The following is a 57,165-nucleotide window of genomic DNA, read 5'->3' as shown; positions in this document are numbered from 1 at the left end:
CCCGTAGGTTCCCTGCACCCGTCTCACCTCCGAATGCTCTGAAGGCCACCATAAGGGCACGGGATGCCGTCATGGTGGCCTTCGGAGGCAGTTCGGACCGAAAGGGCTAACTCGCCGCCAGCAAGTTGGCGCACCGGATCAGCCCGATGTGGGAATAGGCCTGCGGATGATTGCCCAGCGACCGTTCCGCGATCGGGTCGTACTGCTCGGGCAGCAGGCCGGTCGGGCCCGCGGCCGCGACGATCTGGTCGAACAGCTCCTGCGCTTCGGTGCGGCGCCCGGTCAGCAGGTACGCCTCGATCAGCCACGCCGCGCAGATGTGGAAGCCGCCTTCGCCGCCCGGCAGGCCGTCGTCGCGGCGGTAACGGTACACAGTGGACCCACTGCGCAGCTCCGCCTCGATCGCGGTCACCGTCTGCTGGAACCGCTCGTCGGCCGGGTCGATCAGCCCGGTGAGCCCGACGAACAGCGAGGCCGCGTCGAGGTCCGTGCCGTCGTAGGCGGTGGTGAAGGCCTGGACCTCTTCGTTCCAGCCGTTGGTGAGGACGTCGTTCTTGATCTCCTCGCGCAGGCCGGGCCAGTTGCCGGGGATCTCCCGGCCGTACTGCTCGCCCAGCTTGATCGCGCGGTCGATCGTCACCCAGCACATGACCCGCGAGTAGACCCGGTGGCGCGGCACGTGCCGCTCCTCCCAGATCCCGTGGTCGGGCTCGTTCCAGCGCCGCGTCACGGCTTCGGCCATCGCGCGCACCATCTGCCAGTCCTCGTCACGCAGCTCGCCGCGCGCCGAGGCCAGGGTCTGCACCAGCTCGACGACCGGGCCGAAGACGTCCAGCTGCACCTGGTGGTTCGCCAGGTTGCCGACGCGCACCGGCCGCGAACCCGCGTACCCGGGCAGGGATTCGATGACCGCTTCGGCGCCGATCACGCTGCCCGCCAGGGTGTACAGCGGGTGCAGGCGCTCCGGGCCCGCCAGCGTCGCGAGCACGCCGTGGAGCCACCGCAGGTAGCCTTCGGCCTCCTCGATCGAGCCGAGGTGCACCAGCTCCCGCACGGTCATCGCGGCGTCGCGGATCCAGCAGTAGCGGTAGTCCCAGTTGCGGACGCCGCCGATCTCCTCCGGCAGCGACGACGTCGCCGCGGCGAGCACCCCGCCGGTGTCGGTGTTGCACAGCCCGCGCAGCGTCAGGGCCGAGCGCAGCACCAGGTCGGTCTGCACCTTCGGCAGCTGCAGCTTCGACGTCCACTCGCTCCAGTAGCGGCCCGCGCGGTCGCGACGCTCCACTTCGGACAGTTCGTGCGGGCTGAGGTCCGTGGTGCCGCACCGCAGTTCCAGCACCACCGGCTGGGTCGGCGTCGGCTGCACCAGCGCGGTCGCGGTGTCGTGCAGGCCGTCGGAGGTGATGGTCCACTCGACGCCCGGCGAGTACAGCACGAACGGCTCGGACGTGCCGAGCACCCGCACGCCGCCCTCGGTGACCTCCAGCTTCACCGGCACGCCACCGAACTCCGGCCGCGGCGCGAACTTGACCGACGCCACCGCCTCCCCGGAGATCACCCGGACCAGGTCCGTCCGGTGTGGAGCGCTTTCCGGCTCGAGGTAGTCAGTGACGAGCAGGCGCGACCAGCGCGTCTCGACCGTCATCGTGTTCGGCAGGTAGCGCTGGCCCAGCGGCAGGCCGTTGCGGTGCGGCTTGATGGAGAAGTGGCCGGCGCTCTCGCCGCCGAGCAGGTCGGCGAACACCGCGGGCGCGTCCGGCCCGGGGTGGCACAGCCAGGTCAGCTTGGCGTCCGGCGTCAGCAGCGCGACCGACCGCTCGTTGGCCAGCATCGACAGCCGCTCGATCGGCGGCGCCGACTCGCCGTACAGCCAGTTGCGGCGCTCCTCCAGCAGGAACCCGAGCACCAGCGCGACGTCGACGGTGTCCGGCACGCGGAACGCGGCCAGCGTCTCGCCGTCGCCGACCTTGATGCCGAGGTCCGGGCCGGAGAGCCGGGCGAAGGCCTTCTCGTCGGTGACGTCGTCGCCGAGGAAGATCGCCGCGGTGGCGCCCACCTGGTGGCGCAGGATGTCCAGCGCGCGGCCCTTGTCCGTCTGGACGACCGCGAGCTCGACGACCTCCTTGCCGTCGGTGGTCGAGACGCCCTCCCACTTCGACGGTCCGGAGTGGACGGCCGCCAGCACGCGGCGGCCCGCCTCGTGCTCGGCGCGGCGCACGTGCACCGCGATGCTGGCGGGCTTGACCTCCAGCGACACGCCCGGGACGTCCAGCACGAGCTGCTCGAGCTCGGACTCCAGCCGCCGGTGCAGCTCCCGCGCCTTCTCGTCGAGGGCGTGGATGAAGCCGATGTCGAACTCCGAGCCGTGGCTGCCGACGAGGTTCACCTCGGCAGGCAGCCGCGAGAGCGTGGCGAGGTCACGCAGCGCACGGCCGGAGATGACCGCGGTGGTGGTCTCGTGCAGCCCGGCGAGTGATCGGAGAGCGCCGACGGACTCCGGCAGCGGGCGGGCCTCGTCCGGGTTCAGCGTGATCGGCGCCAGCGTGCCGTCGTAGTCGCAGGCGACCAGCAGACGCGGAGTACGGGCGATCTGGACGATCGCCCGCCGTAGCTCGGCGGGCAGGGCCTCGGCAGTCAACACTCCTCCTCAGGAGCTCGTGCTTGGTCGTTCGGTCAGTCGACCGCCTCCGCACCCAGAGCCTGTAGGAAGGAGCGCGCCCAACGATCGACATCGTGCGTGAGGACCTGGCGACGCATGGCGCGCATCCGGCGACGGCCCTCTGCCGGGTCGAGGGTAATGGCAGCCACTAGAGCATCCTTCACCCCGTCCAGGTCGTGGGGGTTGACGAGGAATGCGCTAGAGAGCTCCGCGGCGGCACCCGCGAACTCGGAAAGCACCAGCGCACCGCCCAGATCGTGCCGTGCGGCGACGTACTCCTTGCAGACCAGGTTCATGCCGTCACGCAGGGGTGTCACGACCATGACATCGGCAGCCGAGAAGAAGGCGGCCAGCTCGGTGCGGTCCACGGACTGGTGCAGATAGTGCACGACCGGGTGGCCCACGCGGGCGAACTCGCCGTTGATCCGGCCGACCATCTGCTCGATCTCGCCGCGCATCCGCTGGTAGTGCTCCACGCGCTCGCGGCTCGGGGTGGCGAGCTGGACGAACGTGACGTCGTCCGGCTGCAGCCTGCCCTCGTGCAGCAGCTCGTGCAGCGCCTGCAGCCGCAGGTCGATGCCCTTGGTGTAGTCGAGCCGGTCGACGCCGAGCAGGACCGTCTTGGGGTTGCCGAGGTCGCGTCGCAGCTGCGCGGCCCGCTCCTGGACGCCCTTGGTGCGGGCGAGGCTGTCGAGCCCGGCGGCGTCGATGGAGATCGGGAAGGCACCGACCCGCACGGTCCGGTCGCCGACCTGCATGGTGCCCGGCCGCGACCGGACGCCGACCGCGCCGCGCGTCGACTCGAGGCCGATCAGCTGGCGGCACAGCCACAGGAAGTTCTGGGCCCCGCCGGGGCGGTGGAAGCCGACCAGGTCGGCTCCGGTGAGGCCGCGGATGATCGCCGCGCGCCACGGCATCTGCATGAACAGCTCGACCGGCGGGAACGGGATGTGCAGGAAGAAGCCGATGCGCAGGTCCGGTCTCAGCTCACGCAGCATCGCCGGCACCAGCTGCAGCTGGTAGTCCTGGATCCACACGGTCGCGCCCGGGGCGGCGACCTCCGCGCTGGCCTGGGCGAACCGGCGGTTCACCTTGACGTAGCTGTTCCACCACGCGCGGTCGAACACCGGGCGCTCGACGACGTCGTGGTAGAGCGGCCAGAGCGTCGCGTTGGAGAAACCTTCGTAGTAGTCGCGGACCTCGTCGGCGCTCAACGAGACCGGGTGCAGCACCAGGCCGTCGTCGTCGAACTCCTCCACGTCGACGTCCGGCACGCCCGGCCAGCCCACCCAGGCGCCCTTCCTCGACCGCAGGAACGGCTCGAGCGCCGACACCAGCCCGCCCGGGCTGGCCGTCCAGCGGCGCTCGCCGTCCGCCGTGCGTTCGAGGTCCACCGGTAGCCGGTTCGCCACGACGACGAAATCGGCCTGGTTCGTGTTCTCCTTCGGGTCACTCACGTCGACAGCTCCTCGCGTTCTGGGTCGCGGCCCCAGAGTGAAACCCTATCGCGTGAGCGATGAACAGTCCGTGACCTCTGGGTTACTCCAAGCTCCGTTCCGTCGGTTCGAGCGGGCCGGCCATGCGTGGTCCGGCGAACCGCCGTTCGAGCCTGCCCAGCCCGGTGCGGACCGGCTGGGCGAGCCATTCCCCGAGTACCACGCCCGCTGCCAGGGCAAGCCCGATTGCGACGGCCGTCATGAGCGTCGAGATGTTGCCGCTCGGCTCGACCCCGATCTGGTACAGACCACGGTAGGTCGACAGCCCCGGAAGCAGCGGAGTGATCCCGGACACGGCGACCACCAGTGGAGTAACGCCGAGCCGCCGGGCCAGCACGCCACCGCAGAACCCGACCAGCGTCGCGGCCACCGCGGACGAGCTGACGCCGTCCAGCTTGGCGAGGGTGAGCGAGCCGTAGACGGCGGCGCCGATGCCCCCGGCGGCCGCGGCGACCAGCATGGCCCGCATCTTGGAGTAGCTCGCGAGGGCGAAGCAGGCGGCGGCGCCTGCCCCGCCGAGCACGACGAGCGGCAGCTGCTGCGGCGTCGACCCGGTCACCTCCGGCAGCGGGGTGCGCGGCAGGCCGAGCATGACGGCGATCCGCAGCGCGAGCACGACCCCGGCGATCAGGCCCGCCGACATCAGGGCGGTCTCCATGGTGCGGCCGGCGGCGGTGACGTTGTAGCCGGTGATGGCGTCCTGCACGGCCGAGACGGTGGACAGCCCGGACAGCAGCACGGTGACCGCGGCCGCGACGACCAGCGTCGGCTTGTCGGTGGTCAGGATGTTGCTGCTCACGATGGCCATCGCGGAGAGGGTGGCGACCATGCCGCCGATGACCTGCTGGAAGAAGAACGGCAGCCCGTACCGGTTCACGACCCGCCCGACCCGGTCGATGACGCCGCTGATGACGAACGCGACGAGCGCGATGTCGAACCCGCCCCCGAGCAGGATGGTGACGAACGCGGCGACCCCGCCCCAGGCCAGCGTCGCGACCCAGCGCGGGTACGGGTGCGGCGCCGAGGTGATCCGCTCCAGCTCGGTCTGCGCCTGCTCGGCCCCCATGTGCCCGCGCACGATCTTCCGCACGAGCTTCTCGGTCTCGGTCAGCCGGGTGTAGTCCAGGCTCCGGCTCCGCACGACCCGCAGCGCGGTGATCGGCGAGAGGTCGCTGCCGCGGTGGCAGGTCACGGTGATCGAGGTGAAGATGACGTCGACCTCGCAGTGCGGCAGCCCCAGCGCCGAGGCGATGGCGAGGATGGTCGCGGTGACGTCGGAGGCCCCGGCCCCGCTGGCCATCTGGACCTCCCCGATGCGCAGCGAGAGGTCGAGCACGAAGTTGACGGTGGCCTCGTCGGGCAGCTGAGGCCCCATGGCCTCGGCGGCATCGACGGCGGGCAGCTCCCCGGTGGGCGCTTCGAGAACGTGCCACGGACGGCGCTTGAGGAGGGCGGGACGGTGGACCCGAGGCCGTTGCGCGGGCGGTTCGAGCAGCGGCCATCTGGTCGCCTTGCCCCCGTTGGTGCGCTCGTTGATCCTCATGATCCATCCACCTCCTCGCTGCTGTCCCCGATGACCATCGACGGCTACCCGCCGACCGTTGCACGGATCATCAAGTGGCGTCCACCACGTTGCTCCATAGTGGCCTCGAGCTGCGGATCCTGCCTCCCGGACGGATCTTGGAACCGGGCCCGATACACTGGGGTCGGCGCTTCGGTGCCAGGCCGGTATAGCTCAGCTGGTAGAGCATCTGTCTTGTAAACAGAAGGTCAGGGGTTCGAGCCCCCTTGCCGGCTCCCTCTCCTCCTCGCAATGGGCATCTCCCTCACTGCGTGGGAGGGGTGCCGGATGACGCGACCGGCTTTGATCGCTTTCCTCGCCTTCGCCGTGGCCGCCGGTAAATGCGTTGCCCTCGCCCGGCCGTGTCGGCGACGATGTGTCCACCACGAACCGAGGAGCCGGCATGACGCACACGCAGAGGCGAGAAGCGCGGCATATCGCCGTGATCGCCGGTGTGCTCCGGCCGCCCGGACCCGGCTCTCCGCCGTGACGTAGTCACGGCATGGGAGCCGCCCGCCGGGGAAACCTGGTCAGGGCGGCTTTTTCGTGTGTCCACAAGACTTTTCTCCGCGCTCGTCTCGGCCGCAAACCAGTGCGGGCGACGCGGGTGCGCCTCCGTAGCTCAGCGGGACAGAGCAGCGGCTTCCGGAGCCGCAGGTCGCAGGTTCGACTCCTGCCGGGGGCACGGCGCGTTGGTCCAGCGGTACGGATTCCCGGTTCTCACCCGGGGGACCCGGGTTCGACTCCCGGACGCGCTACGAAACACCGGAACGGGAGACGCGCCGGAGCGCGGGTGATCCTTGCACGATCGCCCCGGTGGGTTCGACACCCACGTCTTCCACCGTGGCCGATGCCGAAGGAGACGAGGCCCCGGGCTGTGGCCCCGGGTGAAGCCGGTGCGAGTCCGGTCGGCCACTCAAGCGCACGCCCCGAAACTGTCGGTACCCCCGGTTACGCTCCTCCCCGATCCGACGACCAGGGGAGCAGCCCATGACCACGACGCACACACTCGAAACGTCCGAAGCCGACATCGTCTACGACATCCACGGGCCCTCGCCCGCCGACAGCCCGCGGCCGCTGCTCATGGTCGGGCAGCCGATGGCCGCCGAGGGGTTCGGCACCCTCGCCTCCTTCTTCCCCGAACGAACCGTGGTCACCTACGACCCACGGGGGCTCGGGCGCAGCGTCCGCAAGGACGGGCGGGAGGACCACGTGCCCGCCGTCCAGGCGGCGGACATCCACGCCGTCATCCAGGCGCTCGGCGGCGGGCCCGTCGAGATGTTCGCCAGCAGCGGGGGTGCCGTCACGGCGCTCGCGCTGGTCACCGCGCACCCCGGTGACGTCAGCACCCTCGTCGCCCACGAGCCGCCGCTCGTCACGGCGCTGCCCGACGCCGCGGCCGCCGAACGGGCAGGCCAGGCGATCCGGGACGCCTACCAGGCCAAGGGCTTCGGTGCCGGGATGGCGGCCTTCATCGCGATGACGTCGTGGCAGGGCGAGTTCACCGACGCCTACTTCGCTCTCCCGCCTGCGGACCCGGCCCAGTTCGGCCTGCCGGTGGAGGACGACGGCCGCCGGGACGACCCGCTGCTGACCGAACGGTCCCTCGCCGTCACCGCGTTCCGGCCCGACGTCGACGCGCTGCTCGCGGCGCCCACGCGCATCGTGATCGGGGTCGGTGAAGAGTCACGGGACGTCATGACCGGGCGTGCTGCGCTGGCGACCGCCGGGCTGCTCGGGCAGGAGGCCGTCGTCTTCCCGAGCCACCACGGCGGGTTCCTCGGCGGCGAGTTCGGCTACGCCGGGCAGCCCGAGGCCTTCGCGAAGAAGCTGCGGGAGGTGCTCGGGTGATCCACAGTGGAATTCCATCGTTCGCCTGACCGAAACACTGGTCCGTTGGGGTGACAGCCGAAGTGTATTTCGCGGTAATGCGGGGTTGGCCCTGCGTTTGCCTTTTCGACAGCGATTCGATCACGGTGGATTGATCATGAATTGCACGGCGTGATCATTCGGCGTTGTCTGCTCCGAACGGCGTAAACGTGGGACGTCTCATTTGTCCGAACACGAGGAGCAGGCTTCGTGAATCCGGCAAAACCGGCAGGAGGTGGTGGACAGGGCGGCCGCGCGGGCCGCGGCCGATCCGGTGGTTGCGCACTGTATGCGGGTTGACCTCGGGTGACGACGCCGGGTAGCCTGCTTGCGGCACAAGTCGATCTACGAATGTGTCGCCTGGGGTGGTGGTCGATGGGGAACTGGGGCGTCCGGGCGCTGCGCTGGATGCGGAAAACCTACCTGCGATAAACAACGATGTTCGGCGTGCGGGCCTGGGGAGGTGTCGATTCGACGCTGACTTTCGTGGGTGATCGCAACACATTTCCGTGAGCCGAGGATTCGGTGACCGGAATCGTCATCTGGGGGATGGTCGGGTGTTGCTGCAATTCAAGCTGCTGGGTCCGCTGTGCGTGCTGTCCGATGAGCGGGACATCACGCCGAGCGCGCCCAAGCTACGGGAAATCCTCGCGCTGCTGATCGTGCGGGCCAACCAGTTCGTGTCGACGACCGACCTCGTCGACGAAGTCTGGGGCGCGGATCCGCCGCGCAGTGCCCAGGTGACCGTGCAGACGTACATCCACCGGCTGCGGAAGTCCTTGTTCCCCAAGGAATCCGGGCACGAGCCCGCCGGGTTGCACACCGGCTGGCACGGCTACCGGCTGGAGATCGCGGCGGAGGCCGTCGACAAGATCCAGTTCGAGCACATGGCCCAGCAGGGCAGTGCCGCGCTGGAGAACGGTGAACCCGGGGAGGCCACCGAGCTGCTGCGGCACGCCCTGCGGCTGTGGCGCGGCCCGGCGATGAGCGATGTCGAGACCGGCGAGCTGCTCAGCGCGTACGCCGTGCGGCTGGAGGAGAGCAGGCTGCGGGCGCTGGAGGGCCGGATCGAGGCCGACCTGCAGCTGGGGCGGCACCGCGGCCTGGTCAGCGAGCTGAAGGAACTGACCATGACCCAGCCCCTCCACGAGGGGTTCCACAGCCAGCTGATGCTCGCCCTGCACCGGTGCCAGCGCCGCGACGAGGCCCTCGACGTCTACCGGCGGTTCCGCGCCCGGCTCGTCGAGGAGCTCGGCCTGGAACCGTCGCCCGACCTGCAGCGCCTGCACCGCTCGCTGCTGACGGCGGAGGCCGAGGCGCGGCCGGCGCCGGAGGTGCCCGCCGAGCGGGTGCAGGTCGACGCGCCCGCGCAGCTGCCCAACGACATCGCCGACTTCACCGGCCGCGCCGAGCTGATCAGCTCGGCCGTGCAGTGGCTCTCGCCCGCCGAACGCACCGACGACGGCCTGCGGATCGTGTCGGTGATGGGCATGCCCGGCGTCGGCAAGTCGGCGTTCGCGATCCGGGTCGCGCACCGGCTGCGGCAGGCGTTCGGCGACGGCCAGTTCTACGCCCGGTTCGGCACGTCCGGCACCGGCCCGAACGAGGTGCTTGGCCAGTTCCTGCGTGCGATCGGGTTTCCCGCCGACCGGCTGCCGGACACCGTCGAGGAGCGCGCGACGATGTTCCGCAGCTGGAGCGTCGACCGCAGCGTCCTGGTGGTGCTCGACGACGTGCTCTCGGACGCCGACGTCCAGCCGCTGCTGCCGGCCGGGCCGCGGTGTGCCGTCGTCGCGACCGCGTGCTCCGGGCTGCAGGGCCTGGCCGGCACGCACACGATCGACCTCGAGCCGCTGACCGGCGAGGAAAGCCTCGAAATGCTGTCGGTGATCGTCGGCCGCGACCGGATCGCCGCCGAACGCGACGAGGCACGCAGCCTGGTCGCGTTGTGCGGGTACCTGCCGCTGGCGGTCCGGTGCCTCGGCGCGCGGCTGCGGTCGGTGCCGGGCTGGCCGGTGCGGAACATGCGCCAGCACCTGGAGACCAGCAACCGGCCGCTGGACCTGCTGCAGTTCAACCAGCTCGACGTCCGGTCGCGGCTGGCGGGCAGCTACCGGACGGTGCCGCCACCGGCCCAGACGGCGTTCCGCCTGCTCCCGACGCTGGGCACGGGCTCGTTCACGGCGGTGGAGGCGGCGGTCCGGCTCGACTGCCCGCCGAAACGCGCGGAGGCGCTGCTGGCCCGCCTGGTCGGGCACGGGCTGCTGCGCATCCAGAAGGACATGGTCGAGGACGGCCCGGTGCGCTTCGAGTTCCACCCGATCACCCGGTGCTACGCCGAGGAGCTGCTGGGTTCGGAGAACGACGCGATGCCGTACCTGTGGCCGATGTACATGCGCACGGTGCTCGGCTTCCGCAACCACGCCTGACTCCGGCGGTCCCCAAACGCCCCAAGGTGGCCTTGGTTGCTCCATCCATGCCCCCGCCACCGCCCTCAACGGAGGCGCTTCGCGCCGCGGTGCTGATTCAGCGCACCGAAGGCCACCTTGGGGCGCTTCCCCTGGTCTCCTCCCGACCCCCTCCGAGGTGCTGTCGAGGCGGGTTCGAGCCGTGGTCGACAGGCTCGGCCTGAGCCGAACGACCAGATGGAGGCCAGCATGTGTGGTATCGCCGGGTGGGTGGACTTCGGACGTGATCTGTCCGGGGAACGCGCCACGATCGACGCGATGAACGAGGCCCAGAAGCACCGCGGCACCGATGCCCGCGGGGTCTGGTGCGCCGCCGACGTCGCGATCGGGCACACCAGGACCTCGGTGATCGACCTGGCCGGTGGTATCCAGCCGATGTTCGCGGAGGAGGACGGGCGGACCATCGCCGTGCTGACCTACTCCGGGGAGGTCTTCAACTTCAAGGAACTGCGCAACGAACTCGAACGCCGGGGGCACCGCTTCCGCACCCGCAGCGACACCGAGGTCGTGCTGCGCTCCTACCTCGAGTGGGGTGCCGACTGCGGCAAGCACCTCGAAGGCATGTACGCCTTCGGCGTCTGGGACCTGCGCACCGAAACCCTGCTGCTGGTCCGGGACCGGTTCGGCATCAAGCCGCTGTTCTACAGCCTGCAGCCCGAAGGCATCATCTTCGCCTCCGAACCGAAGGCGCTGCTGACGCACCCGCTGACCAAGGCGACCGTCGACCTCGACGGCCTGCGCGAGGTCTTCTCCACCGCCAAGCGGCCCGGCGAGGCCGTCTTCCGCGACCAGGACCAGCTGCGGCCCGGCCACACCCTGTCGATCAGCCGCAAGGGCGTCGTCGACCGGACGTACTGGGAGCTGGAAGCCAAGCCGCACACCGACGACCTGCCCAACACCATCTCGCACACCCGGCAGCTGCTCGAAGACATCGTCCTCGGCCAGCTGACCGCCGACGTCCCGCTCTGCACGCTGCTCTCCGGTGGCCTCGACTCCAGCGCCGTTACCGCAGTCGCCGCGAGCTGGCTGCGCAAGAACGGCGAACGTGTCCGCAGCGTCACCACCACCTACGTCGGCTACAGCGAGAACTTCAAGCCGGACGACACCCGCGACACCGCCGACGGCCCGTTCGCCGACGAACTCGCCCAGCACGTCGGCGCCGAGCACATCCACCTGGTGCTCGACACGCGCGACCTGATGGACCCGGAGGTCCGGCTGGCCGCGCTCACCGCGCAGGACATGCCGACCACCGCCGGCGACATGGACGCCTCGCACCTGCTGATGATGCGGGCCACCCGCGAGCACTCGATCGTCGCGCTGACCGGCGAGGTCGGCGACGAGGTCTTCGGCGGGTTCCGCTGGATGCACGACGAAGAACTCGTCCGCTCCGGCACCTTTCCCTGGATCGCCAACGAAAAGCGGGTGCCCGGCTGCGTCAAGGGCCAGGGCCGCGGGCTGTTCAACGACGGCTTCCTCAAGAAGCTCGACATGGACACCTACTACCGCGAGACCTATGCACAGGCGCTGCGCGAAACCCCGCACCAGGAAGGGGAAAGCGAGTACGAGAGCCTGATGCGGACGGTCCGCTACGTCAAGCTGATGCGCTGGCTGCCGATGCTGCTCGAACGCGGTGACCGGCTGGCCGCGGCGTGCGGGCTGGAGGCGCGGCTGCCGTTCCTCGACCACCGGCTCGTCGAGTACATGTACAACACGCCGTGGGAGTTCCAGTCGTTCGACGGCCGCGAGAAGAGCATCCTGCGTGCCGCCGTGAAGGACCTGCTGCCCACGTCGGTGATCGAGCGGCGCAAGGCGCCCTACCCGGTCACCCAGGACCCGGCCTACACCGAGGCGCTGCACGCCCTGCTCGCCGAGACACTGTCCGATCCGGACGCGCCGATCCTGCCGCTGCTCGACCAGCAGGCCGTCAACGAGGTCTATCGGCACCCCAAGGGTGTCTCGCAGGACTGGCCGAGCCGGATGAACGTCGAAATGGTGCTGCAGATGAACACCTGGCTCAAGCACTACGGCATCACGCTCGACATCTGACCCGCCGACCGCAGAAGGGAGCAAGCCGATGACGCAGACCGAGCCGAAGCCGGTGCCGATGACCCGGCGGTGCCCGCTGGCCCCGCCCGACGAGTACGCGCGGCTGCGCGAAGAAGCCCCGGTCAGCGAGGTGGCCCTGCCGGACGGGAACACCGGCTGGCTGGTCACCCGCTTCGAGGACGTCACCACCGTGCTGGTGCACCCGGACGTGAGTGCGCAGCGGAAGTTCCAGACCTCGGTCACGTCGGTCACCCTCAGCCCCGAGGAGTACCTGGCGTCCGGGTTCGGGGTGTCGTTCATCGGGATGGACCCGCCGGAGCACACGCACTACCGCAAGCTGATGACCGGCATGTTCACCGTCAAGCGGCTGCGGTCGCTGGTGCCGCGGATCGAGAAGATCGTCGACGACCAGCTGGACGTCCTGGTCGACGGCGGCTCGCCCGCCGACCTGATCCCGGAGTTCGCGCAGCCGGTGCCGTCGCTGGTGATCTGCGAGCTGCTCGGCATGCCGTACGAGGACAGCAAGCTCTACCAGGAACGCACGCACGTCATCATGAGCCTCGAGCGGACGAAGGAGGCGCTGCTCGACGCCATGACCGGGATGTCGGACGACATGCGCGAGCTCGTCCGCGAAAAGCGCGCGCACCCGGACGGCAAGCTGATCAGCAGCCTCATCGAAGCCGTGCCCGACGACGGCGTCCCGCTCACCGACGACGAGCTGGTGGCCATCGGGAACCTGATGATGATCGCGGGCTACGAGACGACCGCGAACATGATCGGCCTCGGCGCGCTGACCCTGCTGCACTTCCGCGACCAGTGGGAAACCCTGTGCCGGCAACCGGAACTGGCCGAGCGCGCGGTGGAGGAGATCCTGCGCTACCTGACGGTCGGGCCGTTCTGCCTGCCCCGCACGGCGAAGACGGACATCGAGCTGGGCGGGCGGCACATCCGCGCGGGCGACCCGATCCTGCTGTCGACCGAGTCGGCGAACTGGGATCCCGCGCAGTTCCCGAACCCCGAGGTCTTCGACATCACCCGCAAGCCCAAGCGGCACGTCGGGTTCGCCTACGGCGCACACCAGTGCCTTGGACAGGAGCTGGCCAGGATCGAGATGCGGATCGCGTTCTCGAAGCTGGCGCAGCGGCTGCCGCAGCTGCGCCTGGCGGTGCCGCTGGAGCAGGTGCCGATGCGCACCGACATGCAGATCTACGGCGCCCACGAGGTGCCGGTCGCCTGGTAGCCGCTCCGCAGCGGTGGCGGCCCTGTCGCTCGCACCGGCCGTCGGCCGGTGCGAGCTTTTTTGTGCCGTCCTGGCCGGGGCTGACCGCGGCCGTCAGACGCCCTGAACGACTCGTTCAGGGCGTCCGACGCGGTGAAAGACCCGTTCATGACGTCGGCGGGGACCCCGGTGACTGAACTCGCGGATGAGCTGGTTAGCCTCTTGATCGACTTAATCAAACAGGTAGTTGACACAGTGGGGCGCCTCGTTGATTATTGAGAGGACGAGTTGCACTGTGGGAAAAGGAGTACGTCGTGGAGAAGCATCCGCTCAGGTGGTGGGCGCTCGCCGTCGCCGTCCTGGCCGTCCTGGTGGACATGATCGACAACCAGATCGTGGCGGTGGCGCTGCCCACCATCCAGCGGGAGCTCGGCACGGGCGATTCGGCGCTGCAGTGGATTTCCGCCGGTTACGCACTGGGGTTCGCGCTCACCCTCATCACCGGCGGCAGGCTCGGTGACCGGCACGGCACCAAGAAGCTGTTCCTGGCGGGCATGGTCGTGTTCACCGGCGCTTCGCTGGCGGCCGGGCTCGCCGGGCACGTCGGCGTGCTGATCGCCGCGCGGGTCATCCAGGGCGTCGGGTCCGGGCTGATGGTGCCGCAGGTCCTGTCGTTCATCCACTCGGAGTTCGACGAGAAGGAACGCCCGAAGGCGATGACCTTCTACGCGGGCGCGTTCCCGATCGGCGGCCTCGCCGGCCCGCTGCTGGGCGGCGTGCTGACCCAGGCCAACCTGTTCGACACCGGGTGGCGCGCGATCTTCCTGGTCAACCTGCCCATCGGCGTGATCGCCCTGATCGGCGCGCTGGTCACCATGCCGAGCCGTCCCGGGTTCTTCCGGCACCGCATGGACTTCGGTGGCCTGCTGCTGCTGACCGCCGGGCTGTTCGCGATCTTCTACCCGCTGGTCCAGGGCCGCGAGCTGGGCTGGCCGACCTGGTCGATCGTGCTCATGGTCGCCGCGGTCCCGCTGTTCGCGATCTTCGCGCTGCACCAGCGGATGCTGGCCAAGCGCGGCGGCGAGCCGCTGGTCCCGCCCGCCCTGCTGAAGTACCGCAGCCTCTCCGGCGGCCAGGCCGTCATGCTCTGCATCAACACCGCGGTCGGCGTGTTCTTCATCCTGACCCTGCACCTGCAGCTGGGCCTCGGGTTCTCGCCGCTGGAGGCGGCACTGACGTTCGCGCCGTCGACGATCGGCATCGTGGTCGGCAACGTCATGGGCATGCAGCTGGCCCCGAAGCTCGGCCGCGCGTTCACCGCCGTCTCGATCGTGGTGCTGCTGGCCAGCCTGGTCGCGATCGCGGTCGTCGTCCAGGCGCTGGGCCACGACCTGAACGTCTGGGCGCTGCTGGCCCCGGTGATCGGCTTCGGGCTCGGCATGGGCGCGGTGCTGAACTCGCTGTTCGGCGTGTCGATGTCGGAGATCCAGATGCAGCAGGCGGGCGCCGCGTCCGGGCTGGTGAACACCACGGTCCAGCTCGGCACCGCCACCGGCATCGCGTTGTTCGGCACGGTGTTCTTCTCGCGGCTGGGCAACGGGTTCGAGTCGGCGACGGTCAGCGCGATCGCCGTCAGCGTCGGGGTGCTGGTGCTGGCGCTGCTGTTCACGGCCGCGCTGCCGGGCAAGAAGCAGGCGGCGGCACAGGCCGCCGAGACCGCCGGCGAGCACGCGGAGGCGTCGGCGCGATGACCGGATCGGGCAACCACGAGACTCCGGTGCTGATCGTCGGAGGCGGCATCACCGGCCTGTCCACGGCGCTCTTCCTGGCCCGGCTCGGGGTTCGCCCGATCCTGGTCGAACGTCACCCCTCCACCGCCGTGCTGCCCCAGGCGCGGGCGTTCAACCCGCGCTCCATGGAGATCTACCGCGCTCTGGGGCTCACGGCGGCGATCCGGGAGCGGACGTCGATCCTCACCGACATGCCCGACATGATCGGGGTGGAGACGCTGGCCGGGCGCGAGCACTTCCGGTTCGACGTGCTTGCCAAGGCCCGGCCGCCGGCGTCCCTCAGCCCGGCGGAATGGGAGATGATCGACCAGGACGAACTGGAACGGATCGTGCGTGCCCGCGCCGAGGACAGCGGCGCGGACGTGCGGTTCGGCACCGAACTGGTCGCGCTGACCGACCGCGGCGACGGGGTCACGGCGGTGGTGCGCGACCTGGAAACCGGGGCGCACCACCGGATCCGGGCCGCCTACGTCGTCGCCGCGGACGGTCACCGCGCCGGGGTCCGCGACCGGCTCGGCATCGGCGCCGACGGGCCGGGGGTGCTGCTGCGGGTCGCGAACTTCGTCTTCGACGCCGACCTCGGGGCCGCGCTGCAGGGCCGCCGGTTCCTGCTGGCCTACCTGGACCGGCCGGTGAAGGGCTCGACGCTGATCCCGCTGCGGGAGTTCGGCCGGTGGGCGCTGGCCGTGCCCTACGGGCCCGAGCTGGGCGAAAGCCCGGCGGACTTCACCGAGCAGCGGTGCGTCGAGCTGGCCCGGCAGGCCATCGGCATCCCGGACGCCGACGTCCGGCTCGTCCCGTCGATGCCGGGGTCGGACCGGATCGTGTCGACCACGACGATCGGCGGCTGGGTGGCGCGCCGCTACCGCGCCGGGCGGGTGTTCTTCGCCGGCGACGCGGCGCACGTCGTGCCGCCGTCCGGGTCCTACGGCGCGAACACCGGCATCGCCGACGCGCACAACCTCGCGTGGAAGCTCGCCGCCGTGCTGACGCAGGGAGCGGGCGACGCGCTGCTGGACACCTACGAGGACGAGCGGCGCCCGGTCGCCCGGCTGACGCTGGAAGCCGCGATGCAGCTGCTGCACGACCGGCACGAAGGCGCCGGCGACACCACCAAGATCGACGACCTCGCGATGATCTTCGGCTACCGCTACACGTCGGCGGCGGTGCTCGCCGGGTCCGGGCGGCCGGTCGAGGACCCGCGGGTCCCCACCGGCGAGCCAGGGCTGCGTGCCCCGCACGTGCGGCTGGAGCAGGGCGGCACCGAACTGTCCACACTGGACTTGTTCACCGGGGCGTTCACCGTGCTGGCGGGCCCGGACGGCGTCGGCTGGGCCGCCGCCGCGAAGGCGGCCGCGGCCGGGCTCGGCCTCGCGCTGAACGTGCACCGCATCGGCGTCGAGTTCGACGACCCGGACGGCCGCTGGGCCACGGCGTACGGCGTCACCTCGCGCGGCGCGGTCCTCGTCCGGCCGGACGGGTTCGTCGCGTGGCGGGCGCGCGAGCTGCCCGAAGCCCCGGAACACGAGCTGCGTGACGCGCTGAGCCGCGTGCTCGCGCTGAGCGGGGAACGCGTCCGTTCCGCCGGCCGATGACCCGCGGGGCGGACGAGGTGCAGTGGCTGCCGGTCACGGACGAGCGCTGCGGTGACGACCGGTTCGCCGGTCCTGGCGTCCGTGCGCTGCACCACGCCGTCGACCTGGCCACGGTGCCCGAAACGGTGGTGCTGACGGCGCCGCTCGCGCACTGGCAGGACCTGGCCCGGCGGCGGCCCGCCCCGTTCGCGGAGTACGCGAGCCTGGTCGAGGAGCCGGTTTCGCTGCGGGCATGGCAGATCCGCCCGCGAGCGGCCGACGTGCCGGTGGGGCCGGTGTTCGTCAACCTCGTCCCCGGCACGGTCGCGGAAGGAATGCTGGAGCTGCTTGCCCTCGCGGAGGACGGCCCGCCGGAGTTCCCGCGGCTGGCGTTCGCGCTGCAGCGGTTCACGGCCCCGGAGGCGACGGTGCTCACGCAGGCGGCCCCGGACGGCGAACGCGTGCGGGCGCAGGCGTTCCTCGGCCTGGCCGAGCAGCTGTCCGAGCCGCTGTACCCGGACCTGATCGTGCTGACGGGACGGCGGCTGGCCGTCCACGAGTACCGGGTGGCGGACAAGCCGACGGCGACGATGACCGCGGACGGCGGCAGCCACACGGAGAAGATCGCCGAACTGCGGCGGCGCGCGCCGGTGCTGCGGGTGAAGGCTCTGCAGGAGATCGGGGCACTGGCCGTGGCGGTCGCCCGGCGGCTCGGGATGCCGGTGACCGCGGAGTTCTCGGTGGTGGAGGGAAAGCCGGTGCTGCTGAGCTGCCGGCCACGAGAGGTCCCGTCGTGAGTGGGAAACAGTGTTCTAACCCTGTTTCTCACTCACGACAACCTGCGGCAGACCGCGTGTTCCAGCTGTGACGGGGAGGGGAGTCGTGAACGCGCCGGAGTTCGACGCGGTGTTCCGGCCGGTGCGGACGGGCCGGGCGGTCCAGGAGACCCTGGACCGGCTGCTGCAGCTGGTCCGGCTCGGCGTCGTCGGGGCGGGCACCCGCCTGCCACCGGAACGTGAGCTGTCACAACGGTTGTCGGTCAGCCGGGTGACCCTGCGGGAGGCGCTGCGTGAGCTGGCGGCCGCGGGGTACGTCGAGTCGCGGCGCGGCCGGTACGGCGGCACGTTCGTCGTCCGGGACCTGCCGAGCCCGCGCCGGGCCGAGCGGCTCGGCGCGGCCGAGCTGGACGACCTCCTGCGCCTGCGGCGGGCGGTCGAGCCGGGCGCGGCGGAGCTGGCCGCGGCGCGGCGGCTGAGTTCGGCGGCCCGGCAGCACCTGACCGGCGCGTTCGCCGAAGCCGCCGACGCGGAACCGGCCGACTACCGGCGCCGGGACTCCCGGCTGCACCTGGCGATCGCGGAGGTGACCACGTCCGGATCGCTGACCGGGGTCGTCGCGGACGTCCGGATGCGGATCACCGCGCTGCTCGACGACATCCCGCTGACCCGCTGCAACCGCGAACGGTCGGATGTCCAGCATGCGCGGATCCTGGAGGCGATCCTGGCGGGCGACCCCGCGGCGGCGCGCGCGGCGATGGCCGAGCACGTCGAAAGCACGGCTGTGCTGCTGCGTGCCTTCGTGACTTGACCCATGGGCTGAAAGGGACGTTCGTCTCACCTGGTGCAGCGAAAGGGACTTTCATCGCGCCAGACGCCAGGAAAGTCCCTTTCAGCCGGTCCGGCGTGGGACGAGTGCCGGGGCGGTACTGGGCACGCCCCGGCACCCGGGCTCCTAACCGGCCAGCGCCGCGGCCAGCAGCGGGAACTCGTCGTCCGTCGGGGCCGTGATGCGCAGGCCGGGGACCCGGCCCGCCTGGTCGTCGCCGAAGACGCGGACCACCACGCCCGCGGCGACCAGCTCGTCGTAGTCGCGCTGCGGGTCCGCCGAGGCGACGAACCGGTAGTGCACCGGCGCCCCGCGGACCACGCCCTCGTAGCGACGGGCCAGCAGGCCCTCCATCGCCTCCGCGTTGGCCAGCAGCCGGGCCAGCGTCCGCTCGGCCCAGCCGGTCTCGCGCAGGGCGGCGATCGCCACCACCGAGTCCACATAGGACAGCGGCCAGTTGAGCCGCTGTGCCGCGACCGCGGTGCGCAGCTGCTCGTTCGCCGTCCACATCGCCCCGGTGCGGGCGCCCGCGATGCCGAACAGCTTGTTCGGCGACGACAGGACGACCACATTGGACAGTCCGGCCCACGCCATCGACTGCCGCCGCCCGCCGCCGAGGAAGTCGACGTACGCCTCGTCCACGATCAGCGTCGACGACGGGTTCGCGCGGCACACCTCGGCCAGGTCCGCAGGCGGGATGTGCAGGCCGAGCGGGTTGTTCGGATTGGACAGCACGACGTAGCGGTAGCGCGCCATGCCCTCGGCGATCCGCGCCAGCCGCGTCGCGACCGTGTCGATCGCGTCGCCGGACGGCGGCAGGTGGTTGGTGAACCAGCGGATGCTGTCGGTGTAGTCCGGGGTCACCACGGCCACTTCGGACGGCGGCAGCAGCCGCGCCAGCAGCCGGATGAACTCGGTGATCCCGCGCCCGGACACCAGCAGCTCGGGGTCCACCGACAGGTAGTTCGCGTACGTGGCCCGGAACAGCGAGTCGGCCTCGTACGGGTGGGCGCGCAGCCGCTGGACGTCCAGCTCCCGCAGCGCGACCCGCACCGCCGACGGCGGCCCGTACCGGTTGACGCAGGTGCCGAGGTCGAGGTACGTGTCACCGGCGAGGCCACGCAGGTCTCCGCCCTGCCGGTGGATGGCGTCCTCGGAAAGACTCTTCATCAGTTCCCGCCTTCTGCTGGGTCAGGGGTCCCCTCACCGTGGCAGCGGCCGATCCAACCCGGCTCGAACGCGGCTGACGCGCGCCGCGATTCCAGGTCGTCCCGAGTGGTGCCCGAGCACGCGTGACGACCATCCGGGGGACCCCGCCGCCACCAGGAAGGGAATCCCGATGACCGCTGCGTGGATTCGCAGACTCACCCTCGCCGTCGCGGCGCTGACCGCCGTCGGGGTCAGCACCCCGGCCGCGCTCGCCGGCACCACGGACCGCCGGGGGACCCAGTACTACGTCGACTGTGCCGGCGGCAGCGACGCCGCGTCCGGGCTCGGCGCCACGCAGGCGTGGAAGACACTGGCCAAGGTGAACTCCGTGGTGTTCGCGCCCGGCAGCCGGATCGTCTTCAAGCGCGGGACCCGCTGTGCCGGGACGTTCGCGCCGAAGGGGTCCGGCACGCCCGACCGGCCGATCACCACCGGCGGCTACGGGACCGGCGCCAAGCCGGGGATCGACGCCGGCGGCGCGCTCGCCGCGGTGCTGCTGCACAACGTCGAAGGCTGGGAGCTGCGCGACCTCGACCTGACCGACCAGGGCCCGCCGCCCGGGGAATCCGAGCTGCGCATCGGCGTCTACGTCCTGCTGGAGGACTTCGGCATCGCGCACCACATCGTCGTCTCGGGCGTCGACGTCCACGACGTCAACGGCTGCGACTGCCGCAACCCGCACACGCCGACCGTCAGCGGCGGCATCGTGTTCAAGGCGGGCGGCACGACGACGCCGAGCGGGTTCGACGACATCGCCGTCGAGCGCAACACGCTGAAGCACGTCGACCGGCAGGGCATCGCGACCTCGTCGGACTGGGAGCGGCGGGCGCAGTACCCCGACGGCCGCGGCACCACCTACGTCGCGCTGACCCGGGTGCGCATCGCCGGCAACTACGGCGAGGACATCGGCGGCGACGCGGTCGGCGTCTACAACGCGACCAACGCGGTCGTCGAGGGCAACGTCTTCCGCGGCTGGGCCGAGCGGGCGCCGTCCTACACCGCCGCGCTGAGCGCGTTCAACTCCGACGGCACGGTGTTCCGCTACAACGAAGTCTCCTACGGCCACGGTTCCGGCCCGCTGCCCTCGGCGGCGTTCATGACCGAGCACGCGAACCTCGACACCGTGTTCGAGCACAACTTCAGCCACGAGAACCAGGGCGGCATGCTGGTGGTCTGCGCCGACGCCGGCCGGCCGACGGACCGCACGACGATCCGCTACAACATCAGCGACAACGATTTCTCCAACGGCTACTACCCGGACTTCTCCGGCGGGACGTCGCCGATCGGCGTCATCACGGTGATCTGCCTGGAGACCGGGCACATGCAGGTGTACGGCAACACGATCCACGCGCCGAACGCCGAGCGGATGCTGATGAACTACACGACCAACGCGCTGGAGTTCACCGACAACATCTTCGTCGGCCGCGCGGGCGGCTCGCAGTTCAGCGACCCGTACGGCGTCTACGACCACAACCTGTACCAGAACATCATCGGCGTCCCGGCCGGTGACACGCACGCCGTCGTCGGCGACCCGCGCTTCGCGGCGCCGGGCCGGGACTACCGGTTGCGCACCGGTTCGCCCGCGCTGTCGGCAGGCGCGCCGAACGGCGGTGTGCGGGACTTCTTCGGCTACCCGGTGCCGCGGGTGAACCCGAGCATCGGCGCGTACACCGGGCCGGGTGTCCGGTGACGCGGCGCGTTCTCGTCGTCGGGGCCGGGATCGGCGGGCTGTGCCTGGCGCACGGGCTGCGGCAGGCGGGCGTCGACGTCGTGGTGTACGAGCGCGACGCGTCCCCGGCCCGCCGTCACCGGCTGCGGATCATCCCCGACGGCGAGCAGGCGTTCCGGGACTGCCTGCCCGCGCCGGTGTTCGACGCGCTGGTGGCGACGTCGATGCGGTACACGAAGGGCATGGCGGCCTACGACGAGCAGCTGGTCCAGCAGTGGGAGCACAACGACGTCGACGACGGCAACCTCGACCGCGTCGACGCCGTCGACCACCGGACCCTGCGCGAGGTGCTGCTGACCGGCCTCGACTGCGTCCAGTACGGCAAGGAGTTCGCCGAGGTGGCGCTCACGTCTTCGGGCGGGGTGCGGGTGCGGTTCCGCGACGGGACGTCCGACTCCGGTGACGTCCTGGTCGCGGCGGACGGGACGGACTCGGCGGTGCGGGCGGCCTGGCGGCCGGGCGACGAGCCGCGGGATCTGGGTGTCCGGGCGATCGTCTCGCGGATCCCGATGGTGCCGGCGATCAAGGGCGGGCTGCCGGAGTTCATGCGGGACCGGTTCACCTCGGTCGTCAGCGCGGATGTCAGTTTCGGGTTGCTGCCGATGGAGTTCCGGCCGGGTGTGGCGGCGGAGGACTACTACATGGCGGTGTTCAACATGCACCGCGACGACCTCGGCATCCCCGACGACGTGCTGTTCGGCCTGCCGGGCGACGCGCTGCGGGAGGTGCTGCTCAACCGGACCGCGGGCTGGCACCCGGACCTGCACGGGCTGTTCGAGCACGTGGAGCCGTCGGAGACGTACGCGCTGGCGTTGCGGGCTTCGACCCCGGTGCGGCCGTGGGGCCAGGGACCGGTGGTCCCGCTCGGCGACGCGGTCCACACAATGCCGCTGTCGGGCGGCGCGGGCGCGAACGTCGCGGCCCAGGACGCCGCGGCGCTGTGCCGGGCTCTCGTCTCGCCCGGCCTCCTTTCGGAGGGGCTGGCGGTGTACCAGGCCGACGTGGTCCGCCGCGGCACGGAAGCGGTCGAGGAGTCGATCCGGATGGCCCGGGGCTCGATGCGTCTCGACTGAATCTCCGCTCCACAAGGCCGCCTTCCCCCGCCCGGGGAAGGCGGCCTTCGCCGTGTCGTCCCTCCAATCACGCGTGTCGTCCGTTCAATCACGCGTGTCGTCCCGCCAAGCACGGACGGAACGGGGTGCCGGGGTGATCGGAGAGTCAACTCGCGTGATCGAGGAGTCGACACTCGTGATTGAAGGGACGACACAGACAGGAGCGGGGCCCCCCCCCGGGGGGGGGGGGGGGGGGGCGGGCGGCGCCGGGGGGGGGGGGGGGGGCGCCCGGGGGGGGGGGGTGCACTCCCCCCCCCACCCCCCCCCCCCCCCCCCCCCCCCCCCCCGGCGGGAGCGTCAGGCGGCGGGCAGGACCGCGGCGATCTCGTCGGCGGCGTCCGGGCCGAAGGCGTCGCCGATGCGGGCCAAGGCCTCCGCGCGGTCGAACGTCCACTCCTGCGTGCCGACCGTTTCCAGCACCAGTACCGCGATGAGCGAGCCGAGCTGGGCGGCGCGCTCGACGCCGAGGCCGCCGTCGAGGCCCGCGAGGAAGCCCGCGCGGAAGCCGTCGCCGACGCCCGTCGGGTCCGCCTTCGCGCGCTCGGGCACCGCGCCGATCTGCAGGGCGAGGCCGTCCTTGCCGACGATCTCGACGCCCTTCTCCCCCAGCGTCGTGATCCGCATGCCGACCTGGGCGAGGACGTCGGCCTCGGTCCAGCCGGTCTTCTGCAGCAGCAGTTCCCACTCGTAGTCGTTGCTGAACAGGTACTCCGCGCCGGCGATGAACGCGCGGGCCTGCTCGCCGGTCATCCGGGCCAGCTGCTGCGACGGGTCGACGGCGAAGGCGTAGCCGCGCTGGCGGCACTCCTCGGCGTGGCGGATCATGCCCTCCGGGTCGTCCGGGCTGATCAGCACCAGGCTCAGCGCGCCGGCGCGCTCGGCGATCGGCTGCAGCTCGATGTTGCGGGACTCGGCCATCGCGCCGGCGTAGAACGTCGCGATCTGGCAGAGGTCCTCGTCGGTGGTGCAGACGAACCGCGCGGTGTGCGCGACCTCCGACACGTGCACCCCCGAGGTGTCCACCCCGTGCCGCTCCAGCCAGGAGCGGTAGTCGGCGAAGTCGGCGCCGACCGCACCCACGAGGACCGGCTGCACGCCGAGCACCCCGAGGCCGAAGGCGATGTTCGCGCCGATGCCGCCGCGCCGGACCACCAGGTCGTCGGCGAGGAAGCTCAGGGACACCCGGTGCAGCTGCTCGGCGACCAGCTGCTCGGCGAACCGGCCGGGGAAATGCATGAGGTGGTCGGTCGCGATACTGCCGGACACCGCGATCCTGGCTTTGTCTGCCACCGGCTGCTCCTTTGTGCTCGACCTCACGGCAAAAGGCGCGAAGTTACCCCCGGGTCATGACCCATCCGGGTAGTTCGCGCACGCCCAGCCGACACTACCGGCTGGTACTCCTTCTCCAGTCGAGCGCGGATCAATAGCGTTACGAATCGTGAACGCCGTCACCGAACCCGAGACCCTGTCCGAGCTGATCGCCGACTGTGCGCTCATCCCGGCGACGCTCCAGGCCGAAAGCCTGCCGCTCCCCCGCGTCACGGCCAAGCCGTGGCAGGTCGACGACGCGTGCCAGGCCCAGGTCGCGGACCTCGACGCGTACGTGTAATTTTCCGCAGCACGCGAGAAGGCCCCGCCCTCCGATCCGGGAGGCGGGGCCTTCTTACGTGCTGTTGTGGCTCAGTGGAACGAGTCGCCGCAGGCGCAGGAGCCGGTGGCGTTCGGGTTGTCGATCGTGAAGCCCTGCTTCTCGATCGTGTCCACGAAGTCGATGACGGCGTCGGTCACGTACGGCGCGCTCATCCGGTCCACGGCGACCTTGAGGCCGTCGAAGTCGCGGAACAGGTCACCGTCGAGCGTGCGCTCGTCGAAGAACAGCTGGTAGCGCAGGCCCGCGCAGCCACCGGGCTGGACGGCGATGCGCAGGTGCATGTCGTCGCGGCCCTCCTGCTCGAGCAGGGCCTTCGCCTTGGCGGCCGCGGCGTCGGTCAACGTGACGCCGTGGGTCTCCTCGGCGGTCTCGGCCTGCGTCGCGCCGGCGTGCTCAGCGGTCGTCATGGCACTCCCTCTTAGGTTCGAACTCGCTGCGGATACTCCTCGTGCTGAGCTGTTCAACACCCGGGGCGTCCGATCTGTTCCCCCACCATGGTCGCACATGGATCGACCTGGTGAACGGCGGCGTGACGCCTGCAATACCCTGGTGAGGTGAGGTTCCTGCGCCGAAGCACCACAGACACCGCCGCCGAAGAGCCGGAGAAGACGGAAGCCGTCGACGTCGGCGGCAAGGCCTACACGCCCGGTAAGGGCAAGGCCACGCCGAAGCGTCGTGACGCGGAGGCGAAGCGGCGCGGCCCGGTGGCGCCCCCGCCCACCACGATGCGCGAGGCGATGAAGCGCAACAAGGAACTGCGCAAGGCCAACCCGCAGAGCAAGGAAGACCGCCGCGCGGCGGCCAAGCTCCGCCGCGACCGCATGATGGCGGGCGACGACAAGTACCTGCTCCCGCGCGACCGCGGGCCGGTCAAGGCGTACGTCCGCGACCTGGTCGACACCCGCCGCAACCTGCTGGGGCTGTTCATGCCGCTGGCGATCGTGGTGTTCCTGGCGCTGCTGGTGCCGCTGCCCCAGGTGCAGTCGTACATCACGCTGCTGTGCACGGCGATGCTGCTGGTGATGGCGATCGAGGGCTTCGTCAACGGCCGCAAGATCGCGAAGCTGGTGCGGGAGCGGTTCCCGAAGGAGACGGTGAACGGCCGGTCGATCGGCTGGTACGCGTTCGTGCGGGCCTCCCAGATCCGGAAGCTGCGGGTCCCCAAGCCGCGGCTCAAGCCGGGCGACCCGATCCCGAACTGAGCGGTTCCGGAGAAGCCGCGGCGAGGCCGGAGTCACGTCCAGATCGTTAGCAAGGCGAACGATTTCCGCCTAAGCTCGCGACCATGGAGTTTCGTCGTCTCGGCCGCAGCGGCCTCAACGTCAGTGAGATCTCGTACGGGAACTGGCTCACCCACGGTTCCCAGGTCGAGGAGGACCAGGCCCACGCCTGCATCCAGGCCGCACTCGACGCCGGCATCACCACCTTCGACACCGCCGACGCCTACGCCAACACCGCCGCCGAGTCCGTGCTCGGGCGCGGCCTGAAGGGGCAGCGGCGGGAGAGCCTGGAGATCTTCACCAAGGTCTACTGGCCGACCGGGCCTAAGGGCCCCAACGACAAGGGCCTGTCCCGCAAGCACGTCATGGAGTCGGCGCACGCGTCCCTGAAGCGGCTCGGCACCGACTACGTCGACCTCTACCAGGCGCACCGGTTCGACCGGACCGTGCCGCTCGAAGAGACCATGCTCGCCTTCGCCGACCTCGTGCGGCAGGGCAAGGTGCTCTACGTCGGCGTCTCGGAGTGGACGGCCGAGCAGATCGCCCGGGGTGCCGCGCTGGCCCGCGAGCTGAAGATCCCGTTCGTCTCCAACCAGCCGCAGTACAACATGCTCTGGCGCGTCATCGAGGACCAGGTCATCCCGGCCTCCGAGCGCGAGGGGCTGAGCCAGATCGTCTGGTCGCCGATCGCGCAGGGCGTGCTCACCGGCAAGTACAAGCCCGGCCAGGCCTACCCCGAGGGCTCGCGCGCCACCGACGGCAAGGGCGGCGCGAACATGGTCGCCCGCTTCCTCGACGAGACCGTCCTCGAGCGCGTCGCCAAGCTGGAACCGCTGGCCAAGGAGGCGGGCCTGACGATGGCCCAGCTCGCCGTCGCGTGGGTGCTGCAGAACCCGAACGTCGCCTCGGCGATCATCGGCGCCTCACGGCCCGAGCAGGTGCACGACAACGTCCAGGCCGCGGGCAAGAAGCTCGACGCCGACCTGATGACCGCCATCGACGAGGTCCTCGGCGACGTCGTCGAGCGCGACCCCAGCCTGACCAAGAGCCCCTGACGAGCCGGGGCCGGGTGCAAGTGTCGCGGCTGTCAGTCCTGGTTGATCCGGCCCTGGAACGGCACGTCGAGGTCGAGGGCGTGTTCCGGGGACAGCCGGGGCTCCAGCCCGAACCCGCGCAGGAGGCGGCTGGCCCCGGCGAGCCGGTCGCCTCCCCGCCCGGGCAGCCGCGACGGCGTGAGGCCGTGCGCGACCAGCAGCGTCTCGACCTCGTCGATCAGCCGGTACGGGTCGTACTCACCCACGGACCCAGGTCTTCCCCGTGATCCGCTCGTAGACCTCGGTGTAGCGCTGCCGCGTCTGCTCGACGACCTCGGCCGGGATCTCCGGGCCGGGCGGGGTCTTGTCCCAGCCGGTCGTCAGGGACCAGTCGCGGACGAACTGCTTGTCGAACGCGTGCTGCGGACGGCCCGGCTCCCACTCGTCGGCCGGCCAGAAACGCGAGGAATCCGAGGTCAGGACCTCGTCGCCGAGGGTCAGCACGCCGTCGGCGTCGAAGCCGAACTCCAGCTTCGTGTCCGCGATGATGACCCCTTGCTTCGCCGCGTGCTCGGCGCCCTTGGTGTAGATCTCCAGGGTCAGCTCGCGCAGCCGCTTCGCGGTGTCCTCGCCGATCTCGTTCAGGACCTCGTCGAAGGTCATGAACTCGTCGTGCCCGGTGTCGGACTCCTTCGTCGTCGGCGTGAAGATCGGCTCGGGCAGCTTGTCGCCCTCGACCAGGCCCGGCGGCAGCGCGACGCCGGAGATCTTGCCGTCGCGCCGGTATTCGCGCAGGCCGAGCCCGGCGAGGTAGCCGCGCGCGATGCACTCGACCTTGACCATCTTCAGCGGCTTGCAGCGCATCGCCCGGCCGGCGAACTGCTCCGGCACGTCGGTGGTCGACACGACGTGGTTCGGGACGACGTCGGCCATGCGCTCGAACCACCACGCGGACAGCTGGGTGAGCAGCTTGCCCTTGTCCGGGATCGGCGTCGGCAGCGAGACGTCGTAGACCGAAACCCGGTCGGACGCGACCAGCAGGATGTCCCCGCCGTCGAGTTCGTACAGGTCACGGACCTTGCCCGCGTGGATGTGCTTCATTCGCCGTCCTCGGTTGTGTACTCGTAGAAAACCCAGTGGTCGGGCAGGGCGGCGGACTCACCGTACTCGACGACCGTGCCGTCGGCCGCCAGGAAGGTGCTCCGGCCCAGCAGCACCGGCGACCCTTCCGGCAGCCCCAGCTCGGCCGCCTCCTCCTCGCCCGCGCGGCCCGCCGCGTGCCGTTCCTGTGTCGTGACGATCTTCGTGCCCAGCCGGGCCGCCGCGTGGGCCGCGGTGCCCTCGACGATCCGCTCGGCCACCAGCAGGGCGGGCGCCTTGGCCGACAGCGCGCCGTCGAACCACGACGTCGACGTCGACAGCGGCTGCGAGTCCGGCCCGTAGGTGGTGCGCTGCCGCCGGATCGCCGGGGCACCCTCGTCGATGCCGAGCGCCGCCGCGGCGCGTTCGGACGCCGGTTCGAGCCCGGCCGACCGGATCACCGCGTAGTGGCCCGGCGGGTAGATCCGGCCCGTGCGGGCGGACGCCACGCTGCGGTCGCGGGCCGTGCGGTGCAGGCCGCCACGGTCGACGACCGTGCCGACGCCGCGCACCGGGCGCACGAGGCCCTGCGAGCGGAGCGTGGCCAGCACCTTGGTCGCCGTCGCCATCGCGACGGTCCAGGTGCGGGCGATCTCGCGGGCGGAGGGCACCGCGTCGCCCTCCTGCAGCCGGCCGGACAGGATGTCTTCCCGGATCCGGCCCGCGATCTGCAGGTACGGCGGCTCAGGACGGTCGAGGGTGGGCAAGGCGGCTCCTCACAGGAACGGACGCACAAGTGTTCTAGCACGCCAGGGTGTCTCCCACAAAGCCCTGTTCAGAACCACCCAGGTGTACTAGTACACGCGCTGGACTGTGCTCTAGTACGCAAGTTACCCTCGAAAGTGTGTCCCCGCCCACACCGCACACCGGCTCCAGCGGCCAGGGCCTCGAGGAACTCCTCGAGGAACTCCGGCGCCGCAAGTGGGTGCTGCACCTGTTCGGCGGCCGCGAAGCACCGGAGCTCTACGCGGCCGTGCACCGGTGGCCGACCTGCGCGGACGTCATCATCCTCCGCGACGAGCACCGGGCCAGCGCCTACCGCGTGCCGACCTTCCCCGGCACCGACGTGTTCGCCCCGCGGGTGGTCACCTGGCAGTACCACGCCACCCCGGTGTGGACGCTGCGGGCGGTGCTCACCCTGGCCGAGCCCGGCACCCCGGGCGCGCCGCTGCAGGCACTGCGCCCGCAGCCGGGCTGCCACATCCCGCCCGAGCTGCGGCGGGACGTGACGATCCGGCCGACCAGCACCACGCAGACGACCGAAGGAGACGACGACAGCGGGCCGCCCGCCTGCGCCTAGCGGGCGAGCAGCCGTTCCGCGGCCACCAGGTCGTGGGGATAGGTGATCTTGAGGTTCTCGGGAGCACCCGGGACCCACCGGATCGGCAGGGAGGAGAACCGCTCCATGCACGAGGAAGTGTCCGTCCCCAGGAAACCTTCGCGCTCGGCCTGTTCGTAGGCCTCGAGCAGCGGTCCGGCCCGGAAGCCCTGAGGCGTCTGGACGCGGATCGCGCCGGGCACCTGGGCGACCAGGTGCCCGGCATCCACCCCGACGACGTCGTCGGCGGCCAGGCCCGGCACAGCCCCCCCGTCCTCGCGTGTCCGGGTCAGCACCGTGCCGATCAGCTCGGGGTGGACCAGCGGCCGGGCGGCGTCGTGCAACAGCACGGCGTCGACCCGGCCTTCTGTTATGCGCGGCGCGAGGTGGCGCAGGGCGTTCAGCTCCGAGGCCTGCCGCGTGTCGCCGCCGTGCACGATCTCGATGTCGCCGCCGGCCACCTCCTCGGCCAGTTCCCGGTCCTGCGGCCGGATGACCAGCACGAGCACCCCGATGCCCGGGACGCGCCGGAAGGCGTCCAGCGACCAGGCGACCACGCGGCGCCCGGCCAGCGGCAGGTAGACCTTGTTCAGCTTCGCGCCGACGCGGGTGCCCGCGCCGCTGGCCAGCACCACCGCGGCCGCCGTCGTCTCCACGAGCCGCGAGACTACCCGGCACCCTCGCCCGGTAAGTTGGCCACAGCGTTGCCGTGCAGTGTTGCAGTGTTGAAACCGGGGCTCCGCCCCGGGCCGGGGGCTCCGCCACCCGGAACCCCCAAAAGCGGTGAAAGGCACTGGTGTGGAGCCGGACGACATCGAGTTCCCCGAGATCACCCCGCCCGACGACCACGCCCGGTCCGCGGCGATCGCCCTGCACGACAAGCTGGTCAAGCCCGCCGGGTCGCTGGGACGGCTGGAAGAGCTGGGTGTCTGGATCGCCGCCTGCCAGGGGCAGTCGCCGCCGCGGCCGTTCACGCGGCCCCGCGTCGTCGTGTTCGCCGGCGACCACGGCATCGCCGCGAAGGGCGTCTCGGCCTATCCGCCCGAGGTCACCGCGCAGCTGCTGGGCACGATGCTGACCGGCGGCGCCGCGATCAACGTGCTGGCCGCCGCCGCGGGTGCGAGCGTCCGGGTGGTCGACCTGGCCGTGGACACCGAGGCCCCGGCGACCCGCTCGATCGGCGAGTTCAAGGTCCGCCGCGGCTCCGGCTCCATCGACGTCGAGGACGCGCTCACCGCCGCCGAGGCGAAGGCCGCGGTCCGGGCGGGCATCGCGATCGCCGACGCGGAGGTCGACGGCGGCGCCGACCTGCTCATCCCCGGCGACCTCGGGATCGGCAACAGCACACCGGCGTCGGTGCTCGTCGCGGCGCTGACCGGCAGCGAGCCGGTGGCCGTCGTCGGACGCGGGTCCGGCATCGACGACGCCGCCTGGATGCGCAAGGCCGCCGCGGTGCGCGACGCGCTGCGCCGGGCCCGTGCGGTCCTGGCCGACCCGCTCGACCTGCTGCGCACGACGGCGGGCGCGGACATCGCGGCGATGGCGGGCTTCCTCGCCCAGGCCGCGGCCCGGCGGACCCCGGTGGTCCTGGACGGGCTGGTCGCCTGCGCGGCGGCGCTGGTCGCCGAGGACCTCGCCCCGGGCGCCCGCCGCTGGTGGGTCGCGGGCCAGCGGACCGCGGAACCGGCACACGCCCTCGCCCTCGAACACCTCGACCTCGGCCCGCTGCTGGAGCTGGACGTCCGCCTCGGCGAAGGCACCGGCGCGGTGACCGCCCTGCCGCTGCTGATGATGGCGGCCCGCGTCCTGGCCGAAACGGCCACGCACGAGCAGGCCGGAGTTTCCGGCCCGCTCATCCCGGCCCCCGTTTCCTGACCCCGAGTGCGCTGAAGGCCACCATCACGGCATCCAGCGCCGTGATGGTGGCCTTCACGAAGTGAGCGTCAGCCCAGCTTGATCATCCAGTGGTCGGGGTCGGGGCGGCTGCCCTCCTGGAGGCCGGTCAGCTCGTCGCGCAGCTTCATCGTCAGCTCGCCCGGCTGCCCGTCGGCGATGGTGAACTCGCCGCCCGCGTGCTTGACGTGGCCGACCGGGGTGATCACCGCCGCGGTGCCGCAGGCGAACGTCTCGGTCAGCTCGCCAGAGGCCGCCGCCTTCTCCCACTCGTCGGTGGAGATCCGGCGCTCCTCGACCTTGTGGCCGAGCCGGGAAGCCAGCTGCAGCAACGACTTGCGGGTCACGCCCGGCAGCAGCGAACCGGTCAGCTCCGGGGTCACCAGCCGGGCGTTCTCGCCAGAGCCGAAGACGAAGAACAGGTTCATCCCGCCCATCTCCTCGACCCAGCGCCGCTCCACCGCGTCGAGCCAGACCACCTGGTCACAGCCCTTTTCGACGGCCTGCGCCTGCGCCACGAACGACGCCGCGTAGTTGCCGGCGCACTTGGCAGCACCGGTGCCGCCGGGTGCCGCGCGCACGTACTCGGTGGACAGCCAGACGCTGACCGGCTTGACCCCGCCCGAGAAGTACGAGCCTGCCGGGGACGCGATGACCGTGTACACGTAGTCGGCGGCCGGGCTGTTGACGCCCAGTCCGGTGGACGTCGAGATCATGAACGGCCGCAGGTACAGCGAATCACCCTGCCGGGTGGGCACCCACCGGCCGTCGACGGCGATGAGCTCGCGCAGCGACTCGACGAAGACGTCCTCGGGCAGCTGCGGCATGGCGAGCCGCTCGGCCGACTGGCGGAACCGCGCGGCGTTGACGTCCGGGCGGAAGGACGCGATCGAGCCGTCCGGCTGGCGGTAGGCCTTGAGCCCTTCGAAGATCGCCTGGCCGTAGTGCAGCACCGACGTCGCCGGGTCGAGGGTGAACGGGGCGTACGGGCCGACCTGGGCGTCGTGCCAGCCGTCGGCCTTGGACCACTTCACGGTGACCATGTGGTCGGTGAAGTGCACCCCGAACCCGGGGTTGGCGAGTACTTCCGCGACACGGTCCGCGCTCGCAGGACTCGGGTGCGGGACATGGGCGAACTGTGTCGTGGTCGTCATGGTTAGACGATACCGCTTGGTCGGAGGCGCGTTAGTCGGATGTCCATCTGTTCCGGGACTCCCGCGCCCGGGCCGTGACGGCTTTAGGATGACGCCGTGACCTATCACTCCACGCAGCCGGCCCCGCGGCCCAGGACCGGCGCGGCCGACGTCAAGACGTTCGTCACCGCGGTGCTGCTGACCTTCGGCGTCGGCCTGCTCGGCATGTTCGGCTGGGCCGTGCTCGGCAGCGGCTTCGGCGGGTTCCTCGGCCTGGTCGCCGGCGTCTTCGGCGTCGTGTGGTGGCGCAAGATCCACGGCAAGGCGTTCCCGCCGGTGCTCCCGACGAAGTCCGTCATTTACCTCGCGGCCTTCAACGCCCTCCTGACGCTGGCCCTGTTCCTGCTGGCGGGCTGAGCCCGGCCAGCGCGCCCGCGGGCAGCTGCGGCGCCGGCCAGCCCGGGTCCGGGCGGAAGTCGGTGTCCGTGCCGTCGAAGGGATACGCGCCGCGCTCGGCCAGCGCGCCGATCCGCTCGCCCTCGGCACGCAGCCGGTCCAGCTGCTCGCGCGTCAGCCGCCCGGCGTCGATCGCCACCTCGGCCTCGTCCTCGTCGTCCCAGCGCCACGTGCCGTCCCGATCGACGACCACGTCGAGGACGCCGTCGATGCGGTCCACCCCGGCCGGGTTCCGGCCCAGCGGGACCTCGAGGTTGACGTACCAGTTCGTGAACTGCCCGGCGGCGTCGAAGAACCACCACACCGACGACCACTCGTCGTCGGCGATGCGGCGCAGCGTGGACGTGCGGTGCCAGAAGTCCGGGACCGGCACGCGCGGGATGCGGAACCGCTGGTGCAGCGGCGCTTCCGCGAGCGAGCGCCCGTCGGCGAGCCTGCTGCCGACGATCGGGGTGCCTGCCGGCAGCCAGGCGAGCAGGACGCGGCCGTCGTCGGCGAGCACGCGCAGCGGGTGGACCTGGCCGATCGAGCCGTCCGGGCGGTGGAACCGTTCGATCACCGTCTGCCCGGGGAGCCAGCGTCGATCAGTCACGCGTCCCACTGTACCTGCGCATGCGTACACCCAGTAGCAGCTCGGTCACCGTCGCGAGCCCGGCGACCAGGAGAACGGGCAGCACCGGCAGGAAGTACGCGGCGGCCGCGGCGGCGGCCAGTCCCGCGACCCCGGGCGTCCCGGTGCGCTCGCGGACGCCGGACCCGGCGGCGAGCGCGGGCAGCACGGTCGCCACGACGGCGAAGACGGTGAGCAGCGGCTGCAGCGCGTCGGCGTCGGCGGCCGAGAGCAGGTCACGCAGCGACGTGAGCGACAGCCCGAGCCGCACCGAGCCGAGCTGGTAGAGCGCGGCGAACCCGGCCAGGACGGCGACCGCGCCGAGGAGCAGGACGCGCCGTCCCGCGTCCTCGCGCCCGGCGGGCCGCAGGAACGGCAGCGCCAGCACCGCCACGAACAGGATGCCCGCGAAACCCGGGAGTTCCAGGCCGCCGGCCCGGCCCACCGGCGGCACGGCCACGCACACGCCGGCCAGCACCAGGCCCGCCACGAGCAGCAGTCCACACGCGACACGTACGACGATCGTCGGGATCTTCAGCCCGGCGAAGCCCGCCCCGGTCACCACGACGGCGAACGCCGCGGCCGCGATCTCGCGGTGCGCCGGGAAGACGTAGGCCCCGAACGCGATCGCGTAGACCGTCACCTCCGCCAGCCGCGCGACCGCCACCACGACCCGCTCGACCAGGGAGTCCCCCGGTTCCGGCACCCGCGCCGACACGCCCGCGGCCACCGCCGCGAGCACCAGCGCGGCGAGCAGCCACCAGCCCGCACCCGCCGCCGCGGCCGCCAGCAGCACCAGCAGCCCACCGCCCAGCCGCACGCAGCCTCCCCGTACCTGTGTTCACCCGCGGTTCCGTCGTCATTAGCATGGCTCACGATCCCGACCGGGCCGGTGCCCGGTACCACCGAGAACGCGCGAGGAGCCAGAAGTGACCGTGCCTAAGCTCGCCCTGTCCGACAACACCGGGGAGGCACTGGCCAAGACGCGCGCCGACGTGGTCGTCATCGGCACCCTGCAGGGCGAGGACGGCCCGGTACTCGCTCCCGGCGCCGCCGCCGTGGACGCCGCCTTCGACGGCCGACTCGCCGGCCTGCTGGCCACGCTCGGCGCGAGCGGCAAGGCCGAAGAGGTCGTCAAGGTCCCGACCCTGGGCAAGCTCCCCGCGGGTGTCGTGCTCGCCGTCGGCCTCGGCAAGGAAGGCGACGGGGTGACCCCCGAGCAGGTCCGCCGCGCCGCGGGCGCCGCAGGCCGCGCGCTGGCAGGCACCGACCGCGCGCTCGTCACGCTGTCGGAACTCGACCTGCAGGCCGCCGTCGAGGGCGCGATCCTCGGCTCGTACGTCTTCACCGCCTACCGCTCCGAGAAGGGCGACGCCCCGGTCGCGAAGCTCGACTTCGCGAGCCCGGCCGGCGGCACCGCCCGCGAGCACAAGGCGACGCTGAAGGCGGCAGGCGCCATCGCCGAGGCCGTCATCATCGCCCGCGACCTGATCAACACCCCGCCGAACGACCTCTACCCGGCCTCCTTCGCCGACCGCGCGAAGAAGCTCGCCGAGGACAACGGCCTCGAGTTCGAGGTGCTCGACGAGAAGGCCCTCAAGCGCAAGGGCTTCGGCGGCATCCTCGGCGTCGGCGGCGGCTCGTCCCGCCCGCCGCGGCTGCTGCGCCTGGCCTACCAGCCCGCCAAGGCCGCCAAGAAGGTCGCGCTGGTCGGCAAGGGCATCACGTTCGACTCCGGCGGCATCTCCCTCAAGCCCGCCGCGAACATGGACCACATGACCTCGGACATGTCCGGCGCGGCAGGCGTGCTCGCGTCCGTGGTGCTGGCGGCGAAGCTGAAGTACCCGCTGGAGGTCGTCGCGCACATCCCGCTGGCGGAGAACCTGCCGTCCGGGACGTCGTACCGCCCGGGCGACGTGCTGACCATGTACGGCGGCAAGACGGTCGAGGTGCTCAACACCGACGCCGAGGGCCGTCTGGTGCTGGTCGACGCGATGGTCCGCGCGGCGGAGGAGAACCCGGACTACCTGATCGAGACGTCCACGCTGACCGGCGCCCAGGTCGTCGCGCTCGGCAACCGCACGGCCGGCGTCATGGGCTCGGACGACTTCCGCGACCGCGTCGCGGCGATCATGCAGGCCACCGGCGAGAACGGCTGGGCGATGCCGCTGCCGGAGGAACTGCGCGCCGACCTCGACTCGCGCCTGGCCGACCTGGCCAACGTGACCGGCCACCGCTGGGGCGGCATGCTCGCGGCGGGCATCTTCCTGCGCGAGTTCGTCGCCGACGGCCTCGACTGGGTCCACATCGACATCGCGGGCCCGTCGTTCAACACGGGTTCGCCGTGGGGCTACACCGGCAAGGGCGGCACGGGCGTCCCGGTCCGGTCGATCGCCGCGGTGCTGGCCGACATCGCCGCCAACGGCTGAGGTCCGAAGCCGCTGAAGGCCACCATCACGGCATCCGGTGCCGTGATGGTGGCCTTCGGAGCATTCGAGGCCGGTTCGGGCACGGTGATCGAAATGTCGCTTTCGATGTGATCCGCGACACCGTACGGTGGCCGGGTGACGACCGAGCCGGTGGACCGCGCCTCCCCCGCCGAAATCGCCGCCGAGCACGACGAAGAACGGCCCGCGCGCCGGCTGTCGCCCGGCCCGGACCGCGTCGTCTACTTCGTCGCGCTGGCCGTGGCCGTGCTGGTGCTCAAGCAGGTCTTCTTCCCCTTCGCCAAGGGAAACCAGTTCTACCTGGTCCTCTTCCTCGGCGTGACGCTCCCGCTGGTCTTCCTCTGCTACCGCCCGCGGCTGCGCGGGCGGGACAACCCGGGCTGGACCGACTGGGCGCTCGCCGTCCTCGCCCTGGCCGTCGGCCTCTATCCCGTCCTCGTCGGTTATGACGACTTCCTGAACCGGCAGGGCATCCTGTCCCCGCTCGACATCGTCGCGGGCGCGCTCCTGCTGCTGCTGATCCTCGAAGCGACCCGGCGCACCACCGGGCTGGTCCTGCCGATCGTCTGCCTGCTCTTCCTGGCCTACGCCTACTACGGCGGCTACCTCCCGCAGAACTGGGGCATCGCGCACGCGGGCATCGACTTCAGCCAGATCGTCAACGCCCTCTTCAACGACGCGAGCGGCTTCTACGGCACGCCGCTGGACGTCGCGGCGAGCTACATCGTGCTGTTCACCCTCTACGGCGCCGTGCTCAACGCCTCCGGGGCCGGCCAGTTCTTCGTGGACATCTCCTTCGCCGCCTTCCGCCGGTCGCGGACGGCGCCGGGCCGCACGACCGTCCTGTCCGGCTTCTTGCTCGGCACGGTCTCCGGTTCGGGCACCGCGACCGCCGTCAGCCTCGGCTCGATCACCTGGCCGATCCTGAAGAAAGCCCGCTACCCCAGGGAAAACGCGGGCGGGCTGCTCGCCGCGTCCGGGATCGGCGCCATCCTTTCGCCGCCGACGCTGGGCGCCGCGGCGTTCATCATCGCCGAGTACCTGCAGACGTCGTACCTGAAGGTGCTGATCTGGGCGACCGTCCCGACGCTGCTCTACTACCTCGGCATCGTGTTCGCGATGGAGGCCGACGCGCGGCGGTTCAAGGCCGAGGCCGTCGACGTCCCGCACGGGAATCCGTGGCGGCTGCTGCGCACCGGCGGCTACCACTTCCTGTCGCTGGCGATCATCGTCGTGTTCCTCGCCCTGGACATCCCGCCGTTCGCCGCGGTCGTCTACGCCACCGGCGTCGCCGCGCTGTTCGCGTTGCTCGCCCGGCGTCACGACGTGCGCGGGTGGGCCAGGGACATGGTCGACGCGCTCTCGGCGGGCGTGCGCGGGGCGCTGCCGGTGATCGCGGTGTGCGCGGCCGCCGGGGTGATCACCTCGACCATCACCAAGACCGGCCTCGGCCTCGAACTCGCCGACGCGCTGGTGGAGCTGGCCGGCGCGCTCACCGACAACGGCACGGTGATCCTCGTTCTCACCGTGCTGCTCTCGGCGATCGCCGTCGGCGTGCTGGGGCTCGCGGTGCCCGTCACGGCCAGCTTCATCATCGCCTGGGTCGTGATCGGCCCGGCGCTGGAAACCCTCGGCGTCGCCGACGCCGAACGCGCGATGTTCATCTTCTACTACGCCGTGCTGTCGGAGGTGACCCCGCCGACCGCGCTCGCCGCGGTGGCCTCGGCGGCGATCACCGGCGGCTCGGTGCTCGGCACGATGTGGCAGTGCTGGAAGTACACGCTTCCGGCGTTCCTGGTGCCGATCGCCTTCGTGCTGACCGACAACGGCGCCGCGCTGCTGCTGGAGTCCGACCCGCTCACCGTGCTGTGGGTGGCGGCGGTCTCCGCGGTCGCCGTCGCCGCGCTGGCCGTGGTGACCGGGGGCTGGCTCTTCGGGCCGGTCAGCCTGCCGGTGCGGCTGCTGTTCGTGCCCACCGCCCTGTGCCTGCTCTACCTGGAGCCGGTGCCGATCGCGATCGGCGCCGCGTGCGGGGTGGCCGGCCTGCTCGCCCATGCCGTGATCAAGAGGAGGACAGCATGAAACGCGCACTCGCCGCCGCCGCGGTGCTCGCCTTGGCCGTCACCGGCTGCGGCGGGAAGCAGCAGACCGACCAGGCCGCGCCCGGCGGGACACAGTCCTGCGAAGCGGGCGAAGGCCGGATCACCATCGCCACCGGCAACAGCGGCGGCGTGTACTACGTGCTGGGCGGCGGTCTGGCCCAGCTGATCAGCAGCAACACGAAGCTGCGCGCGACAGCCGCGGAGACCGGCGCGTCGGTGCAGAACATCCAGCAGCTGGTCGCGGGCAACTACGACGTCGCGTTCTCGCTGGCCGACACCGCGGCGGACGCGGTCAACGGCAAGGGTGCCTTCGACGGCAAGCCGCAGAAGGTCCAGGCACTGGCCCGGATCTACCCGAACTCGACGCAGGTGCTGGTCCGCACGGACGCGGGCATCAACAGCGTCGCGGACATGAAGGGCAAGCGCATCTCGACCGGCTCGCCGAAGTCGGGCACCGAAGTGATCGCGAACCGCCTGCTGCAGGCGGCGGGCCTCAAGGACGGCGACGTCCAGGCCCAGCGCCTCGACCTGGCCAAGACCGCGGACGGCATGAAGGCGGGCACCCTCGACGGCCTGGTCTGGTCCGGCGGCCTGCCGACCGCGCAGATCACCGACATCACCACGGCACTCAAGGGCAAGGTGAAGTTCCTCGACATCACCCCGCTGCTGCCGAAGCTGAAGCAGGTCAACCCGGTGTACGACACGGGCTCGATCCCGGCGGCGGCCTACGGGCAGCCGTCGGACGTGCCGACGGTCGTGGTCCCCAACCTCCTGCTGGTACGCAACGACTTCCCGGCGGGCAACGCGTGCGCGATCACGAAGCTGATCTTCGACAAGCAGGCGGAGCTGGCCAAGGTCCACCCGGCGGCCAAGGAGATCAGCAGGCAGCTGGCCACGCAGACCGACCCGGTCCCGCTGCACCCCGGCGCGAAGCAGGCACTGGGCTAGGCGCTCTGCTGGAGCATCCCATGTGGCCTTGGCGAGCCACCTTATTGCTGACCTACGTTTTGCGGGGAACCGTGGCCCGGGTGCGGTCGGAGGGTGGTGCGGTGTCTTGAATGACTCATTCAGGTCTTCGGAGGTCCTGAATGAGTCATTCAAGACGCTGAGGTGAGCCAGGCCGCCCGCGCCGGGCCTGCGCTCTGCCCGTCGGGGGGCAGTAGGTCACCAATTGGCCGTTCGCCTTGGGTCGGCGCGGGCTGAAAGGGACGTTCCTGGCGTCTGACGCGATGAAAGTCCCTTTCATCGCACCGGACGAGACGAAAGGGCCTTTCAGCTCACCCGGGCGCGAAGCAGGCACTGGGCTAGGCGCTCTGCTGGAGCAGCCGCAGGTGCTGCTCCAGCACCGCCCGCACCGAGTCGTGGACGGTCGAGCCGAGCACCGGGTCGACCTCCACCACGTGCCCCCGCGCGTACAGCAGCACCGCCGGGTCGGACAGCACCAGCACGTCGTCGACGACCCGCAGTTCCGCGGTGCCCAGCAGCCGCGGGAAGACGACGTCGGCGGGCAGCCCGTCGCACGTCAGCAGGAACTCCCGGTGCGGCAGCCGGACGCCCAGCCGGGCCTCGGCGGCGTCGACGGCCCGCGGGGACGCCGGGGGCGGTGCCGTGCGCAGCCCGCGTAACCGCAGGATCTCTCCGACGAGGTCGGACCACGATCCCGTGTCCGGCGGAAATCTCCGAAAAAGTGCGGCCACGAGCGCGTCCGCGCAGACGCCCGCCCACTCCCCCAGGCCGAGCGGGTCGGCGCCGGCGGCCAGCCGGGGCGCCAGCGTCCGGGACGCCGCCAGCGAGGCCACGTCCGGGAGTGCCTGACGCCCGGCCAGGGAAGCCCATTCCCGCAGGTCACCGCGGGCGACCGCGGCGCGGAGCCGGTCCGGGCGGGAGGGCGCGACGACCTGGGCGACCGGCGCGAGCGGGGTCCCGTCGAACCCCGAGACCGGCCGGGCGAGGTACGCCACGTGCGCGCGTTCCTCGGCGTCGAGGTCCAGGGGCGGGAGCGCGGCGGCCCAGTCCGGACGTTCGCCGCGGGCCTCGAAGAGCATCTCCCAGGCGCGGGCCGCCACCGCCGAGGGCACCAGCGCGGTGACCGGCCGTCCGGTGCGGGCCTGCCACTGCCGGACCAGGCGATCGGCGTCCGCGGCCGCCCCGGATGCCGCCAGCAGCAGGGCCGCGTGGCCGATGCGGGCGTCGGCGTCGCCGGTCAGCACGTCGCGGACCGCGGCCTCCAGGTACGCGTCGCGGTCCACCTAGACCTGGCCGCGCTTCTTCCGCTCGGTGTACTCGCGCATGCGCTTCGGGTAGCCGACGCGTGCCACCTCGTAGACCGGGATGGACCGGCGGTGGCCGAACTGCTGCGCGGCCTCCAGGCTGCCGATGCGGCGGCGGGTCCATTCGCCGTCGTGGGCGATCAACACCACAGTGGTGTCGGTGACGTTCGTCTTCGGCTCCACATAGGCCTCGACCCCGCGCCGGGTGGCGGCCCATTCCTCGAGGTGGCGGGTGTCCTCGGAGCTGGCTTTCCGCAGCGTGCCGGCCCGCTGACCCCCCTTGGCCCGCCTGCGCAGCGAGTCGAAGAGCCCCACCTCGACCACCTTCCCTCCCGAGAGATTCACCACTCATTATCCGGATGTCCGCGTGTGGTCGGCGTCGCACACCCGGCTAGGTCGCAGCCTCGTTCGGCGTAGTGACAAGATGGCGGATGTCGCGCGCGCGGTTATACCGGGCGCGCGCGGCGACAGAGCATCACCCCACCGCTTGCCGAGGAGTTATTGAAGTGACCGACACCTCCGCCGACCTTGTGATCCTGGGAGGCGGATCGGGCGGCTACGCCGCGGCTTTCCGCGCGGCCGAGCTGGGCCTTTCCGTCACGCTGATCGAGAAGGACAAGCTGGGCGGGACGTGCCTCCACCGGGGCTGCATCCCGACCAAGGCCCTGCTGCACGCCGCCGAGGTCGCCGACGAGACCCGTGAAGCCGAGGCGGTCGGCGTCAAGGCCGCCTTCGAGGGCATCGACATCGCCGGGGTCAACAAGTACAAGGACGGCATCATCGCCCGCCTGTACAAGGGCCTGCAGGGCCTGGCCAAGGCGCACAAGGTGAACCTCGTCGAGGGCAGCGGCACGTTCGTCGGCGGCACGACCGTCGAGGTGGACGGCACCCGCTACACCGGCAAGAACGTCATCCTCGCCACCGGCTCGTACTCGCGCACGCTGCCCGGCCTGGAGCTCGGCGGCCGCATCATCGCCAGCGAGCAGGCGCTCGCGCTCGACTACGTCCCCAAGAAGGTCGTGGTGCTCGGCGGCGGCGTCATCGGCGTCGAGTTCGCCAGCGTCTGGGCCTCCTTCGGCGTCGACGTCACCATCGTCGAGGCCCTGCCGCGGCTGGTCCCGAACGAGGACGAGTTCGCGTCCAAGCAGCTCGAGCGCGCCTTCCGCCGCCGCAAGATCGCCTTCAAGACCGGCGTGAAGTTCACCGGCGCGAAGCAGGACGACAACGGCGTGAGCGTCTCGCTGGAGTCGGGCGAGACCCTCGAGGCCGACCTGCTGCTGGTCGCCGTCGGCCGCGGGCCGAACTCGGCGGGCCACGGCTACGAGGAGGCCGGCGTCAAGATCGAGCGCGGGTTCGTCCTCACCGACGAGCGGCTGCGCACGAACCTGCCGAACGTCTACGCCGTCGGCGACATCGTCCCGGGCCTGCAGCTCGCGCACCGCGGCTTCCAGCAGGGCATCTTCGTCGCCGAGGAGATCGCCGGGCTGAACCCGCGCGTGATCGACGAGAGCGGCATCCCGCGGGTCACCTACTCGCACCCGGAGGTCGCGTCGGTCGGGCTGACCGAGTCGCAGGCCAAGGACAAGTACGGCGCGGGCGTCACGACGTTCACCTACGACCTCGGCGGCAACGGCAAGAGCCAGATCCTCAAGACCTCCGGTGGGGTGAAGCTGGTCAAGGCGCCGGACGGCCCGGTCGTCGGCGTGCACATGGTGGGCGACCGCGTCGGCGAGCTGATCGGCGAAGCGCAGCTGATCTACAGCTGGGAGGCCTTCCCGGAGGACGTCGCGCCGCTCATCCACGCCCACCCGACCCAGACCGAGGCCCTCGGTGAAGCGTTCCTTGCCCTCGCGGGCAAGCCGCTGCACGTGCACAGCTGACGTCTCACCAGCAGAATCCAGACCACGCAGAACTTGGAAGAGGAGTCAGCGAACGATGGCCTACTCCGTCACGTTGCCGGAGCTCGGGGAGAGCGTCACCGAAGGCACCGTCACCCGGTGGCTTAAGCAGGAGGGCGACACTGTCGAGGTCGACGAGCCGTTGCTCGAGATCTCGACCGACAAGGTCGACACCGAGGTGCCCTCCCCGGTGGCGGGCACGGTCGTGAAGATCAGCGCCCAGGAGGACGAGACCGTCGAGGTCGGCGGCGAGCTCGCCGTGATCGACGACGGCACCGGCGGGGTGCCCGAGTCCTCCGCCCCGGCGCAGGAAGAGCCCGAGCAGCCTTCGCAGCCGGAGCCGCAGGCCCAGGCCGAGGAGAGCGCGCCGAGCAAGCCCGACACCGCGCCGGCCTCCGGTGGCGAGGGCACCGAGGTGAAGCTGCCCGAGCTGGGCGAGAGCGTCACCGAGGGCACCGTCACGCGGTGGCTGAAGCAGGTCGGCGACACCGTCGAGGTCGACGAGCCGCTGCTGGAGATCTCGACCGACAAGGTCGACACCGAGGTGCCGTCGCCAGTGGCGGGCACGGTGCTGGAGATCCGCGCGGGCGAGGACGAGACCGTCGAGGTCGGCGGCGTCCTGGCCGTGATCGGCGACGCGAACGCGGCGCCGAAGGCCGAAGCCAAGCCGGAGCCGAAGCCCGAGCCCAAGCCGGAACCGAAGCCGGAGCCCAAGCCCGAGCCGGTCCAGCAGCAGGCCAAGCCCGAGCCGAAGCCGGAGCCCACGCCGGCTCCGCAGGCCGCCCCGGCGGCGGCCGCGACGCAGTCGGCCCCGGCCGCCGCGGCGAAGGACGGCTCGGCCGACGGCCCGTACGTCACGCCGCTGGTCCGCAAGCTGGCCGCCGAGCACGGCATCGACCTTTCGACGCTGACCGGCAGCGGCGTCGGCGGCCGGATCCGCAAGCAGGACGTCCTGGCCGCGGCCGAGGCGAAGCAGAAGCAGCAGGCGCCGGCCCCGGCCGCCGCTCCGGCTGCCGCTGCCTCGTCGGCGCCGTCCGCCCCGCGGGCCGCCGCGGTGTCCCCGGAGGTCCAGGCACTGCGCGGCACCGTGCAGAAGGCGAGCCGGATCCGCCAGATCACGGCCACCAAGACCCGCGAGTCGCTGCAGGTCTCCGCGCAGCTCACGCAGGTGCACGAGGTCGACGTCACGAAGATCGCCAAGCTGCGCCAGCGCGCGAAGGCGGCCTTCAAGGAGCGCGAGGGCGTCAACCTGACGTTCCTGCCGTTCTTCGCGAAGGCCACGGTCGAGGCGCTCAAGCAGCACCCGAACGTCAACGCGTCCTACAACGAGGAAACGAAGGAGATCACCTACCACGGCGCCGTGCACCTGGGCATCGCGGTGGACACCGAAAAGGGTCTCCTCTCGGTCGTCATCCACGACGCGGGCGAGCTGAGCCTGGCCGGTCTCGCGCACCGCATCGCCGACCTGGCGGCGCGGGCCCGTGCCAGCCAGATCAAGCCGGACGAGCTGACCGGTGGCACGTTCACCATCACGAACATCGGCTCGAACGGCGCGCTGTTCGACACGCCGATCATCGTGCAGCCGCAGTCGGGCATGCTCGGCACCGGCGCGGTCGTCAAGCGCCCGGTGGTCATCACCGACGCCGACGGCAACGACACGATCGCGATCCGGTCGATGGTGTACCTCCCGCTGACCTACGACCACCGCCTGGTGGACGGGGCCGACGCGGGCCGCTTCCTGACGACGATCAAGCAGCGTCTGGAAGAGGGCAACTTCGAGGACGAGCTCGGCCTCTGAGCAACTGAAAGCCTCTGAAGGCCACCATCAGGGCGTCTGACGCCCTGATGGTGGCCTTCGGAGCATCCGGGGCATTCGGGAAGGGACCGGGGATGGCGGAGCCGACGTGGTTCGCCGCGCACCGCGACGACGTCTCGGTCGTCGCGGACGACGGCCACTGTCACCTGGCGCACAACGCCGATGTGCCGCGTGTCCTGGCTTCGACGATCAAGGTCGTCCACCTGCTCGCCTACACCACCGCGGTCGCCGAGGGGCTCGATCCGGCCGAGCCGGTCCGGGTCGGCGACTGGGACGCCTGGCACCCCTTCGAGGGCGACGGCCCGCGGGGCGCGGGTGCCCACCACCGGGCCCTGACGGCGCTGGGCGTCGGCTGCGACGAGTTCGGCGTCGCCCGCGACCCGGAACAGCGCGTCCCGCTGGACGCGATCGCCACGGCGATGATCACCGAAAGCGACAACGCCGCCCCCGACTACCTGCGGGCCCGCCTCGGCGACGACGCACTGCGGGCCGCGGCGGCGGACGGCGGCTGGGCCGGCGCGGACCTGCGGTGGTTCTGCGGCGAAACGCTGCGTTCGTACTTCCCCGGCGAGGGCGACCTGACCGCCCGGTTCACCGCCGATCCCGCGTTCCGGCGGGAAGTCCTGGACCGCGTCCGGGGCGAGCCGGTTTCCGATGCGGCGGAGTGGGCCTGGACACAGGGCACCGCGCACGGCACCGCCGCGCAGCTGTTCGCCTTCCACCGCCACCTCGCCACCGCGGACACCCCGGCCGCCCGGCTCGCGCGCCGGAAGCTGGGCGCCACCGCGCGGTACGAGGGCGAGCCCGTGCTGTTCAAGGGCGGGGTCCTGCCGCGCAGCCGCGGGTTCGGCCTGTCCACGGGCGGGGCGACGATCGCGATGTTCTACACCGGCACGGACTTCCCGGACGTCCCGCTCGCCCCGTTCGGCGTGGCGATCCTGTCCGACCTGGCCGCGTTCGCGCGGGACCTGGGCGTGCGCCCGGAACCGGGATGGGCCACGATCGGACCATGCGAGTACTGATCGCCGGCGCGAGCGGCTTGATCGGGTCGGCGCTCGGCGACCGCCTGCGGCGCGAGGGTCACGAAGTCCGGCGCCTGGTGCGGCGGGAGGCCCGCGAGGGCGGCGAATTCCGCTGGGATCCGCCGTCGGGCACCATCGCGAGCGGCGCGTTCGAGGGCGTCGACGCCGTCGTGAACCTGGGCGGCAAGCGGCTGTTCCCCGGCCGGTGGAGCGCGATGCGCAAGCAGCAGCTCACCGACAGCCGGGTCGAGCCGACCGAGGTGCTCGCCGAAGCCGTCGCCGAACACGGCGTCGGCGTGCTGGTCAACGCGTCCGCGGTCGGCTACTACGGCAACGCCGGGTCGTCCATTGTGGACGAGTCGGCGCCGCGCGGGCGCGGTTTCCTCGCCGAGCTGTGCGAAGCGTGGGAAGGGGCGACGGCCGCGGCCGGGGACGCCCGCGTGGTCAAGATCCGGACCGGGCTGGTGCTGTCGGCGCGGGGCGGGCTGTACGGGCTGCTGCGCCCGCTGTTCCGGCTGGGCCTGGGCGGGCGGCTCGGCTCCGGCCGCCAGTACATGCCGTGGATCTCCCTCGACGACGAGGTCGGCGCGATCGTCCACGTCCTGACGCATGAAGACGTCTCCGGGCCGGTGAACCTGACCGGGCCGGAGCCGGTGACGAACGCGGAGTTCACCCGGGCCGTCGGCCGTGCGCTGCACCGGCCCGCGCCGTGGTGGGTGCCGGGGATCGCGCTCAAGGCCGCGCTCGGCCAGGCGGGCGAGGAGATGGCGCTGTACGGGCAGCGGGCCGTCCCGGCCGCGCTGGAGCACTCGGGCTACGCGTTCCGGCACCGCACGCTGGCCGGCGCGCTCGCGGCGGCATGACCGTCCCGCTCAAGCGCTGGCTCGTCGTCGGGTTCGCGCTGGCCGCCGCCTTCTTCGCGCTCGGGCTCGGCGTCGCCCGGCAGCCGCTGACGCTCGACGCCCAGGTCGCGAACGCCCTCCACGGCGTCTACACGCAGCCGCTCGGGCGGGTGGCGGAGATCGGCAGCGACATCCTCGGCCCGGTGCTGCCGTACGTCCTCGGCGTGGCGCTGCTCGCGCTGGCGCTGCGACGGCGGGCCTATCTCGGGTTGTGCGTCCGGCTGGCTGTCGTGCTGCTGCTGTGCCGGCTGACGAGCCTGGTGTTCAAGCCGGTCTTCCTGCGGGAACGTCCGCGTGACTACCCGGACCTGAGTTACCCGAGCGGGCACGTGACGGCGGTGGCGAGCACCGGGTTCGTGCTCCTGCTGCTGTGCGCGTGGCTGTGGCCGCACCTGGTGAAACGGGTGGCGGTGGCCGTGGCGGCCGCGGTGGTGCTGGCGGCGGCCTGCCGGGTCGTGCTCGGGGTGCACTGGGTCACCGACACGATCGGCGCAGTGCTGGCGGTGACCGGTGTCGGGCTGCTCTCAGCATGTGCCTTGCGGCTGCTTCCCCCGGGTGACCGGCGTAGCCTCGACGGGTGAGTTCTTCCCGTACCTGCCGCGCCAGCGCCGAGCCCGTCGACGTCCGGGAGCTCGGCACGATCGACTACACCGAAGCCTGGGAGCTCCAGCGCAGCTTCCTGACGGCCCGTGCGGACGGCACCGCACCGGACACGATGCTCCTGCTGCAGCACCCGTCGGTGTACACCGCGGGCAAGCGCACCGAGCCGGCGGACCGGCCGGTGGACGGCACCCCGGTGATCGACGTCGACCGCGGCGGCAAGATCACCTGGCACGGTCCCGGCCAGCTGGTCGGCTACCCGATCGTCAAGCTCGCCGACCCGATCGACGTCGTGCACTATGTGCGGCGCCTGGAGGAGGCGCTGATCCACGTGTGCGACCAGCTGGGCGTGCACAGCGGCCGCGTGGAGGGCCGCAGCGGCGTGTGGATCCCGGCGGACGACCGCGGCATCGAGCGGAAGATCGCAGCCATCGGCATCCGCGTCCAGCGCGGCGTGACGATGCACGGCTTCGAGCTGAACTGCAATGCGGACCTGTCGGCGTTCGACGCCATCGTCCCGTGCGGCATCCGCGACGCGGGCGTGACGTCGCTGTCGTACGAGCTGCAGCGCGACGTGACGGTGGAGGCGGTGCTGCCCCTGGCCCGCGACGCGGTCCTGGCGGCCCTGGAAGGCGAGCTGCCGGTGAGCGAGGACCGCTGGCTCCCCCGCCCCGAGGCTCCCCAGGCCCCCGGCGTCACCTTCGCCCTCCAGAACTGAAGTCCGTGAATGCCACATTGAGGGACTTGAAGTCCCTCAATGTGGCATTCACGGCGTTCGGGGCCCGGAACTGTCGGTACCCTCCGCTAGCCTGGAAATCGGGGGCTGCTCAGTCCAGCTGGGGCGCGACCTCGGCGGCGACCAGCTCGATCTGGTCCACATCGGACAGATCGAGCAGCTGCAGGTAGAGCCGCGTGATGCCGGTCTTCTCCCGCCACTGCCCGATCCGCTCGACGACCTCGGCGGGCGACCCGGCCAGGCCGTTGGCCTTCAGCTCGTCGACGTCGCGCCCGAGGACCGACGCCCGCTGCGCGACCTCCGCGTCGGACCGGCCGACCGCGATCACCAGCGCCGCCGAGCGCAGGATCTCCTTGGGGTCGCGGCCGATCTCCCTGGCCGCCTCGTCGACGCGGGCGAACTGGGCCGCCGCCGTCTCGGCGTCGACGAAGGGCAGGTTGAACTCGTCGGCGAACCGGGCGGCCAGTGCCGGGGTGCGCTTCTTGCCGCCGCCCCCGACGATCACCGGCGGCGCCGGGGACTGCGCCGGCTTCGGCAGCGCCGGGGAGTCCTTGAGCGTGTAGTACTGCCCGGAGAACGAGTACGTCGAGCCCACCGGCGTCTTCCACAGGCCGGTGACGATCTCGAGCTGCTCGGCGTAGCGGTCGAAGCGCTCCTTCAGCGGCGGCAGCGTCAGGCCGTACGCCTCGTGCTCGGCGTCGTACCAGCCGGAGCCGAGGCCGAACTCGACGCGGCCGCCGGACATCTGGTCGACCTGCGCGACCGAGATGGCCAGCGGGCCGGGGTGCCGGAACGTCGCCGCGGTGACGAGCGTGCCGAGCCGGATCCGGCTGGTCTCGCGGGCCAGGCCGGCCAGGGTGATCCACGCGTCGGTGGGGCCGGGCAGGCCGTCGGCCGAGCCCATCTTCAGGTAGTGGTCGCTGCGGAAGAACGCGTCGTACCCGGCGGCTTCGGTCGCCTTGGCGACGCGCAGCAGGTCGTCGTAGCTGGCCCCCTGCTGGGGCTCGGTGAAGATCCTCAAGTCCACGAAGATCAGCCTATAGAGACATCCGGTTCCGTGCGCCGCAGGCGGACCAGCATGCGGACGATGACGTCCTCGATCTGGGCCCCGACCTTCTTCGGGTCGGGCGAGCTGGCGATTTCGGTCGCCGCGCTGGACAGCGCGCCGAACAGCAGCCGGGCGGTGACCTCGACCGGGACCGGCTCGACCTCGCCCGCGTCGATCAGCGACTGCAGGCCCGAGCGCACGAGCCCGAAGCTGCACCGCTCCTCGGCCTCGCGCCAGCGTTCCCAGCCCATCACGACCGGCGCCTCGTGGATGGCGATCCGCTGGTAGGCGGGGTCGAGGCAGGCGCGGATGAACGCGTTGAGCCCGGCCAGCGCCCGTTCCCACGGGGTGCCGTCGCCGTTGACGATCTTGTCGAGCCGGTCGTAGACGAGGCTTTCGACCTGGTCGAACGCGGCTTCGAAGAGCGCCTGCTTGCCGCTGAAGTGGTGGTAGAGCGCGCCCTTGGTGACGCGCGCGCGTTTGGCGATCTCGTCGAGGGAGGTACCCGCGTAACCGCGTTTGGTGAACAGTTCGACCGCGCTGTCGACCAGCGCGGACCGCGTCGACTCGGAGTAGTCGAGTCGTCTGGACCTCATTGTCGCCACCTTCACAACTTTACGCCCGGAGGATCTCTCCATACTCATGGTATGTTCGCCGTGTCAGGTCCGTACCGGGAGTATGCCGCAGACCCGCGGTATGACCCGGGCCACGGAAGGGGAGCCACACGATGAGCTGGACCGACTTCTACCGGCGCCAGGAGATCCTCGAAGCCGCCGTGCGCCGCGCGGCCCGGAACCCGGGCGCGCCGTTGCCGCTGGCCGAGGTCCCGGGGGCCGAGGAGCACTTCGGCAGCGAGGAAAACCTCCTGGCCGCCCTGCAGTACCAGTGGACGCGGACGCTGAGCGGCCGCCTGCGCGCCGAGGTCGCCGACCCGGACGACGCCGACGGTCTCGGAGACAACGTCGACGCCGTCACCCGCGCGTGGCAGGCCGCCGCGGCGGAACACGCCGACCTGCGCGCGGTCCTCGACGGCGCGTACGAGCGGCACGCCTCGCTGCGCCGCATGCACGAGGGCGAGCTGCGGATGCTGGCCGTCACGGCCGGGCTGGCCGACCCGCGCGAGCCGGCCGACGAGATCGTCAAGGTGGGCCACGCGTTCGAAGCACTGCTGCGCACCGGCCGCGAAGAGCCTGTCCGCCGGCGTCCGATGATCGGACACCTGCGCCGGTTGCTCGCGCCCAGTGCATAAACGGAGTTAAGTGTCACCATGACGCAGCGCTGGACCGAAGCCGACATCGCCGACCAGAGCGGCCGGACCGTCCTGGTCACCGGCGCGAACTCCGGGCTCGGCCTGCGCACCGCCCAGGTGCTCGCGGGCAAGGGCGCCCGCGTGCTCCTCGCCTGCCGTTCCGCCGAGCGCGGCGCGAAGGCCCTCGACCAGGTCCGCGCGGTGGCCGCGGGCGCCGGACCCGAGCTCGTCCCACTGGACCTGAGCGAGCTCGCGTCGGTGCGCGCGGCGGCCGCGTCGGTGCGGGAACGCACCGGCGACGCGCTGGACGTGCTGGTCAACAACGCCGGCGTGATGGCAACCGCCCGCGGCCGCACGGCCGACGGGTTCGAGCTGCAGCTCGGCACCAACCACCTCGGCCACGCGGCGCTGACGTGGCTGCTGATGCCTGCCCTGCGCGGCGGCAAGCACGCCCGGATCGTCACGCTGTCGAGCCTCGCGGCGGTCGGCGCCCGCATCCACCTCGACGACCCCAACGGCGAGCACCGCCGCTACAACCCGGCGGCGGCGTACGGCCAGTCGAAGCTCGCCAACCAGGTGTTCGCGCTGGAACTGGCGCGGCGGCTGCGCGGCGAAGACGTCATCAGCGTCGCCGCCCACCCCGGCTACACCGCGACCGGGCTCGGCAGCGGCATGGCGCGCTCGTACACGAACCCGATCCTCCGCTCGGTGATCGCGGGCGGGCACCGGATCGGCGAAACGCTGTTCGCGCAGAACGTCCGCCAGGGCACGCTCCCGCAGCTGTACGCGGCGACGGCGGACGGCGTCGGCAACGGCGACTACATCGGTCCGGGCGGCCTCGGCGGCGTCCGCGGCTACCCCGTGAAGCTGCGCCCGCTGGCCGCCGCGCGCAGCGAGTCGCTGGGCACCCGGCTGTGGGACGTCACCGCGGAGCTGACCGGCGTCACCCCCGACCCGGCCTAGCCCGAACGGGCGTACGGTTGAGGGCGTGAGTGCTGCTCCTGAGGGCCGGAAGCTGTTGCGCCTGGAAGTGCGCAACAGTGAGACGCCGATCGAGAAGAAGCCGTCGTGGATCAAGACGCGGGTGCGGATGGGCCCGGAGTTCACCGAACTCAAGGGTCTGGTGCGGCGTGAGGGTTTGCACACGGTCTGTGAAGAGGCCGGGTGTCCCAATATCTACGAATGCTGGGAGGATCGGGAAGCGACGTTCCTGATCGGCGGGGATCAATGCACCCGGCGGTGTGATTTCTGCCAGATCGATACCGGTAAGCCTGCCGCGTTGGATCGCACCGAGCCGCGCAAGGTCGCGGAGTCCGTGCAGGCCATGGGTTTGCGGTACTCGACGGTGACTGGTGTGGCGCGGGATGACCTGCCCGATGGTGGCGCGTGGCTGTATGCGGAGACGGTGCGGCAGATTCATGCGTTGAATCCGGGTACGGGTGTGGAGTTGCTGATTCCGGATTTCAATGCGGATCCGGAGCAGCTGGCGGAGGTTTTCGGGTCGCGGCCGGAGGTTCTTGCGCACAACGTGGAGACAGTTCCGCGGATTTTCAAGCGTATTCGTCCGGGATTCCGGTACGCTCGGTCCCTGGAAGTGATCACGGCTGCGCGTGAGGCCGGATTGGTGACGAAGTCCAATCTGATCCTCGGGATGGGGGAGACCCCGGACGAGGTGGCTCCGGCGATGCGGGACCTGGTCGACGCGGGGTGCGAGATCCTGACGATCACGCAGTATCTGCGTCCGTCGCCGCGGCATCATCCGGTGGACCGGTGGGTCAAGCCGGAGGAGTTCGTGGAGCACTCGCAGGCTGCGGAGGCGATGGGCTTCGCCGGTGTGATGGCCGGGCCGCTGGTGCGCTCGTCGTACCGCGCGGGACGCCTGTACGCCCAGACCAAGGCCCACCGCGGCGAAGTCCTCCCGGAGAACCTGGCCCACCTGGCCGCCGAAGGGCCCGCCGCCCAGGAAGCCGCGTCCCTGCTGGCGAGGTGACGCACGTCACTCGACGGTCCTTAAAGGATCGGTAAAGTGGATCGCATGGCCCTGGTTTCGGACCTTCTGAGCTGGCTGCAAGGACTCCCGGAACCGGGACTCGTCGCGGCGACCGGCGGCCTGGTGTTCGCCGAATGCACGATCGGGCTGGGTTTCCTGGCCCCGGGCGAATCCGGGCTGCTCGTCGCGGCGACGACGGCGAACACGGTCCCGCGCTTCTTGGTGCTGTGGCTGGTGGTGACGTTGTGCGCAACAGCGGGCGACGCACTCGGCTACACGATCGGCCGCCGCTTCGGACCGCGCCTGCGCGAGACGAAACTGATCCGCAAGTACGGCCTCGACGCCTGGGACAAGGCCACCGGAGTCTTGGAACGCCGCGGCGCCTGGGCGGTGTTCTTCGCCCGGTTCCTCCCGGTGATCCGCACGCTGACCCCGGCAGCGGCGGGCACCTCGGGCCTGCCGTTCCGCAAGTTCCTCCCCGCCGCCGCGGCGGGCGCGTTCTGCTGGTCCCTGGTCCACATCAGCATCGGCGCGGCCCTGGGCGAAGCGGCAAAGCGCATCGAAGGCGCCCTGAACACGGGCGGCTTGATCGTGGTCGCCGCACTGGCAGCGGTGGGAGTGTTCTTCTTGCTGCGCTTGAAGAAGCGCAAGGCCCTCGCGGCGGTCGAGACGCCGGAACCGGAACCCGAACGCGTCCCCTGACCGAGCGCGTCCCTGCCCGGCCCCACCTCAAGCGCCCCAAGGCCACCCGCGCTGCACCCCAGGCCGCCCTCGCCGCGCCCAACGCACCCGAGGCCACCCTCGCCGCGCCCAACGCCCCCTGGTGCGCGCGACGCACCCAACTCCCCAGGCCCCTCGCCGCGCCCAACCCACCCGAGGCCAACCCCCGCCGCACCCAACGCCGCCCTCGCCGCGCCCGACCCAAGCCCACGTTGGGGCGCCCGAACCCCCGACGCCCGCGAGGGTGCGGCCCGGTCCCCCGAGCCGCACCCTCCCGGCGTCAGCGGCGAGCGCGCACCGCCTTGCCGGTGACCCAGCCGATCAACCCGAGCGCCAGCAGTGCCCCGCCGGCGACGAACGGCCAGGACCCCACGCCCCCTCCGGGCGACGGCGGCGACGCCAGGTCGTACCCACCGAGCTTGCCCTGCGCCCGGTAAGCCGAACCCGGCAGCTTGTCGCCGTACAGCCGGTGCACCAGCTGCTGGTACCCCGCCACCGTCACCCCATCGCCGACCCGCTGCCGGGCCGGGTCGTTGAGCGGCAGCACGCGCCCCTCGTGTACCCGGTACCACGCGTTGACCTGCGGTTCGGTGAACACCAGCTCGCCGGCGGCCTGGGCAGGGAACGTCAGCTCCTCGGTGCCGGTCGTGAAGTTGGTCGCCGTCCAGCCGGACGCTTCGCGCGTCACCCACACGGTCGCCTGCCGCCCGCTCGACGCCTTCGCGCGCACCGCGTAGAAGCCGAACGACGCCGGTGCCGCTCCCGGGGTTCCCGCGACGAACGCCGGGTCCAGCGAATACACAGCCAGCGGCTCGCCGGCCACTTCGGGTGCCTGCGCAGCAGCGGCACGGGCGACGCCCGCCTGGCGGTCGAGCTGGCCGAAGAACGCCGAAAGCTGCGGCCCCGCCGAGGCGACCGCGGCCGCGACGTCGTCCTTCGGCGCTGCCGACGCCGTTCCGCCGAACCCGAACATCAGCGCCACCACCAGGACGGCACATCCACGGAACAGGTTCATGGTCACGCCCCGATCCGGTAGAGGGACTGGGCCCACTGGAACTGTCCATTGCGGACATAGCTCGAGTACGCCATCGCGCTGTAGCGCCGGCTGCTCGGCCACGGGTCGCCGTAGTACACGAGCCCGCTGCTGTCGTAGCCGTAGATGACCTGGGCGTGCCCGCCGCCCGCCGTCCAGTAGATGCCCGTCTCGATCGGGCGGCTGCCGCCGATTTCGCCCTGCACCGAAGCGAAACTGAGCGCGCCGGTCACCGTGCCGGGCCGCAGGCCGAGCGCCTGGTAGCCGCGCTGGACCCAGGTCAGCTCGCCGGGTTGGTTGGGGCACTGCGAGCCGGCCGGGTAGCCGCGGGAGTAGTCGCAGAACGTGTTCTGGCTGACGCCGGTGCCGTAGCCGAGGAACCGGGCGATGGTCAGGCCGCTCGCGGCCCAGCACCACTGGTTCTGCTCCTGGACCAGCTGGCTGATGGACAGCGTGGTGGCCGCCTCCGGCGCCGCGGCCGCGGGTGGGGCCAGCAGCGCGGCCAGCCCGGCACACAGCACACCGAGCGCCTTTGCTCGTCTGAAGTGCATTCGTTGCTCCTTGTCGGCAACAGGTGGGGACTTCGTGAGCTTCTCCCGTTGCCGCGCCGGGCAGTAATCCCAGCGGGGATAACACCGGCGTTATGCCGCCTACCGGACGACGGCGAGCCGCTCGCCGCACCACCGCGCGAAGTGCGGATTCCGGTGCCGGGACGCGGCATGCGCGACCTCCGCGCACCGGAACACGGCGTCGGTCACCGCCGTGCGGGCGTCGTCCTCGCGCGTCGCGAACAACAGCGTCGTCCACAGCGGGTCGCCTGCCAGCGGCAGCGCGAGCAGGCCCGGCGGCGGCGCCGAAGCCGCCTGCGCGAGGCAGACCGCGCCCTGGGCGATCAACGTCCCGGCCGTGCCCGCCTCCGACGTGAAGTGCCGCACGCGCGGCGTGAACCCGGCCGCCGCGCACGCCTGCACGAACCGCACGCGGACGCAGTTCTCGTGCGGCGGCGGCAGGATCCAGTCGCAGCCGGCCAGGTCGGCGAGTGCGACGGCACCGCCGCGGATCGCCGGATGCCCCTCGGCGATGCCGACGAAGATCGGCTCGGTGGCGAGCGTCCGCACGGCCAGGCCGGCGAAGTGGTGAGCTTCGGTGCCGTCGAACCGTTCCAGCAGGGCGACGTCGACCCGGCCGGTCGAGAGCAGCTTCAGCAGGGTGAGCGACGCGGGTTCGGCGTACGTCCGGACGTCGAGGTCCAGCTCCCCCAGCTCCTCGATGAACCGGCCGATGATCAGCAGCGGCACGTACCCGATCCGCAGCGTGCCGGGGCCGCTTTCGCCGTGCCGCCGCGCGGTGGCGACGAGGGCCTGCATGTCGGATAGCAGCGCGTCGGCGCGGGCGAGCACGAACCGGCCCAGCTCGGTGGGCCGCACGCCGCTGGGGCCGCGGACGAACAGCTCGCCGCCGAGGATCCGCTCGATCCGCTTGAGCTGGGCGGTGAGCGCGGGCTGGCTGACGCCGAGCACGGTCGCGGCGCGGCTCACGCTGCCGCCGTCCGCGACGGCGCGGACGGCCCTGAGATGGCGCAGCTCCAGCTCGGCCACCCCGGCAGGCTAACGCCAGGTGCGCGACCCGCACGACCTGCGAAAGTCGGGCTTACTACATTCGGCGGTATGAGTCTCGCGGATCTTCCCCGGCCGATCGGCTTCGTCCTCGGCGGTGGCGGCAGCCTCGGCGCCATGCAGGTCGGCATGCTGCGCGCGCTGACCGACGCCGGGGTGACGCCGGACCTGGCGGTCGGCACGTCGGTCGGCTCGCTCAACGCGGCCGTCCTCGCCCGCTTCGGCGGCGACGCCCTCGCGAGCCTGCGCAGCATCTGGGCGCACATGACGCGCGACGAGGCCTTCCCCGGCGGCGTGCTCAGCCGGGTCCGGATGCTGACGCAAAGCAAGACGCACCTGTTCCCCAACACCGGGCTGGCCGGGATCGTCGCCGAGCACCTCGGCGCCGAGACGCGGTTCGAGGACCTGGCGATCCCGCTGGGCGTCGTCACCACGCAGGTCGACACGGCCGAGCCGCTGCTGATCCGGTCCGGGCGGCTGCTCGAGCCGCTGCTGGCCAGCTGCGCGATCCCGGGAATCTTCCCGCCGGTGGAGCACGAGGGGCGGCTGCTGTACGACGGCGGGCTCGTCGCGAACGTCCCGATGCGGCAGGCGCTGACGATGGGCGCGAAGTCGCTGGTGGTGCTCGACTGCGCGTTCCCGGGCAAGATGCCGGGCGCGCCGCGGACGTTCGCCGAGGTGATGATGTTTACCGCGATGATCAGCATGCGCAACCAGGCGGTGCTGGAGGCGCCGCTGGCCGCGGCCGAAGTGCCGGTGCTGTATCTGCCGGGACCGGCACCCGTACGTGTGAACCCGCTGGATTTCGGGCACACGGAAACGCTGGCGGACGAGGCGTACACGGCGGCGCGGGAGTATCTGGAGGCGGTTTCGGTGGACGGGCCGGGACTTTACGGCGCACCGGGACTCGTCATCACGTGATCCGCGTCACGCCGATGCACCGATCCGCCGGTCAGGACGTCATCGCTATCGCGTAGTTTTGATGACGAATGCCCGCCGATCCCAATTCCCAAAAAGAGACAATATGCTCCCCAAGAAGATTTTACTTTCGGTGGCCGGAATCCTCGCCGGAGCACTGCTGCTTTCCGCCTGCTCGTCCGGTGACGACGGCGGTTCGCCCGCCGGTGGGGCGCCGGCGTCGGGGCCTGCCTCGGCGTCCGAGACGCCGGTCGCGGTGACGTTCGAGCCCGCGGGCGGCACCGGGGTGAACCCGGCGACGCCGATCGTCGTCAAGGCGGCCAACGGGAAGCTCGTCGACGTCACGGTGACCAACACCGCCAAGGGGAAGACGGTGGCCGGCACCCTCGCCCCGGACGGGTCGACGTGGACGTCGACCGAGCCGCTCGGCTACGGGGCGACGTACAAGATCGTCGCGCACGCCCAGGGCGCCAACGGGAAACCGGTCGAGCAGGACAACCAGATCACGACGCTGTCGCCGAAGAAGCAGGCGAACGCCAACCTGATCCCGGCCCCGTCCGCGGTGGCGAGCACGGGCGTCGGCGTGGGGCAGCCGATCGTGTTCAGCTTCGGCAAGATCGCCGTGAAGAACAAGGCGGCGGTGGAGAAGGCGCTGACGGTCGAGTCGACCCCGAAGCAGGAGGGCGGCTGGTACTGGATCGACGACTCGAACGTCCACTACCGGCCGAAGGAGTACTGGAAGGCCGGCACGACGCTCAAGGTGACGGCGAAGATCTACGGAGTCGATTTCGGAAACGGCGTGTTCGGCGCCGAGGACCGCACCGAGACGTACAAGGTGCACGATTCCTGGATCGCCAAGGCGGACGGCAACACCGAGCAGATGCAGATCTTCCACAACGGCCAGATGGTCAAGTCGATGCCGATCTCGATGGGCAAGGACGCAACACCCACCCATTTGGGCGCGCACGTCATTTCGGACAAGCAGGCGAACTACACGATGGATTCGTGCACGTACGGAGTCTGCCCGCCGGACCCGAAGGCGTACCGGTCCAACGAGAAGTGGTCGGAGCGCATTTCGAACGACGGCGAGTTCGTCCACGAGAACCCCAACAGCGTGAGCCAGCAGGGCAGCGCGAACGTGTCCCACGGGTGCATCAACCTGAACGACGCGAACGCCCAGTGGTTCTTCCAGAACATGGGATTGGGAGACGTCGTGGAGGTAACCAACTCAGGCGGCCCCCAGCTCCCGGTATGGGACCTGTACGGCGACTGGTCCAAGTCCTGGGCCGACTGGCAAGCCGGCTCGGCTCTCAAGTAGGTCCGGTTTCGGGTTCCGGGGCCAGGAGCTTCGCTCCTGGCCCCTTTCTCTTGCGCGGCTATGGAGTGATGCCCGTGGGATCACGGGTGATGCCCCTCCAGTCACGGGAGATGCCCGCGCAGTCACGGGAGATGCCCGCCTGATCACGCGGGAGGCCTCTTCCGTCACGCCAGTTCCGGCTTCCCGCGGGGGACTTGCGTGATCCGGGCGGGTTCGCCTGCTCAGGCGGTCGGCTGGCGTACCCGGAGGGTCGGTCCGCGTGCCTGGAGGGTCGGTTTGCGTGCCTGGAGGGTCGGTTTGCGGCTCTGGGCGGGCGGCCCGTCTTTCCGGGGTCGCCGGTTGGTGTGCTCGGGGGCGGGATTCGCGTGAGTGGGGACCGATCTCGCGTGATGGAGCCCGGAACTCGCGTGATTGGCCGCGGATCTCGCGTGCCCAGCGGGGCATCTCGCGTGACTGCACGGGCATCGCCCGTGATTGGAGAGGCATCATCCGTGACTGCGCGGGCATCACGCGTGATCGAGCGGGCATCGCGTGTGGTTGGTGGGGCATCACGCCAGGCGGGCATAAGGAAAGGGCCTGAGCCGGGAGACTGCTGGTCTCGACCGGGCCCAGGCCCTCACCTTCAAGGTAAGTTCGGCGGTGTCCTACTCTCCCACAACCCTTCGGTTGCAGTACCATCGGCGCTGTC

The 57,165-nt window shown here is 71.3% G+C and carries 52 protein-coding genes and 3 tRNA genes (1 of these 55 only partly in view); 34 read left to right on the top strand and 21 right to left on the bottom strand.

Annotated features, from left to right (window positions below; translation table 11 throughout):
- From ABJI51_RS41955 to ABJI51_RS41940, 4 genes are all read right to left on the bottom strand, one after another.
- On the bottom strand, positions 1-18 hold the beginning of the coding sequence (locus ABJI51_RS41955; RefSeq protein ID WP_348956778.1) for a hypothetical protein. 510 nt of this gene lie to the left of the window's left edge; 18 of the gene's 528 nt are visible here — the first part of the coding sequence; it begins with the start codon at positions 16-18; its stop codon lies off the left edge, out of view.
- 88 nt (positions 19-106) lie between these two features.
- Entirely contained in the window at positions 107-2,638 is a 2,532-nt protein-coding gene (otsB, locus tag ABJI51_RS41950; RefSeq protein ID WP_348956777.1) for a trehalose-phosphatase, read from the bottom strand.
- Positions 2,639-2,673: 35 nt separating this feature from the next.
- Complete coding sequence (locus tag ABJI51_RS41945; protein ID WP_348956776.1) at positions 2,674-4,116, bottom strand: alpha,alpha-trehalose-phosphate synthase (UDP-forming); 1,443 nt, start codon at positions 4,114-4,116, stop codon at positions 2,674-2,676.
- An 82-nt stretch (positions 4,117-4,198) separates the two neighbouring features.
- Entirely contained in the window at positions 4,199-5,698 is a 1,500-nt protein-coding gene (locus ABJI51_RS41940) for a threonine/serine exporter family protein (protein ID WP_348956775.1), read from the bottom strand.
- A gap of 181 nt (positions 5,699-5,879) precedes the next feature.
- Between ABJI51_RS41940 and ABJI51_RS41935 the strand changes: the two genes are divergently transcribed.
- The 11 genes from ABJI51_RS41935 to ABJI51_RS41885 all read left to right on the top strand — a co-directional run bounded on the left by ABJI51_RS41935 (position 5,880) and on the right by ABJI51_RS41885 (position 18,269).
- A tRNA-Thr gene (locus ABJI51_RS41935) sits at positions 5,880-5,952 on the top strand.
- 375 nt (positions 5,953-6,327) lie between these two features.
- Positions 6,328-6,401: transfer RNA gene (locus ABJI51_RS41930), tRNA-Arg, on the top strand.
- A gap of 1 nt (position 6,402) precedes the next feature.
- Positions 6,403-6,474: transfer RNA gene (locus tag ABJI51_RS41925), tRNA-Glu, on the top strand.
- A 232-nt stretch (positions 6,475-6,706) separates the two neighbouring features.
- Positions 6,707-7,567, top strand: coding sequence for an alpha/beta fold hydrolase (locus ABJI51_RS41920; protein WP_348956774.1), 861 nt, complete (start codon positions 6,707-6,709; stop codon positions 7,565-7,567).
- 575 nt (positions 7,568-8,142) lie between these two features.
- Positions 8,143-10,014 carry an AfsR/SARP family transcriptional regulator gene (locus ABJI51_RS41915; protein WP_348956773.1) on the top strand — a complete coding sequence of 624 codons (1,872 nt, stop codon included), beginning with the start codon at positions 8,143-8,145 and terminating at the stop codon, positions 10,012-10,014.
- Positions 10,015-10,230: 216 nt separating this feature from the next.
- Positions 10,231-12,099 (top strand): asparagine synthase (glutamine-hydrolyzing), encoded by a 1,869-nt coding sequence (asnB, locus tag ABJI51_RS41910; protein ID WP_348956772.1) that lies wholly within the window; start codon positions 10,231-10,233, stop codon positions 12,097-12,099.
- A 28-nt stretch (positions 12,100-12,127) separates the two neighbouring features.
- Positions 12,128-13,339 carry a cytochrome P450 gene (locus ABJI51_RS41905; protein ID WP_348956771.1) on the top strand — a complete coding sequence of 404 codons (1,212 nt, stop codon included), beginning with the start codon at positions 12,128-12,130 and terminating at the stop codon, positions 13,337-13,339.
- A 293-nt stretch (positions 13,340-13,632) separates the two neighbouring features.
- On the top strand, positions 13,633-15,069 hold the full coding sequence (locus tag ABJI51_RS41900; protein ID WP_348956770.1) for an MFS transporter: 1,437 nt from the start codon (positions 13,633-13,635) through the stop codon (positions 15,067-15,069).
- A complete protein-coding gene (locus tag ABJI51_RS41895; protein ID WP_348956769.1) occupies positions 15,066-16,703 on the top strand; it encodes an FAD-dependent oxidoreductase in 1,638 nt (545 codons plus the stop codon). The genes ABJI51_RS41900 and ABJI51_RS41895 overlap by 4 nt, the downstream gene beginning before the upstream one ends.
- The gene (locus ABJI51_RS41890) at positions 16,700-17,479 is read left to right on the top strand and encodes a hypothetical protein (protein WP_348956768.1); all 780 of its coding nucleotides are present in this window, start codon (positions 16,700-16,702) and stop codon (positions 17,477-17,479) included. Before ABJI51_RS41895 ends, ABJI51_RS41890 begins: the two co-directional genes overlap by 4 nt.
- 85 nt (positions 17,480-17,564) lie before the next feature.
- The gene (locus ABJI51_RS41885; protein ID WP_348956767.1) at positions 17,565-18,269 is read left to right on the top strand and encodes a FadR/GntR family transcriptional regulator; all 705 of its coding nucleotides are present in this window, start codon (positions 17,565-17,567) and stop codon (positions 18,267-18,269) included.
- A 144-nt stretch (positions 18,270-18,413) separates the two neighbouring features.
- Here the strand turns inward: ABJI51_RS41885 and ABJI51_RS41880 are convergent, their stop codons facing one another.
- Positions 18,414-19,457, bottom strand: coding sequence for an aminotransferase class I/II-fold pyridoxal phosphate-dependent enzyme (locus tag ABJI51_RS41880; RefSeq protein ID WP_348956766.1), 1,044 nt, complete (start codon positions 19,455-19,457; stop codon positions 18,414-18,416).
- A gap of 169 nt (positions 19,458-19,626) precedes the next feature.
- Between ABJI51_RS41880 and ABJI51_RS41875 the strand changes: the two genes are divergently transcribed.
- On the top strand, positions 19,627-21,186 hold the full coding sequence (locus ABJI51_RS41875; RefSeq protein ID WP_348956765.1) for a right-handed parallel beta-helix repeat-containing protein: 1,560 nt from the start codon (positions 19,627-19,629) through the stop codon (positions 21,184-21,186).
- Complete coding sequence (locus tag ABJI51_RS41870) at positions 21,183-22,298, top strand: FAD-dependent oxidoreductase (protein ID WP_348956764.1); 1,116 nt, start codon at positions 21,183-21,185, stop codon at positions 22,296-22,298. The genes ABJI51_RS41875 and ABJI51_RS41870 overlap by 4 nt, the downstream gene beginning before the upstream one ends.
- 336 nt (positions 22,299-22,634) lie before the next feature.
- Here ABJI51_RS41870 and ABJI51_RS41865 read toward each other — a convergent pair whose 3' ends face one another.
- Positions 22,635-23,627 (bottom strand): carbohydrate kinase family protein, encoded by a 993-nt coding sequence (locus ABJI51_RS41865; RefSeq protein ID WP_348956763.1) that lies wholly within the window; start codon positions 23,625-23,627, stop codon positions 22,635-22,637.
- Between the two features lie 148 nt (positions 23,628-23,775).
- On the opposite strand from ABJI51_RS41865, the gene ABJI51_RS41860 reads away from it, so the two are divergent.
- On the top strand, positions 23,776-23,946 hold the full coding sequence (locus tag ABJI51_RS41860) for a hypothetical protein (protein ID WP_348956762.1): 171 nt from the start codon (positions 23,776-23,778) through the stop codon (positions 23,944-23,946).
- A 71-nt stretch (positions 23,947-24,017) separates the two neighbouring features.
- Here the strand turns inward: ABJI51_RS41860 and ABJI51_RS41855 are convergent, their stop codons facing one another.
- Positions 24,018-24,395: a HesB/IscA family protein gene (locus ABJI51_RS41855; RefSeq protein ID WP_348956761.1), complete on the bottom strand. Its 378-nt coding sequence runs from the start codon at positions 24,393-24,395 to the stop codon at positions 24,018-24,020.
- A gap of 147 nt (positions 24,396-24,542) precedes the next feature.
- On the opposite strand from ABJI51_RS41855, the gene ABJI51_RS41850 reads away from it, so the two are divergent.
- On the top strand, positions 24,543-25,190 hold the full coding sequence (locus tag ABJI51_RS41850) for a DUF3043 domain-containing protein (protein WP_348956760.1): 648 nt from the start codon (positions 24,543-24,545) through the stop codon (positions 25,188-25,190).
- 83 nt (positions 25,191-25,273) lie between these two features.
- Positions 25,274-26,263, top strand: coding sequence for an aldo/keto reductase family protein (locus ABJI51_RS41845; protein WP_348956759.1), 990 nt, complete (start codon positions 25,274-25,276; stop codon positions 26,261-26,263).
- 32 nt (positions 26,264-26,295) lie between these two features.
- On the opposite strand, the gene ABJI51_RS41840 is transcribed toward ABJI51_RS41845, so the two are convergent.
- From ABJI51_RS41840 to ABJI51_RS41830, 3 genes are read right to left on the bottom strand one after another with little or no spacing between them, the layout of a single operon-like run.
- Positions 26,296-26,508, bottom strand: coding sequence for a hypothetical protein (locus ABJI51_RS41840; protein ID WP_348956758.1), 213 nt, complete (start codon positions 26,506-26,508; stop codon positions 26,296-26,298).
- Positions 26,501-27,343: a phosphoribosylaminoimidazolesuccinocarboxamide synthase gene (locus tag ABJI51_RS41835; protein ID WP_348956757.1), complete on the bottom strand. Its 843-nt coding sequence runs from the start codon at positions 27,341-27,343 to the stop codon at positions 26,501-26,503. The genes ABJI51_RS41840 and ABJI51_RS41835 overlap by 8 nt, the downstream gene beginning before the upstream one ends.
- Positions 27,340-28,089, bottom strand: coding sequence for a GntR family transcriptional regulator (locus ABJI51_RS41830; RefSeq protein WP_348956756.1), 750 nt, complete (start codon positions 28,087-28,089; stop codon positions 27,340-27,342). The genes ABJI51_RS41835 and ABJI51_RS41830 overlap by 4 nt, the downstream gene beginning before the upstream one ends.
- A gap of 137 nt (positions 28,090-28,226) precedes the next feature.
- Between ABJI51_RS41830 and ABJI51_RS41825 the strand changes: the two genes are divergently transcribed.
- Positions 28,227-28,682 carry a hypothetical protein gene (locus ABJI51_RS41825; RefSeq protein ID WP_348956755.1) on the top strand — a complete coding sequence of 152 codons (456 nt, stop codon included), beginning with the start codon at positions 28,227-28,229 and terminating at the stop codon, positions 28,680-28,682.
- Here ABJI51_RS41825 and ABJI51_RS41820 read toward each other — a convergent pair.
- Positions 28,679-29,356, bottom strand: a complete 678-nt coding sequence (locus tag ABJI51_RS41820) for an IspD/TarI family cytidylyltransferase (protein ID WP_348956754.1) — start codon at positions 29,354-29,356, stop codon at positions 28,679-28,681. The genes ABJI51_RS41825 and ABJI51_RS41820 overlap by 4 nt on opposite strands.
- A gap of 142 nt (positions 29,357-29,498) precedes the next feature.
- On the opposite strand from ABJI51_RS41820, the gene cobT reads away from it, so the two are divergent.
- Positions 29,499-30,575, top strand: coding sequence for a nicotinate-nucleotide--dimethylbenzimidazole phosphoribosyltransferase (gene cobT / locus ABJI51_RS41815; RefSeq protein ID WP_348956753.1), 1,077 nt, complete (start codon positions 29,499-29,501; stop codon positions 30,573-30,575).
- A 68-nt stretch (positions 30,576-30,643) separates the two neighbouring features.
- Here cobT and ABJI51_RS41810 read toward each other — a convergent pair whose 3' ends face one another.
- A complete protein-coding gene (locus ABJI51_RS41810; RefSeq protein WP_348956752.1) occupies positions 30,644-31,747 on the bottom strand; it encodes a branched-chain amino acid aminotransferase in 1,104 nt (367 codons plus the stop codon).
- A 96-nt stretch (positions 31,748-31,843) separates the two neighbouring features.
- Here ABJI51_RS41810 and ABJI51_RS41805 point away from each other — a divergent pair, with 96 nt between their 5' ends.
- Entirely contained in the window at positions 31,844-32,143 is a 300-nt protein-coding gene (locus tag ABJI51_RS41805; RefSeq protein WP_348956751.1) for a hypothetical protein, read from the top strand.
- Here ABJI51_RS41805 and ABJI51_RS41800 read toward each other — a convergent pair.
- On the bottom strand, positions 32,100-32,774 hold the full coding sequence (locus tag ABJI51_RS41800; RefSeq protein WP_348956750.1) for a DUF402 domain-containing protein: 675 nt from the start codon (positions 32,772-32,774) through the stop codon (positions 32,100-32,102). The genes ABJI51_RS41805 and ABJI51_RS41800 overlap by 44 nt on opposite strands.
- Positions 32,767-33,612: a hypothetical protein gene (locus ABJI51_RS41795; RefSeq protein ID WP_348956749.1), complete on the bottom strand. Its 846-nt coding sequence runs from the start codon at positions 33,610-33,612 to the stop codon at positions 32,767-32,769. Before ABJI51_RS41795 ends, ABJI51_RS41800 begins: the two co-directional genes overlap by 8 nt.
- A 109-nt stretch (positions 33,613-33,721) precedes the next feature.
- Between ABJI51_RS41795 and ABJI51_RS41790 the strand changes: the two genes are divergently transcribed.
- The 3 genes from ABJI51_RS41790 to ABJI51_RS41780 all read left to right on the top strand — a co-directional run bounded on the left by ABJI51_RS41790 (position 33,722) and on the right by ABJI51_RS41780 (position 38,289).
- Positions 33,722-35,221, top strand: a complete 1,500-nt coding sequence (locus tag ABJI51_RS41790) for a leucyl aminopeptidase (protein ID WP_348956748.1) — start codon at positions 33,722-33,724, stop codon at positions 35,219-35,221.
- A gap of 135 nt (positions 35,222-35,356) precedes the next feature.
- On the top strand, positions 35,357-37,321 hold the full coding sequence (locus tag ABJI51_RS41785; RefSeq protein WP_348956747.1) for a TRAP transporter permease: 1,965 nt from the start codon (positions 35,357-35,359) through the stop codon (positions 37,319-37,321).
- Positions 37,318-38,289, top strand: a complete 972-nt coding sequence (locus tag ABJI51_RS41780) for a TAXI family TRAP transporter solute-binding subunit (protein ID WP_348956746.1) — start codon at positions 37,318-37,320, stop codon at positions 38,287-38,289. Before ABJI51_RS41785 ends, ABJI51_RS41780 begins: the two co-directional genes overlap by 4 nt.
- Positions 38,290-38,645: 356 nt before the next feature.
- On the opposite strand, the gene ABJI51_RS41775 is transcribed toward ABJI51_RS41780, so the two are convergent.
- Both ABJI51_RS41775 and ABJI51_RS41770 read right to left on the bottom strand, forming a co-directional pair.
- A complete protein-coding gene (locus ABJI51_RS41775; protein WP_348956745.1) occupies positions 38,646-39,590 on the bottom strand; it encodes an SMI1/KNR4 family protein in 945 nt (314 codons plus the stop codon).
- Positions 39,591-39,935 (bottom strand): oxidoreductase, encoded by a 345-nt coding sequence (locus ABJI51_RS41770; protein WP_348956744.1) that lies wholly within the window; start codon positions 39,933-39,935, stop codon positions 39,591-39,593.
- Positions 39,936-40,117: 182 nt separating this feature from the next.
- Between ABJI51_RS41770 and lpdA the strand changes: the two genes are divergently transcribed.
- The 6 genes from lpdA (at position 40,118) to lipB (ending at position 46,567) form a co-directional block, all read left to right on the top strand.
- Positions 40,118-41,491, top strand: coding sequence for a dihydrolipoyl dehydrogenase (lpdA, locus tag ABJI51_RS41765; protein ID WP_348956743.1), 1,374 nt, complete (start codon positions 40,118-40,120; stop codon positions 41,489-41,491).
- A 55-nt stretch (positions 41,492-41,546) separates the two neighbouring features.
- Positions 41,547-43,307 carry a 2-oxoglutarate dehydrogenase, E2 component, dihydrolipoamide succinyltransferase gene (gene sucB / locus ABJI51_RS41760; protein WP_348956742.1) on the top strand — a complete coding sequence of 587 codons (1,761 nt, stop codon included), beginning with the start codon at positions 41,547-41,549 and terminating at the stop codon, positions 43,305-43,307.
- Positions 43,308-43,399: 92 nt separating this feature from the next.
- A complete protein-coding gene (locus ABJI51_RS41755; RefSeq protein WP_348956741.1) occupies positions 43,400-44,347 on the top strand; it encodes a serine hydrolase in 948 nt (315 codons plus the stop codon).
- Positions 44,335-45,210 carry a TIGR01777 family oxidoreductase gene (locus tag ABJI51_RS41750; RefSeq protein WP_348956740.1) on the top strand — a complete coding sequence of 292 codons (876 nt, stop codon included), beginning with the start codon at positions 44,335-44,337 and terminating at the stop codon, positions 45,208-45,210. Before ABJI51_RS41755 ends, ABJI51_RS41750 begins: the two co-directional genes overlap by 13 nt.
- On the top strand, positions 45,207-45,830 hold the full coding sequence (locus ABJI51_RS41745; RefSeq protein WP_348956739.1) for a phosphatase PAP2 family protein: 624 nt from the start codon (positions 45,207-45,209) through the stop codon (positions 45,828-45,830). The genes ABJI51_RS41750 and ABJI51_RS41745 overlap by 4 nt, the downstream gene beginning before the upstream one ends.
- A complete protein-coding gene (gene lipB / locus ABJI51_RS41740) occupies positions 45,827-46,567 on the top strand; it encodes a lipoyl(octanoyl) transferase LipB (RefSeq protein ID WP_348956738.1) in 741 nt (246 codons plus the stop codon). The genes ABJI51_RS41745 and lipB overlap by 4 nt, the downstream gene beginning before the upstream one ends.
- A gap of 109 nt (positions 46,568-46,676) precedes the next feature.
- Here the strand turns inward: lipB and ABJI51_RS41735 are convergent, their stop codons facing one another.
- A complete protein-coding gene (locus ABJI51_RS41735; RefSeq protein ID WP_348956737.1) occupies positions 46,677-47,612 on the bottom strand; it encodes an LLM class F420-dependent oxidoreductase in 936 nt (311 codons plus the stop codon).
- A 5-nt stretch (positions 47,613-47,617) separates the two neighbouring features.
- A complete protein-coding gene (locus tag ABJI51_RS41730) occupies positions 47,618-48,229 on the bottom strand; it encodes a TetR/AcrR family transcriptional regulator (protein ID WP_348956736.1) in 612 nt (203 codons plus the stop codon).
- A 131-nt stretch (positions 48,230-48,360) separates the two neighbouring features.
- On the opposite strand from ABJI51_RS41730, the gene ABJI51_RS41725 reads away from it, so the two are divergent.
- Genes ABJI51_RS41725 through ABJI51_RS41710 form a run of 4 tightly spaced genes read left to right on the top strand, consistent with a single transcriptional unit; the run spans position 48,361 to position 51,574 of the window.
- Complete coding sequence (locus tag ABJI51_RS41725; RefSeq protein WP_348956735.1) at positions 48,361-48,882, top strand: hypothetical protein; 522 nt, start codon at positions 48,361-48,363, stop codon at positions 48,880-48,882.
- A gap of 18 nt (positions 48,883-48,900) precedes the next feature.
- Entirely contained in the window at positions 48,901-49,845 is a 945-nt protein-coding gene (locus ABJI51_RS41720; RefSeq protein WP_348956734.1) for an oxidoreductase, read from the top strand.
- 25 nt (positions 49,846-49,870) lie between these two features.
- Positions 49,871-50,872, top strand: coding sequence for a lipoyl synthase (gene lipA, locus ABJI51_RS41715; RefSeq protein ID WP_348956733.1), 1,002 nt, complete (start codon positions 49,871-49,873; stop codon positions 50,870-50,872).
- Positions 50,873-50,917: 45 nt separating this feature from the next.
- The gene (locus tag ABJI51_RS41710) at positions 50,918-51,574 is read left to right on the top strand and encodes a DedA family protein (protein WP_348956732.1); all 657 of its coding nucleotides are present in this window, start codon (positions 50,918-50,920) and stop codon (positions 51,572-51,574) included.
- Between the two features lie 298 nt (positions 51,575-51,872).
- On the opposite strand, the gene ABJI51_RS41705 is transcribed toward ABJI51_RS41710, so the two are convergent.
- From ABJI51_RS41705 to ABJI51_RS41695, 3 genes are all read right to left on the bottom strand, one after another.
- Complete coding sequence (locus tag ABJI51_RS41705; protein ID WP_348956731.1) at positions 51,873-52,613, bottom strand: hypothetical protein; 741 nt, start codon at positions 52,611-52,613, stop codon at positions 51,873-51,875.
- Positions 52,610-53,176, bottom strand: a complete 567-nt coding sequence (locus ABJI51_RS41700; protein ID WP_348956730.1) for a papain-like cysteine protease family protein — start codon at positions 53,174-53,176, stop codon at positions 52,610-52,612. The genes ABJI51_RS41705 and ABJI51_RS41700 overlap by 4 nt, the downstream gene beginning before the upstream one ends.
- A gap of 99 nt (positions 53,177-53,275) precedes the next feature.
- Positions 53,276-54,223 carry a LysR family transcriptional regulator gene (locus tag ABJI51_RS41695; protein WP_348956729.1) on the bottom strand — a complete coding sequence of 316 codons (948 nt, stop codon included), beginning with the start codon at positions 54,221-54,223 and terminating at the stop codon, positions 53,276-53,278.
- Between the two features lie 69 nt (positions 54,224-54,292).
- On the opposite strand from ABJI51_RS41695, the gene ABJI51_RS41690 reads away from it, so the two are divergent.
- Positions 54,293-55,162 (top strand): patatin-like phospholipase family protein, encoded by an 870-nt coding sequence (locus ABJI51_RS41690; protein WP_348956728.1) that lies wholly within the window; start codon positions 54,293-54,295, stop codon positions 55,160-55,162.
- Between the two features lie 103 nt (positions 55,163-55,265).
- Complete coding sequence (locus ABJI51_RS41685) at positions 55,266-56,477, top strand: L,D-transpeptidase (RefSeq protein ID WP_348956727.1); 1,212 nt, start codon at positions 55,266-55,268, stop codon at positions 56,475-56,477.
- Positions 56,478-57,165 lie beyond the last annotated feature (688 nt).

Origin of the sequence: Amycolatopsis melonis, from assembly GCF_040064235.1 — a bacterium.
In the GTDB taxonomy this organism is placed as follows: Bacteria; Actinomycetota; Actinomycetes; order Mycobacteriales; family Pseudonocardiaceae; genus Amycolatopsis; species Amycolatopsis melonis.
Note: the sequence above shows the minus strand (reverse complement) of the source record. Positions and strands in the feature narration are given on the sequence as shown.

Bases quoted from the DNA above. Each gene is read 5' to 3' on its own strand.
- ABJI51_RS41890 (WP_348956768.1), top strand. From the start codon at position 16,700: ATGACCCGCGGGGCGGACGAGGTGCAGTGGCTGCCGGTCACGGACGAG.
- ABJI51_RS41920 (WP_348956774.1), top strand. From the start codon at position 6,707: ATGACCACGACGCACACACTCGAAACGTCCGAAGCCGACATCGTCTAC.
- ABJI51_RS41895 (WP_348956769.1), top strand. From the start codon at position 15,066: ATGACCGGATCGGGCAACCACGAGACTCCGGTGCTGATCGTCGGAGGC.
- ABJI51_RS41940 (WP_348956775.1), bottom strand. From the start codon at position 5,698: ATGAGGATCAACGAGCGCACCAACGGGGGCAAGGCGACCAGATGGCCG.
- ABJI51_RS41720 (WP_348956734.1), top strand. From the start codon at position 48,901: ATGACGCAGCGCTGGACCGAAGCCGACATCGCCGACCAGAGCGGCCGG.
- ABJI51_RS41845 (WP_348956759.1), top strand. From the start codon at position 25,274: ATGGAGTTTCGTCGTCTCGGCCGCAGCGGCCTCAACGTCAGTGAGATC.
- ABJI51_RS41835 (WP_348956757.1), bottom strand. From the start codon at position 27,343: ATGAAGCACATCCACGCGGGCAAGGTCCGTGACCTGTACGAACTCGAC.
- ABJI51_RS41730 (WP_348956736.1), bottom strand. From the start codon at position 48,229: ATGAGGTCCAGACGACTCGACTACTCCGAGTCGACGCGGTCCGCGCTG.
- ABJI51_RS41780 (WP_348956746.1), top strand. From the start codon at position 37,318: ATGAAACGCGCACTCGCCGCCGCCGCGGTGCTCGCCTTGGCCGTCACC.
- ABJI51_RS41685 (WP_348956727.1), top strand. From the start codon at position 55,266: ATGCTCCCCAAGAAGATTTTACTTTCGGTGGCCGGAATCCTCGCCGGA.
- ABJI51_RS41875 (WP_348956765.1), top strand. From the start codon at position 19,627: ATGACCGCTGCGTGGATTCGCAGACTCACCCTCGCCGTCGCGGCGCTG.
- ABJI51_RS41745 (WP_348956739.1), top strand. From the start codon at position 45,207: ATGACCGTCCCGCTCAAGCGCTGGCTCGTCGTCGGGTTCGCGCTGGCC.
- ABJI51_RS41690 (WP_348956728.1), top strand. From the start codon at position 54,293: ATGAGTCTCGCGGATCTTCCCCGGCCGATCGGCTTCGTCCTCGGCGGT.
- sucB (WP_348956742.1), top strand. From the start codon at position 41,547: ATGGCCTACTCCGTCACGTTGCCGGAGCTCGGGGAGAGCGTCACCGAA.
- ABJI51_RS41755 (WP_348956741.1), top strand. From the start codon at position 43,400: ATGGCGGAGCCGACGTGGTTCGCCGCGCACCGCGACGACGTCTCGGTC.
- ABJI51_RS41710 (WP_348956732.1), top strand. From the start codon at position 50,918: ATGGCCCTGGTTTCGGACCTTCTGAGCTGGCTGCAAGGACTCCCGGAA.
- ABJI51_RS41905 (WP_348956771.1), top strand. From the start codon at position 12,128: ATGACGCAGACCGAGCCGAAGCCGGTGCCGATGACCCGGCGGTGCCCG.
- ABJI51_RS41810 (WP_348956752.1), bottom strand. From the start codon at position 31,747: ATGACGACCACGACACAGTTCGCCCATGTCCCGCACCCGAGTCCTGCG.
- ABJI51_RS41700 (WP_348956730.1), bottom strand. From the start codon at position 53,176: ATGCACTTCAGACGAGCAAAGGCGCTCGGTGTGCTGTGTGCCGGGCTG.
- ABJI51_RS41725 (WP_348956735.1), top strand. From the start codon at position 48,361: ATGAGCTGGACCGACTTCTACCGGCGCCAGGAGATCCTCGAAGCCGCC.
- ABJI51_RS41880 (WP_348956766.1), bottom strand. From the start codon at position 19,457: ATGAAGAGTCTTTCCGAGGACGCCATCCACCGGCAGGGCGGAGACCTG.
- asnB (WP_348956772.1), top strand. From the start codon at position 10,231: ATGGAGGCCAGCATGTGTGGTATCGCCGGGTGGGTGGACTTCGGACGT.
- ABJI51_RS41855 (WP_348956761.1), bottom strand. From the start codon at position 24,395: ATGACGACCGCTGAGCACGCCGGCGCGACGCAGGCCGAGACCGCCGAG.
- ABJI51_RS41750 (WP_348956740.1), top strand. From the start codon at position 44,335: ATGCGAGTACTGATCGCCGGCGCGAGCGGCTTGATCGGGTCGGCGCTC.